Genomic DNA, 57,671 nt, shown 5'->3' with positions numbered 1-57,671 from the left:
TTCCTCGTTCTTTCGTTTTAAAGCCAACTACTATTTTCGTAAAACCCGTAAAACTAAATATTTAAGTGATTTCCACACGTGTTGCATTTATTCTTACTCAAACATTTTAAGTATAGCTGATTATTGATTCGAAAAACACAATTAGAAGTAGAATATGCTTTAACTCTTTGAGAACAAAATCAAATTATATTCATTTCAATCTTGTTTTAATCTAAGATGTGAATGCTTTAATTACTTTTAAAGTTTAAAAATATAAATTTTATTAACTTCACTTATGCAAATTTGCGCATGCACCAGAAATAATCTTAGATAAACCGTCCATAATTTGGTCTACAGGAGAAGCTGCTCTCCAGTTTAAATACAGTGAACGATATGGTTTTGGATCTTTAAACTCGCGAATTGTCAATCCTGACGGCTGAACAATTGGAGGAAGAATAGAAAGACGCGGAAGCAAAGTCACATCTTTACTTCCAACAACCATGTATCTTAATGTTTCCAAAGACGTAGCACAAAATTCAGACTGCTTTGCGCCAACTTTTTGACATACATCTATCATGCTTCTACGCATGCAATGACCATCTTCTAAAAGTAGCACTTTTTGGCTAGACAATTGCGAAACATCAATTGGAGTTTTTTCATGACCAAACTGCGAATTTGTAGAAGCAGCCAATAAAAAGTCCTCGTCAAAAATATGTTTTACTTTTAAAGAAGATTCATTTAATCGCTCGCTTAATATTGCGCCATCAATCTGACCGCTATGCAACATTTCTACAAGGCTAGCAGACTTTTCTTCTACAAACCGAATATTAAAATTCGGCTTAACTTTACGCAAAACTGGCATTATTCTTGGCAAAAGATAAGGGCATAATGTTGGAAAAACGCCTAAAACTATAGTAGACGACCATGGGTCTTCTAATCGCCTTGCTGCTTGATAAATACTTGAAACGTCGGCATGAATACGCTTTGCATAATACACAACCTCTCTGCCTGCTGGAGTTAGAATTTGCTTTCCAGGAGTTCTTTCAATAAGACAAACTCCAAGCAAATCTTCTAATTTTTTAATTTGCGTAGACAACGTTGGTTGAGAAACGTGCACACGTTCAGCTGCTTTTGTAAAACTTTCCTCTTTTGCAAAAGCAATTAAGTATTCAAGCGATTTAATGTTCACGTAATCATCTTTCTTATTAAAGGTAGTAAAAAATATAATATATGTAAATTTTAAGCATTAAAAGCTTATGGGTTAAGAGTTAATCTAATTTTTGCACATTTCTAATTAAATAGTCGAATGCACTAAGAGCAGCATTTGCGCCAGATCCATATGCTGTAACAATTTGCTTATAAGGTTCATCTGTGCAATCGCCAGCAGCAAAAATGCCACGAACACTCGTGCATCCTTTTCTATCTGTTACTATTTCCGAACGATTATTCAAGCTTAGTTTGTCTGAAATCCACTTAGTATTTGGCATTAAACCAATTTGAACAAACACGCCGTCTGTGTGCAAAATTTTCTCACTGTTTTCACCATTAGCATTGCGATCCGTATAATGCACTGCAATAACCTTTGTACCATCTCCTTCTATAGCACTAAGAGCAGCACTTGTTATTACAGTCGTATTAGAAAGATTATTTAAAGAATCAACTAATATTTGATCTGCTTTAAGTGTGTTCATATACTCGATTAGAGTAACGTGATTTGCAACACCTGCTAAGTCTATTGCAGCTTCGACTCCAGAATTTCCTCCGCCAACAACTACAACATTCTTATTTTTAAACAATGGACCATCGCAATGCGGGCAGAACGACACTCCCTTGTTTCTATATTCATCTTCCCCAGGAACACCAAGAGTTCTCCACGTAGCTCCAGTTGCAATAATCACTGCTTTAGCTTTTAAACTTCCGCCAGATTTGGTGTTAATCGTGTGCAATCCGTAAGGTTCTTCTGCAATATCTAAAGATGTAGCCCAATCGGGAGTAAATACGTCAATGTCGTATTGAGCAATGTGGTTTGTTAAATCGTTAGCAAGCTTTGCACCTGTTGTGTGCGTTTGTGAAATATGATTTTCTATGCTTTCAGTTTCAACAACTTGACCACCTCTGTGATCCATAATCATTGCTGTTTTAAGACCTTTGCGAGCTGTGTAAATCGCTGCAGCACTCGCAGCAGGACCTCCGCCTACGAGAATAACGTCGTACGGATTTTTGGCGTTCATTTTTTGCGCTAATGAAGAATCGCCAGAAACCGTAGAATCACTTGAATTTCTTGAATCGCTATTTTTCTCTTGGCTTAAAAGAATCGCAACTAATTCGTCTATAGAAGACCTTCCAGAAGAAATCATCTTTCCGTTTTCAAAAACAGCAGGAACGCTCATAACTCCAAGAGCATCCACCTCGTCTTTAAAAGCGCTTCCTTCTACAGCAATATGTTTTACTTTAGGATTAATAATCGAAATTGTATTAAGTGATTGAACAACCTCTGGGCAATTAATGCAAGAAACAGACATGTATGTAGTAACTTCATGACTTCCAATGCTCAAAATTGCTTTGCGCTGATCATCGCTTATTTTGGGAGCATAACCGCTTACTTGCAAAATAGCCAAAACTAAAGAGCTAAACTCGTGTCCAAGAGGTAAACCAGCAAAACTTACAGACACATTAGTTTGTGGATTAAGTACTGCAAAACTTGGTTTGCGATTTGCGCTATTTTTATCACCTTTTATAACAGTGATTTTGCTGCTTTGATCTGCTACTTCATTTAAAAGCTCAATAACTTTTTGAGAATTTTCGTCATTTTCAACATACGCAACAAGATTAATAGGATTAACCATTTTTGTTAGTAATCCAGCAAGTTGAGTAGTTAAGTTTGAATCCAATAAAGACATTATTTTCACTTTCTATTCTTAAGTAGCAGATCTTTAGCAGTAAATTAATTATTAGAGAAACAGACTTTTAAAAAATCAGATCTTCCCAACTAAGTCAATAGATGGAGCAAGTGTTTCTTCTCCCTGCTCCCACTTTGCTGGGCATACTTCTCCTGGATGTGCTGCAATGAATTGAGCAGCTTTAACTTTGCGAAGCATCTCATCTGCATTTCTGCCGATTCCATCTGCTGTCATCTCGTAGAATTGAATATTTCCTTGAGGATCAACCAAGAATGTTGCACGGTGAGCTAAGCCAGATTCCTCATTCAAAGCATTAAAGTTTCTAGAGAGCGCACCGTTTGGATCACCAAGCATTGTGTATTTTACTTTTGAAATAGCTTTAGAATCATCGTGCCAAGCTTTGTGAACAAAATGAGTGTCTGTTGAAACAGAATAAACTTCTACGCCTAATTTCTGAAGATCTTCATAGTGATTTGCAAGATCTTCAAGCTCTGTTGGGCATACAAACGAAAAGTCTGCTGGATAGAAGAAGAATATAGCCCACTTTCCAAGAATGTCATTATCGCTTACTTCTACAAATTCGCCATTCTTATATCCATTTACTTTAAACGGAAGAATATGCGTACCAATAAGACTCATAACAACTCCAATCTTTAATTGTTTATTTAAAAAATTTTCATTTCTTGCAATTAGCAATATTTTGACCTATTTGCTAAATCCAATTATTCCAATTATTTAGAATCTGAATTCAGCATTAAAATCATAATAGATTATTTATATCAAAAAGACTATATGTATAGGCAACATCTATAACACTAGATGGCATACATCAATAACTATTTAATAAATTTATATTTTCACAAAACAAAGATGATTAAAAGCAAACTAAAAAAAAAATTATTACAAAAGCAGAAAAAAATGGAGCGGACAACGGGACTCGAACCCGCGGTCTCAACCTTGGCAAGGTTGCGCTTTACCAACTAAGCTATGTCCGCAAACAAAATGCCATAATAGCCTGATTTCTCTTTAAATGCAAGTTATGAGTAAAAATAAAAATATATAGTGATTTTTCTGCAATATACATGCAATTTCACGGAGTGTTGAATAACATAAAACGATAAGAAAACGATAAGAAAAATATTGAATACGATAATTATTATCATTAAGCCATAAATTTTTATAAAATTTTTCTTAAAATGTGATTTTTATCATGAAAAATCGTAAAAATAATGTAGAATGAAAATTAGCTTTTACCAAACAGGTAAAAGAAAACTGAAAAGGTAATGTTTTTCTAAAACGAAGCATAGAACAAGGAGGTTTCTATGAAGGCTATTGTTGCAACCAAAGATAAGAAGGCTCAGGTTGTAGAGAAGGAACTCCGCCCATTGGAATTTGGTGAAGCCTTACTCGATATGGAATGCTGCGGCGTATGCCATACTGATCTTCACGTTAAGAACCAAGATTTTGGCGATAAAACAGGCGTCGTTCTTGGACACGAAGGTATTGGCATTGTTAAGGAAGTTGGTCCTGGCGTTACAACGTTGAAGCCAGGCGATCGCGCATCCGTAGCATGGTTCTTCAAGGGTTGCGGACATTGCGAATATTGCACCACCGGCCGAGAAACACTTTGCCGTAGCGTTTTGAACGCAGGATACACTGCCGATGGTGGCATGTCTCAAGAGTGCATCGTCGCAGCAGACTACGCAGTAAAGGTCCCAGAAGGATTGGATCCAGCTCCTGCAAGCTCCATCACTTGCGCCGGCGTTACAACCTACAAGGCTATTAAGGAATCTGGCGTACATCCAGGCGAATGGCTTATTCTATTCGGTCTTGGCGGTCTTGGCAATCTTGCGTTGCAATATGCAAAGAACGTATTTGGCGTACATGTAATCGCGGTAGATGTTAACGATGCTCAGCTTGAATTTGCTAAGGAATATGGCGCAGATTTGTGCGTGAACCCACTTAAGGAAAATGTTCCTGAATTTGCTATGAAGAAGGTAGGCGGCGCTCATGGCGCTGTTGTAACCGCTGTAAGCAAGGCTGCTTTTAACTCTGCAGTTGACTCTGTACGAGCAGGCGGCACCGTTGCAGCTGTTGGTCTTCCACCAGAAGACATGGAACTTAGCATTCCTCGCCTTGTTCTTGACGGAATCCGTTTGGTTGGTTCCCTGGTTGGAACTCGCAAGGATCTGGAAGAAGCATTCCAGTTCGGAGCTGAAGGAAAGGTTGTTCCACAGTGCCATATGCGCAAGATGGAAGACATTAACGACATCTTCGACGAGATGCTCAGCGGTAAGATTCGTGGTCGAATGGTAATCGACCTCTCCCACTGAAAAAGAGATAAGTTATAAAAACTAGAAGCCACTTGGCAAATGCTAGGTGGCTTTTAGTTTATAATTTCATAACTATTAAAATTTTATAAAATATTTAATATTAAATATCATTTCAATGGTGGCATTGGCTTCCAGTTAGAATCATGCAAAATTCTTCTGCTTGCAATCCAACCAGTAAAAAGTTTTTTAACTCCACTTAAAATATGCTCACGATCTACTGCAACAAGTCTAATAATCTCTTTTGCTGCAGTCAAAGCAGTTCCAAGAGCAAACATAAATGGTCGATAATCGCCATGAGTCATAAAGTATCGCGCCATAAAACCACGATTTCGCATAATATGGTAACGATTCATGTCGGAAGTGGAATTTAACTGTCGAACGCCAGCAATATCCCAATTAGGAATATTACGAGTTCTACGAAGAATAACATCCTTTACAACAATCGGATTTGTTACTTTACTGGCAAGATATCCATAAGTTGTGTCATCCCAATAAATAAAATAGTTCGGATCTGGCAAACCGATTTTTTCTACAATATTGCGCTTAAATAATCCACCTTCAAAGCACATAGTGTTCATAACACGATATCCAGATGGTCCAAATGCTGCTGGAGCAATTGGGTTAGGAATTCCAAGAGAAACAATAAAGTTATATTGCCAATAAAAATCGCCACCGTCGTAGTCTAATCGGCTGCCTTGGATCACATCATGGCTTTTAGTCCATTTTGAAAGACGTTCAATAGATTCTGGCACTGTTTCAACGTCATCGTCCATAACCCAAAACCACTCAGCACCAAGCTCGTACGCTTTTTTAACACCAGCACTGAAACCGCCAGCTCCACCAAGATTGCTGCTTTGAGGCGCGTAAACAACGCGGCTTGAATCGCCAGAATCGTTCTTGCTAGCAGAACCCCAGCGACGTGTAAGAGCATCATCTAAATCATGCACCATATCACGAGTTTTTTCACTCTTCTCATTGTCTACAACAACAATCCTCCATGGGCATTGGTTTAATCGCTCAAAAGATTTAAACAGATTTTCAAGCAACTCCTGACGCTTATAGGTAACTACAACAACAGCAAGCTTATCAATAGTATTATCATTTATAACTTCGCTCATATTTTTAATATTACACTTAGCATTGCCATCAATATTATTAACAAAATTCAAATTTTTTAGTACAAACTTTCATTTTCAGATAAATGTTCTTAGCATAAGATAAAAATAAAGAGTAGTTTCAGGGAAGGTGAAAATCCTTACTGGCGGTAACGAGGTAATTCTTGGATTACTGAATTTTCTCGAAGCCCGCGAGCGGCACTACTGCTGCTGATTCGGTTAAAATCCGAAGCCAACGGTTAAAGTCCGGATGAAAGAAACGGAGGCTCTAATGAGCATTTCACGCGAAAATAATCATAAAACAAGCAATCACGCAGCAAATAATCAAATAGCAAATAATCACGCAACTTACTCTGGCACAAGCTATTGGTCAAGTGAAAAGATTGCTAAATACGCACTATTCGTGGCGCTTTCTATGGCTGTAAGCTTTATAGAATTCCCACTTATTCCAGACTTAAGCTACCTTAAATACGATCCTTCGGGAATTGTGTGCTTAATTGCAGGATTTGCCTACGGACCATTCGCCGCTGCAATCGTAAGTGTTCTCGGATTTGCTCCGCACTTCTTCACTAACCCGTTTGGCGCAATAATGGCAATATTGGTTTCACTGGGCGCTTCTGTTAGCTCTGCAATCGTCTACAAAAAAATTAGAACCAAAGAAGGCGCTATTATTTCGCTTGTAATTGGCTCTATAGTTGCGATTGTTCTTGCAATAGTCGGAAACCTTATTATTACGCCATTTTATGCTCATATTAGCGTTGAACAAGTTGCCGCTCTTATAGTTCCAGCTCTGCTACCATTTAATGTGATTAAGCTTGCGATTCATTGCGCAATAACTATGCTTGTTTATAAGCCTGTTTCAAAACTTCTTAAATACAACAAATAGCATTAGCCAAAAATAGCATTAGTTAAATTAAGCAAAAAGCAAGCTGATTATGCAAAGCAATAAATTTATTCAAGATAAAACAAGTTGCAAAGATGAAAAAACTAATATGGATTATTGCACTAAAAAAGATAATGCTGTTTCTTTGCAAAATATTCGCTTTAGCTATGATGGCGGAAAAACTTGGATTTTAGACGGAATAGATCTTGAAATTGCATATGGTCAAAGAATTGCAATAATCGGCAAAAATGGTAGCGGAAAATCTACGCTAGCTAAAATTATTGCAGGACTTTCTTCCCCAGATTCTGGAATTGTTACGCTATGTGGAATAAAAGTTTTTGAAACCAACAACGTTGATCCAAAAGCGTACCAAAAAGCACGAGAATCTATTGGAGCATTGTTTCAAAGCCCAGAAGACCAAATCGTTACAACAGTTGTAGAAGACGATGTTGCTTTTGGGCTTGAAAACTTACGCGCTTCTAAAGAATTCATGAAACACAATATAAACAATGCTTTACACGCTGTAAACATGGAAAATCAGCGTTTTAGCAACCCAAGCAATATGAGTGGAGGTCAGCAGCAGCGCGTTGCTATTGCGTCGTCGATTGCTATGCAATCAAAACTTCTTGTATTAGACGAGCCTACAAGCATGCTTGATTCTTGTGCAAAAGCAGATGTCGACAAGCTTTTTGAAACATTACAAACGCGCGGCACAACAATCGTACAAGTTACACATAAGATTAGCGAATGCAAAAATGCGGATCAAATATTGATGCTAGAAAACGGTAGGTTGCGTGATGTATGCATATCTAAGTTAGAGGGATTTTGTAAGGAAAAATCGCCAGCTGTTATTGAATCAAAAAGCATGACGGAAAATGCAAAAAAATCAAATACAGCAATTGAAATATCTAATTTAAATGTGAGCTATGCGAATAGTCAAAGTCCAATAATAAAAGACTATTCTCTAAGCGTAAAAACAGGCGAAATCGTTGCAATAATGGGAAAAAACGGATGCGGAAAATCAACGCTAGCAAAAGCAATATGCGGACTTATTAAATATGATTCTGGCTCTGTTTATATAAACGGAATAAAAATTAGCGAAAAAACAAGCAAATCTCAAATGCGTGAAATTCGCAAAAACATTGGTTACGTTATGCAATTGCCAGAACAGCAACTTTTTGCGCAAACTGTTTTTGAAGACGTAGCATACGGTCCAAAAAACTTTGGATTAGAAGGATGCGAATTAGATTCCCGCGTATTAAACACGCTAAAATCATTGCATATTGAGCATTTAGCACAAAAATCCCCATTCGAACTTTCTGGAGGACAGCAACGATTAGCAGCAATTGCAGGTGTTTTAGCTTGCAATCCAAAAATTTTGGTTTTAGATGAGCCTACTGCAGGGTTAGATTTTGAGTATGCAAAAATCGTGTTAAGAATTTTAAGCGATTTGCACAATAAAGGCATAACAATTATTGTTATTACACACGATTTTAGTGAAGCAAAAGCACTTGGAGCGCGCATAGTTACGCTTGATTCGCGCGAAAAGAAGGAACAAGCACAGGACGAAAAGCTTGAAAACGCTAGCGAAAATGTTAGCGAAAACAAAAACAAAAATAAAAACAAAAACAAGTCATTGCTAAGCTTATTCGATACGCGAATCATTCTAATATCATGCTTAATTCTTATGTTTAGCGCGTTTAGCATTACGAACTTCTATCAACTTGGAATCCTTGCGTTATCAACACTTGCTCTAATATTTCTCGCTAGAATATCGCCTATAAAATTATTGTTGTCATTGCACATGTTTATTGCAATATTCGTATTTTCTGGATTGTTTAATCTTCTAGTTGTGCATTCTGGAAAAGGACTTTTTAGAATCGGGCCACTATTAATAACAGACGATGGAATAAAGTTTGCAATACTTTTCGCTTCAAGATTTTCGCTTGTTATACTAATCGGGTCAATAATTGTACTGACAATAAGCCAAACGCGATTGACTGAAGCATGCGCGTCTATTATTTCGCCTCTTAAAATCGTAGGATTGCCAAGTCAAGAAATTGCTCTTATTATGAGCCTTGCTTTGCGATTTTTGCCAACTCTTGCAAAAGAAGCAGAATCTGTAGCTTTAGCTCAAATTGCAAGAGGCGGAAACATAAAAGACGGGTCTATAAAAAAGCGATTGCAAGCAATAACATCTCTTATAGTTCCAGGATTTGCAAGCGTGATTCGGCACGCAAACACACTGGGACTTGCGCTAGATTCTAGATGCTACGTTCCTGGAGCAAAACGCACACACTTACATACGGAGAAAATGCGCTTAAAAGACTTTGCGCTTTTAATAATTACATTGGCCATTGTGTGCGGAATAATTTTTGCTGGAATATTTGTATATTGAACTCATTGAACGTGTTGAACGCGGATTCTTACGGTTAATGTATAATCCGATAAGCATTGAAAATTTAAGCGTTACAAGTAGATAATCAATAGTCGAAGTAGATAATCAATAGTCGATAGTTGGTTGTCTATAATTGCGTTTAACAATATAGCGTTTTAGCGTTTTACTCATATTGAACGCGATTTGGAAGGAAAATAATGGCATTAACTAAAAAGCAGATTAAGCAATTGCGCGCGCTCGCTAACACTTTAAGCCCATTGCTTTATGTTGGAAAAAACGATATTAGCGATGCTGCTGTTAAGCAAGCAGACGAAACAATGCAATCTCACGAGCTTATGAAGTGCGCTGTACAAGATGGCTCTGGATTAAGCGCTAAAGAAGCTGCGGAGGAGCTAGCAGAACATCTTGGTGCAGAAGTCGTTCAAGTAATTGGCAACCGTTTTGTGTTATTCCGCGTTTCAAATCGCGAAGATATTGAACACATTATGCTTGTTCGTGAATAAATAAAACTAATAAAACATTTACGAATTAGTTTTATCATTTTTATTTTCAGGATTGTGGAGAATATTGCGGATTTGAGATAAACGTTGTGAAATCTCGTGCTCGTAGCCGCGATTATTTGGGTGATAATATTCGCGGCCAACAAGCTCATCTGGCATATATTGTTGAGAAGCCACAGCTCCTGGGTAGTCGTGAGCGTACTTGTATCCGTCATGATTGCCCCAACTTTTCATCAAAGCAGTCGGAGCGTTTCGCAAATGAAGAGGCACCTGACCGATATTTCCAGCATCAACGTCTTTGAGTGCTTGATTAATCGCATTGTAGCTTGCGTTTGATTTTGGAGCAGTTGCTACAGCAATCACAGCTTCCGAAAGAATAATGCGCGCTTCTGGCATGCCAATTAAAGCAACCGCTTGAGCTGCAGCAACAGTTACTTGTAAAATTTGTGGAGCCGCCATACCAACTTCTTCGGCAGCAGCAATCATAATTCGCCTTGCAATAAAACGCGGGTCTTCCCCAGCTCTAAGCATTCGCGCTAAATAATGCAAAGAAGCGTCAACATCACTTCCACGCATTGACTTAATAAAAGCAGAAATCACATCGTAGTGGTCATCGCCATCTTTGTCGTAACGAACTGTAGTAGTATCCATTACGTTAGAAACAATATCAGCAGTAATAACAGGCTTCTTTTTGCCATGCTGCAACGCAACATCTCCTGTTACTGCACCTGCTGCAGCCTCTAAAATAGTGAGAGTTTTGCGAGCATCTCCCCCGCTTAAACGAATAATTGAATCTATTGCGTCATAGTCGATTTTAAGCTGATTATTAAGACCGTTTTCGCTAGTTAGCGCGCGTTCTATAAGAGTATGTAAATCTTCTACGCTAAGCGACTCAAGTTTAACAACTACTGATCTGCTAAGTAGCGGCTTAATGATTGAAAAGCTTGGGTTTTCGGTAGTAGCACCAATAAAAGTTACGTCGCGATTTTCTACGCTTGGGAGCAAAGCATCCTGCTGAGATTTAGAAAAACGGTGCACTTCATCGATAAACAGAACTGTTTCTTGACCTTTACTAACTAAACGCTCATGCGCTCGGTCTAGCACAGCTCGAACATCTTTAACTCCAGAAGTTACAGCAGAAAGCTCTTCAAACACGCGACCAGACTGTCTAGCCACAATATAAGCAAGCGTAGTTTTACCAACTCCTGGAGGACCAAACAACACAACAGAACTTGGAGCAGTAAGAGAACCTTTAGATTGCGGATTCGCAAGCCTGCGTAAAGGCGAACCATCTTTTAACGCATGCGACTGCCCCAACACATCTTCAATACTGCTTGGGCGCATACGCACTGCCAACGGACGCGTCACATCGCTAGGCGCACTACTTGCGGAAAATAAATCTTGCTCCATAAATACCAGCTTACACTACATATAGAACAAACGTTCGATTGCATTTTGCGTTCTGCATTCTGTTAGCACATTTTTAAAAAATCACACATGCGAAACTTGGTAATCGAAGAACACAACTTCGCCTTCGTCTTGCGTTGTATCCAAATCAACAACGCCAGTAATAGCCCAATTATGATCTCCGTCTGAATCGTCAATAATCTGCCGAACTTTCCACGAATGTTCACTCTTCTCAAGAGAATCATCCAAAATAAACAAGTCTCCACTTCGAGCCTTGGCATCTATTCCAACATACTCGTGCTCATCATAATAGTCATCAAGCACATCATTCCACTCGTGAACGCCATAGCCCCAAGCCTTGTCAAGCTCTCCTAAAGTATCCGCATCTTCCAAATCCATAAGCTGCACACGGCGGAACATTGCGTTTCGAATCAACACAATAAGACCGCGACGATCCTCAACTACAGACTCAGAAGTTGAAGGCGCAGCCGTAGTTACAGCACTAGCTTCAGCGTCCGATCCTCCAGCACTTTCCCACTCGTCTACAAGACTTGAATCAATAGAGCGCACAACAAGACGAAGCCACGAAATAATATCGCGCAATTCTTCGTTAAGCATGTCTTCTGGCACAGTGCGAGCAAGCGAACGGTAAGCGTCAGAAAGGTAGCGAAGAAGCGTTCCCTCACTTCTAGCAACGCCGTAACGCGAAATGTAGCCAGTAAAATCGGAAGCAGTTTCAACCATGTCTCGAAGCACAGATTTAGGCTTTAGCCAGTAGTCGTTTGCCCAAGGCACATCCTTGCGATATTGCGCAAAAGCAGGAGCTAGCAAATCTTCAAGAGGCTTAGGATAGCTAACTTCAGCTAAGCGTTCCATGCGCTCCTCGTAATCAATGCCATCATCCTTCATACCAGCCATCGCAGCATCGCGAGCTTTACGCTCTTGGGCGCGAAGCACAGGCTTAGGGTCATCTAAAGTTGCTTCAACCATAGAAATTACATCAAGTGCATAGCTTGGAGATTCTGGGTCAAGAAGTTCCAAAGCAGCAAGCAAGAATGGAGAAAGCGGCTGATCTAGAGCAAAACCCTCTGGCATTGCAACATCAAGATCATAATCACAAGAACCATCCGAAAGCTCTCTGCATTCAATAACTTGAGTATCGAGCAAAGTTTGGAAAATATCGTCACAACGCTCAAGTAATTTTTCTTTATCTTGCGGCTTTTGTGCGCTATCTTCAATAAGTTTTTCAACGCGCGCTCTAGCATCCCCACCTTGCGTAACTTCGTTCAAAATCATTGAGTGCGTTACAACCATGTGAGGATTCAAAGTTTCTGGAGCGCTTTCAATAAGCTTAGTAAACGTTGGTTCGCCCCAAACTACAAAGCCTTCTGGAGCCTTCTTACGCTTAACTTTTTTAAGCTTCTTAGGATCATTTCCAGCTTTTGCAACAGCGCGCGCGTTTTCAATCTCGAACTCTGGAGCCTCTGCAACTACTAAGCCCTCAGTATCGAAACCCATTCTGCCCGCACGTCCTGCAATTTGATGAAACTCGCGAGCGCGAAGCTTTCTACTACGATTCCCATCAAACTTTGTAAGAGCTGTAAGCACAACCGAATGAATTGGCACGTTAATGCCAACTCCTAAAGTGTCCGTTCCACAAATAACTGGTAGAAGCCCAAGCTGTGCGAGCTGTTCGACAAGCCTACGATATCGTGGAAGCATACCAGCATGATGTATGCCGACACCAGTGCGCAGTAGCCTTTGCAAAATTTTGCCGAATCCTGTAGTAAATTTAGTGCCTTTAATTGCTTGAGCTATTTTGTCTCGCTGCTCTTTGCTTGAAACTCCCGTGCTTGCGAGCGCTTGAGCTGTTTCGAGAGCTGCGTCTTGCGAAAAATGAACTACGTAGATTGGTGTTAAACCCTTGTTAAATAAGAGTTCTACAGTTGTGGCAAGCGGCTTATCTGTGTACTCGTATTCGAGTGGGATTGGTCTTGGAGCGTCCGCAATAATATCAACACTACGATTTGTTGATTTTTCTAAGCGTTCCGCAATATCCGTTACGTCTCCAAGAGTTGCGCTCATAAGCAAGAATTGCGTATTTGGAAGTGTAAGTAACGGCACTTGCCAAGCCCATCCGCGCTCTGGATCACCATAGTAGTGGAATTCGTCCATTGCAACGCAATCAACTTCAGCGTTTGCGCCTTCACGTAAGGCTTGATTTGCTAAGATTTCCGCCGTACAGCAGATTATTGGAGCATCCGCATTAATATGCGAGTCGCCAGTAATCATGCCTACGTTGTCTCGCCCAAAAATCGCAACTAAATCGAAGAATTTTTCGGATACAAGAGCTTTGATTGGCGCAGTATAGTAGGAGCGTCTGCCGGTTGCGAGCGCTGCAAAATGCATGCCTAGAGCTACTAGAGATTTTCCAGAACCTGTTGGAGTGTTTAAGATTACGTGGTCTCCTGCAAGCAAATCCATAACGGATTCTTCTTGATGCGGCCACAAATCTACATGTTTGTTATCTTTAACCCAATCAACAAATGCTTGAAAAATCTCATCTTCGCTAGCATGATGCAAATCGAAAGCTAACTCGCCCAAACCAGCCATATTACGCTCCTACTTTACTTAAGCTTTACTCGTGATTTTAATCGCAGATTTATTTACTTGCGATTTTACTTGCGCTTCTTCTTATCTCGTACTTTTACGGAGATTTGAATAGGAGTTCCCTCGAATCCAAACTCTTCTCGAAGCGATCGCTCAATAAAGCGACGGTAGCCGTGCTCTAAGAAGCCGGTTGTGAATATCACGAAACGCGGTGGGCGCGTAGAAGCCTGAGTGGCAAACAAGATTCTCGCTTGCTTTCCACCTCGCAAAGGATGTGGATGAGCAGACTGAATACGGCCTAAGAAAGCGTTGAGCTTGCCTGTAGGAATTCGCTTATCCCAGCTGTCTAAAGCCGTTCTCATGGCACGAGCAAGACGATTCGTATGCCATCCTGTTTTTGCGGAAAGATTAACGCGCTCAGCCCAAGTAACTCGCTCAAACTCAGTTTTCCACAAGCGTTCCATGCGCTGTCTGGAAAACTCGTCCATCAAATCCCACTTGTTAAACACAAGTACAATTGCGCGGCCTGCGTCTACAGCCTGACTCATAACCTTCAAATCCTGCTCTGCAATCGGCTGAGAGGAATCGAAAAGAATCAAAGCAAGTTCAGAACGCTCAATCGCAGCTTGCGTACGAAGTGAAGAATAGTATTCAGCACCCGTAAGCTTGTGCTGCCTGCGCTTAATACCAGCAGTGTCAATAAACAGCCAGTCTTCTCCATCAACTCGCACAACCTCATCAACAGGGTCGCGAGTAGTTCCAGCCAAATCGTTCACAACAGAACGTTCTTCGTGAGCTAAATAGTTCAAAAGCGAAGACTTGCCAACGTTTGGACGGCCTACTAAAGCAACTCTGCGAAGTCCTTCTGGAGTTAAGAATCCTGAAGTTTTATTCGCTTTCTTTAAAGAGTTAAGAGCCGCGTCAAGCAAATCTCCAACGCCTCTTCCGTGCATTGCAGAAATTCCGTAAGGCTCACCCATTCCAAGCTTCCAAAACTCTGCAGTCAAATACTCGCTTCTAGCGTCGTCAACCTTGTTAACTGCCAAAGTAATAGGCTTACCGGCAGCGCGAAGCATTGAAACAATACGCTCATCTGTAGCAGTTAAACCAACTTGACCATCTACTAAGAAAATCACAGCATCGCTTAAACGCACTGCTACTTGCGCCTGCTGAGCAATAGAAGAATCAATTCCTTCAACATCTGCTTCCCAGCCGCCAGTATCAACCAGCTTAAAGTTGGTTCCAGCCCACTCAGCGTCGTAACTTACACGATCTCTAGTAACGCCTGGAGTATCTTCTACAACAGCAACTCTGTGACCCAGAATACGGTTTACAAGCGTTGATTTTCCAACGTTTGGTCGGCCAATAACGGCAATTACTCCAACAGCTTTAGTGTCTTTCGATTCATCTTCGCTTGCTAAATCTCCACTAAGAAGCGCACGATCTTCATCGTCAAGATCGTAGCCTTCAAGATTAGCAGCATAACGATCATACTCATCCTGCTCAATCGCAGCATCAACCATTTCAACAAGAGTGTCAAGAGTCTGCTCAAAAGTTAAATCAGAATTATCGAGAGTTGTAACGCCTTCTGCTGCTTGAAGAAAATGCGTAACTTTAGAATCTTTAGCGTCACGAGCGCGAATATCGTCTTCTTCAGATTCAATATTTTCAGATTCATTATTATGCAAATTTTCTTGCGCAATATCCTGCTTGTTTCTGCGAGCTTGACGCACATCCTCACGAGCAGTAAGAAGCACTCGAACTTGCGCATTAGGAGCAACAACAGTAGTAATATCGCGACCCTCTGCAACTATTCCTTCTCCGCCTGAGAAAGAATCTTCACTAGACTCTGAAGCAATATACGCACGCTGAGCAGCAATAAGCATACGGCGAACTGCAGGAATTGAAGATACAGTAGACACATGCGAAGAAACTTCGCTGGAACGCAATTCTTCGCTAATATCCTCGCCTTCGACAGTCACTACAGGATTCTTAGGATCAACACTAAAGTCAGCGTCACTTTCAGTAAATAATGCTCCAACAGCTTCAACAATCTGATTAAAACGTTCAGTATCCGCCAGATTTACAGGATTTCCTTCTTCATCCAATTCAAGCTGCGTGCTTAAATCAATACCTTGTTTCAAGCACCACCATGCTGCAGCCCTATACATTGCACCCGTATCTAAATACGCAAAACCATAGTATTGCGCTAAAGCACGAGAAGTAGAAGATTTACCTACTCCTGCTGGTCCATCAATTGCTACGCAAATCACAGGCCAACCTCCTTAGAAAGCGAGCGCACTTCCGTTTGAGAAAGCACTCGATACGATCCAGCTTTTAAATCACCTAATTTAATAGGACCGATTTGAGTACGCACAAGACGCTTTACAGGGAAGCCAACGGCTCCAAAAATTCTGCGCACAATACGATTCTTGCCAGAGTGCAACACAACTTTCACGATAGTTGCATCGTGATTCTGGTCGATTATTGCGCAGCGATCGAGCTTAATCCAACCGTCTTCAAGATTTACGCCTTGCGAAACCAAGCGGCGGCAAACCATTCCGTTGATCTTTCCTTCAACAGTTGCAATATAAGTTTTCTCAACTTCGTACTTTGGGTGCATAACATGCTGGCTTAGCTCACCATCGTTAGTCATTAAAATAAGACCTTCAGAATCGTAATCCAAGCGTCCCATGTGGAAAATTCGCTCGTACTTGTCTCCAACAATATCTCTTAAAGTGAAGCGACCTTTTGGATCATCCATTGCACTCAAAACTCTTTTTGGCTTATTAAGCGCGAGCGTTACAAGCTTGTGATTAAATTTCACTCTCGATCCGTCTACGCGTATTTTTTGTTTACTTGGATCTACTCGAGTTCCGAGTGTTGTTACAAGCTCATCATCTACTTCAACACGCCCATCTAAGATTATTTCTTCACACTTTCGGCGTGAACCAAATCCCGCTTCAGCAAGTAGCTTTTGCAGTCGAACAGCGTTTTTGGATTCTTGTTGCGCCTGATTGGCGCGGGAATATGCGTTTGGCATCGTTCTCCCAACGTGACCTTATTCGTATTCTTCTAATAAAATAGTAGTAAATTTTCATATTCTGCAATAAATACAGGAAATTACCACGTTTTTCTATGTTAGCGTATGGCATAGCCGTGATACTATAGCAAACGTTTGGTTGTGCTGTAAATAATAAAAACCAGCATAGCGGTGTACACAATTAACGTAAGGAATTGTTATGAACTACACTTCAAATGCAGAATGCTCTGTTTCTAAACAATCTTCTGCACCTAGAACTCCGCTCATTTTTAGAATAGGAGCAGAATTCATTGCAAGCGCTTTTGCAATGTTCACTATCTACATGTTCTCATCTATTGTTACTGCAATGTATGGCGTAAACGTTCTTATGATTGCAGTAGGAACTGGTATCGCTTATGCTGCTGCTATTGGTATTGCATCTAAGTTTTCTGGCGGACATGTAAACCCTGCTATAACTATCGCATCTATGCTTACTGGCAGAACTCCTTATATTTCTGGAATTTTATACATTATTGCTCAAGTTCTTGGCGCGATCGCTGCCGCTGGAGTAACCGTTTTTGTTCTGCCACAAACAAAGATGGTTCCAGCTCACACTTGGTTTGCTCCTGTTGTTAATGGTTTTGAAAACGCTTCCATTTCAGCAAACCAGCTTAAGAGTGTTAATGCATCTTTTGGCGTTATTACTGCTCTTGTTGTTGAAATTATTGCAGTTCTTGTTATTGTTGCAACAGCAATGACGTACATGAATGACAATGGCAGCACTAAATGCGGATACTCTACTCACATGGGCATTGCTTATGCCGCCGGAGCTTTCATCACGTATCAAATTACTGGAGCTGGTTTAAACCCTGCCCGTTCTACTGGCATTGCCATTCTTGCTCAATCGCAAAAGTTATCCGTCTCCCCATTAAGTCAACTTTGGGTATTTTGGATTGCACCTGTTTTTGCCGCTGCTCTCGTAGGATTTGTTATGCTTATTTGCAAGCTTGCAGCACCTTCTTCAAGTAATCAAAATCCTGTTGCTGCTGATTACTCAAATCAGACTTCTCCTGTTCTACAGAATACTGTTCCTGTAGTTCCAGAACCTCCTGTTAACACAGAGTCTTCAGTAGCCCCTTCTACGACTTTGGATTCTACTGGAAACGATAATGTTCCATTTAATCCTTTTAACAGAGATGATAAATAGAATTTCGTGAATTAAATCTATCGGATTCTACATTAAGAAAAAAATTGAAAAATACGTTATCAATAGTCCAATTCCTAGCGAAATACTTATGAAAGAATCGAAGGCTACAGATCTAACCTTCCATGGACTTTTTTGAGTAAATATTAGGCGTATGATTCCAAGAACGATGGCTGTTACGGCAATTATTACCGTGGCAGCCATTGTTTTACCCATAAACGCAAATGCTGCACTTACGCATACTATTACTGCGACAATCCATTGCGCATACGGTTTTCCTTCCTTTGATTCTGAAACGTATATATGGTTTGATTTTTTTGCTAATTCAGATTCATTAGCATTTAAAATGTTCTTTTGAATTTTTGATACATCGTCTTGTTTTTCATACCGATCATTAATTGTCATACTTGTATAATACATAAAAGACCTTGGAAAGTATACGAAAATACAATCCAAGGTCCTCTTTATAAAATACTATTTAGTGGAAGAAGTGCCTTGTACCAGTAGTGTACATTGTTACTCCAGCCGCACGCGCAGCTTCAAACACTTCCTCATCTCTAATTGACCCTCCTGGCTGTACAATTGCTCGCACACCTGCGTCAATAAGAATTTGTGGACCATCAGCAAACGGGAAGAACGCATCCGAAGCCGCAACAGCTCCACGAGCACGCTCAACACCATCAGCAAGAGTATTAGCACGCTCAACAGCCAAGTGGCAAGAATCCACGCGATTAACCTGCCCCATGCCAATGCCAACAGTAGCATTATCGTGTGCAAGTAGAATTGCGTTAGACTTTACGCAACGAAGCGAGCGCCATGCAAACTCTAAGTCTCTCAAAGTATCAGAATCTGCAGCTTCTCCAGATACAAGAGTCCAATTTTGAGGATTATCGCCAAAATCATCAATCTTATCTGCGGTTTGTACCAATGCACCACCATCAATAGGATGCACCTGCAAGCCCAAAACTGGAGGATTTGCAACTTTTAAGATTCGCAAATTCTTCTTCTTAGTGCGCAATAACTCCAAAGCCTCAGGCTCATAATCTGGAGCAACAATTACCTCTGTAAAAATTGGTCGAACACTTTCAGCCATTTCTAGTGTAACAGTTGAATTGCAAGCAATCACACCGCCGTAAGCACTTACAGGATCGCAAGCGTGAGCTTTCTTATGAGCAATAGCTGCAGTTGCACCTATTGCTAAGCCGCAAGGATTATTATGCTTGCATACTGCAACGGCGATTTGTGGGGCAAAATCCCATACTGCACGCCAAGCCGCATCCGCATCAACATAATTGTTGTAGCTCATCGGCTTTCCACCAAGAAGTTCAGCTTGAGCTAAACCTCCCTTATGCAATAGGTCAAGATAAAGCCCCGCCTGCTGATGTGGATTTTCACCATATCTAAGCTTATGCTCTAAACTCCAAGTACGCGTGTAGTTTGCAGGAAGCTCCACATCTCCAGTATTTTGACTATCTTCTTCAGCATTTGTATTCAAGCTTTCAGGCTTCTTCCATGCTTTACTTGTCCACTCAGATATAGAAGCATCGTAAGCTGCGGTATGAGCAAATGCTTTACCAGCCAAATATTCGCGCTCTTGCAAATTAAAGCCTTCACCTGAAACGATTCTATTAGCTAAAAGCTGATAATCTGCAGGGTCTGTAATAACAGCCACAGATTTATGATTTTTCGCGGCAGCGCGAACCATAGACGGTCCACCAATATCGATTTTTTCAATAATCTGAGCTTCGCTTCCACCGCTCATAACAGTGTTTACAAACGGATACAAATTCACTACAACAGCATCAAATGGCTCAATATTTAACTCTTTAAGCTGCTTTACATGATCAGGATTGCTCATATCTGCTAAAATTCCAGCGTGAATATGTGGATCGAGTGTCTTAACCCTACCATCTAAGCTTTCTGGGAACCCTGTTATATCAGATACTTCCGTAACCTTTACACCTAATTCTTGGAGTTTTGCAGCTGTTGAACCTGTTGAAACAACCTGAGTTCCGCACTTTTTAAAAGCGTCTGCCAGAGTTTCTAGTCCTTCTTTGCAAAATACTGATACAAGTATTCGCTTGATTGACCTTTTACCTGTGGTTGTCAGCACATCTGCACTTGATTCTTGCGCGTGTATCTGTTGCACGGTGGTCTTCCTCCTTGATGTTGGACGAGGATTATTTTTTATTGACTTTCGAACTAACTGTTCTAGGTTTTCTAGTATCAGTTTTGTTCTCAAGCAAAGGTTGTTTTTTAGTGGATTTAACGCTTCGCGGCTGACTTATATTATCTGTTTCATTTTGACTAATTGAACAAGATGAACGCGTTTTTTCTTTTTTTGAAGACATAACATCAGCAGACTTTTCAGACATATTGTTTTCTTTAGGAGTTATTACAGACGTTTCACATGACTGTTCAACTTGTTTTGATTGTGAGTTTATGTTCTGATCTTCCTTTGACTTTTCACTAATATTTTCAGATAACTTTTTAGAAAATAGATTAAAATTCGACGGCTTAATGGAATCATATTTCTCAAAAATTTTAAAACTTAATGCACGAATAGAAATTATTATTGCGCACACAAATATAACAAGAATCCAAGCCACCCCAAAGCCAAATACTGTTAAATGACCTAAAGCACGAACACTTCTACTGACATTTGTACCAACATTGGATAAACGATATTTACCTAAATCACCGTTCGCGAACAAGAATAGTATACTCATAACGAGTATTACTAATATGCAAGTTGATACCAAAACTACAGCTGATTCCACAAAAGCTATAACGGTAGACTTCCAATCAAGTTTATCTTTATCGAAATGCAAACGAAGATTACAAGACTTAGAATATAAGATCACAAATAATGCAAATACGCCACATAAAGCGAAAACGATACCATTAACCAGAATCCTATAAAGTGAATCACCTATAGAGTCTGGGAATATAGCAAAAAATGGCACAGGAGGCAAAGACTTACGATTAACTGCATAAATTGTAAAATTAGCAACTGATCCTATCGCAAATCCTGAACCCGAAATCCATGATAATGCCCATAATGCAACGTTTGGGAGCCATACCAGACATGCAATTGTGGTTAAAATTCTTGAGCCTAATTGCATTCCTAACTTTGAAAAAACTATCTCAACATTACTTGCTCCAACAATGGACCAAAAGATAATCGTTGATAATGCAATAATTGCATAAATTGACAACACGATTACGGTTGAATAAAGGCAAATTTTTATGCGTTTTAATATATGTTCAGGAACATTTTTTGTTATATTATTTTTAATTAATACAAACAATGAGCTGTATGGGAAAACGGCTATCAACTGTGCAAAAGCATATACACAAAAGCTTTTTAACAATATGACTGGTAATGAATCCAATAACTCAATATTAGTATTTTGAGATATAACTCCATTGATGAAAACCCAAGCAAACAAACCAATACAATTTACTAGCGATCCACCTTTTAGTTTTCTCATCAGAATCGCAAGCATTGTAATTATGAGCAGAGTCAAACCAAGTGGAATAACTGTAAGAATAAAATCATCAAAGCCTAGACCAACTCCTTGTGCAAAAAGAAGAGCAGCCCACGTCATCGACATTGATGAATCAGAAAGATTACCAGTTCCTTCTTCTATAGAAATAACAAGAAGGGTTAGTGACATGAATAATCCAACAACTATTGCAAAAATTAAAATTGCAATAGCGGGTATAGATATTCCCTTCAAAATGCTAATAAGAGAAGACTTCAGCTTTTTCATAACATCCTCCTCCCTTATTAGCTTCTTGAAGTTAGATCTAGGTTGTTCGATTTCTTATGATTACGCCTAAAAACGATATATGGATAAATGTAGCTACCTAATTACAACACAAGCTACTACTTATACACACTTTTAAGCAGGCATCGTCATTAAACTAGAGCATTTATAAGATTGCAACTCATTCATTCCGCTAATTCCTGTTAACTCCATTACAAAGCAGAACCCAGCAACAGTTCCCTGCGACCTTTCAACAAGTCGTGCAGCAGCTTTTGCAGTTCCTCCTGTAGCAATTAAATCGTCAACAATAAGAACACGCTGACCAGGCTTTATAAGATCTTTCTCAATCTCTATCTTAGCTTCCCCATATTCGAGAGAATATGATTCGCTTATGACTTCGGGAGGTAATTTACCTGCTTTTCTTACGGCAACAAAACCTTTATTGAGTCGAGCAGCCAAAGCTGGACCAAACAAAAATCCACGAGCCTCAAGTCCAGCAACTAAATCAAATGAGTCTTTAGAAACTGGCAACGAATCTACTAATGAATCAATAAGAATTCGCATACCACGATTATCAGCAAAAACAGGAAGAAAATCGCGGAAAACAATCTTTGGATTTGGAAATCCTGGAATTGTCCTAATAAGAGATGCTAAATATTTAACATCCTCATCACTAACATTCTTCAAAGATTTTACTGCAATATCAGTTGTTGTCATAATCTTATTGTTCTTATCTCAGTTTTCTTTGACTTCACCAGTTCCACTGGATTCTTGAATCTGCACAGTTTCGCTAGATTCTTGAGATTCATCTTTATCAGATGCATCAGCATCTTCCGAGTTATCAGTTTCATCGTCTTTGTCATAGCTGTTGAAATCTACACGAACATAAACTCTATTCACAGCTCTGAAAGACACTCGAAGTAGACTACCTTCTGAATCTAGAACAATCTCTTCGTGATCAGAATCAACTACGACAACCTTACCGATAATTCCACCAATTGTTATAACTTCAACTCCTGGTTTCAAAGAATCATGGAAGGACTTCAACTCATTTTGACGCTTCTTCATATTACGAGATTGGAACCACATGATACCAACCATGGCAATTACGAGTACAATAAGCATGCCATACTGGCTAACAAATTGGGGCACAATAAACTCCTTATGTATCCAACCCTAAGACGGACAAAACACCGTCCAAAGCATTTATTTTATGTTATCTATCTGACATTATCAGGCGCTTTAAGACCTAAGTGTTGCCAGGCTTTTTCAGTGGCAACACGACCTTTAGGAGTCCTAATAAGGAACCCTTCACGCACTAAATATGGCTCACAAACGGTTTCTACAGTTTCTGCCTCTTCTCCAACCATTGCAGCCAAATTATTAAGCCCAACTGGACCACCATTAAATTGATTTACAATAGCTTTCAAAACCGCAATATCTAGACGGTCAAGACCTTGAGTATCGATCTGATACAACGATAAGGCTTCTATTACAGACTTGCGATTTACATCTTTAAGATTATGCACAACTGCCCAATCGCGTACGCGTCTTAACAGTCGATTTGCGATTCTAGGCGTTCCTCTGGAACGAATAGCAAGTTCTTTAGCTGCTTGATCAACAAGATGAACACCAAGAAGAACAGATGAACGTTCAATCAGTTTTTCCAATTCATCGTGAGGATAAAAATCCAAGTGAGCTGTAAAACCAAAACGTGCTCTAAGCGGAGAAGGAAGCATACCTTCGCGCGTAGTAGCACCAACCACAGTAAAATGCGGCAATGTAAGAGGTATAGAAGACGCACCTGGTCCTTTGCCAACCATAACATCAACTCGGAAATCTTCCATAGCGATATAAAGCAATTCTTCTGCAGCTCGAGGCAAACGATGAATCTCATCAATAAACAGTACTTCACCAGTATCAAGAGAACTCAAAATTGATGCTAAATCACCAGCATGCTGAATAGCAGGACCAGATGTAACTCTAATAGATACGCCTAACTCATTAGCAACAATCATCGCTAATGTTGTTTTTCCAAGTCCAGGAGGACCTGCAAGCAACATGTGATCTGGAGGAACATCACGCAATCTTGCAGCATCCAAAAAAAGTTGTAACTGTGCCTTTAAAAGAGGCTGTCCGATAAATCCATCTAGAGCATGAGGTCTTAATTCTTCATCGCTAATCTGTTCATTTCCTATAGGAGATGATGAAACAATTCTTAATGAATCTTCGGATACGCCAGTATTTAAAGCTTGTACGTCGATTCCTTCATCCAAACTCATGAATCACCTGCCTCTATCTAACGCTGCCAATGCCATACGCAAAACATTAGACATATCTGAATCACTGATTGGTAGAGCAATTTTTTCACTATTACACACGTTTTCAACCGCTCTTTGAGCATCTGACTGCTTCCACCCTAAAGACATAAGTCCATCGACAACCTTGCTGATGCCAGATTCATCAAATTCCTTTTTATAAGATTTTGAATCTTTAGAAGTATCATCTTCATTTAATTGAGATACGTCAATAGAACCTTTAAGTTCAAGAACAATTTTTTGAGCACCCTTTTTACCTAATCCTGGAGCAGAAGACAATGCAGTGATATCACCATCTGCAATAGCCTGCAATAAACGATTCACATTTAAAGTGGAAAGTAAAGAAAGAGCAACTTTAGGACCAACGCCACTAACTTTCTGCTGAATTTGAAGAAAAATACGCTTTGCAGGCAAACTCGTAAAACCATAAAGAGTAATAGCATCTTGACTTACTTGTAAAGACGTATAAACCTTAACATCTTGACCTTCATGCAGCGCAGCTAAATCAGACGATGGCATATAAACTTCATAGCCAACACCACTAACACAGATAAGCGCACATCGAGAATCAACTGATTCAATAACGCCACTAAGCATACCAATCATCAGCGCTCACCTTTCCAGACAAATAGAACATCTGTTCTATAAAACATACTACATGTCACGTCCGACAGAAGAATGTCTGCTAGCAGAACGCAAAGAAGCAGCCCACTTTCGTTGAGCCTCAGTTAAATGTTGCTCTCGCTCTCCTCCTTGCAAAGCTCCTGCTGGGCGAAGCGCGTGACAAATCGCTTGAGCCAAGGCATCAGCTGCATCTGCAGGAGTCGGTAAAACATTAAGATTTAAAAGACGAGCAACCATGCGCTCTACCTGAGTTTTATCCGCTTTTCCATTTCCAGCAACAGCGAGTTTAACCTCTGTAGGAGTATGCAAAGCTACAGGAATACCTCTCTGGGCAGCAGCCAACATTGCGACACCAGCAACTTGAGCAGTACCGAGAACAGTGTTTCGATTTTCTTGAGCAAAAACACGCTCAATCGAAATTGTATCTGGCGAAAACCTTTCGATTTTCTCCACCAGTCCATTGTAAATTTCGAGCAATCTTAAATCTTGAGAAGTCTTAGGATCACTTCTTAATACATCGACGTGAATAAAAGAAAGCCGACGAGAAACGCCGGCTTCAATCACGCCGACCCCGCAGCGAGTAAGCCCGGGGTCAACGCCCAAAATCATCATAGGAAACTATTCTGCTTCCTCAAGCTGAGCCATAACCTCATCCGAAGCAGTCCAGTTGCTGTAAATATTCTGGACATCGTCCAAATCGTCGAGATTGTCAATCAAGCGAGACACCTTCTGAGCATCTTCAAAGCTCAATTCAACCTCATTGTTTGGATGCATAACGATTTCTGCGGAATCATAGTCAAAACCAGCATCTTGCAAAGCCTTACGAACAGTTACCAAATCGCTAGAATCAGTGTATACGGAATACACATCTCCATCGTCAGCAACATCTTCAGCACCAGCTTCTGCAGCAATATCAAAAAGCTTGCTATAGTCAACGCCTTCGCTAGGAACTTCAATCAAGCCCTTACGCTCAAAATTGAAGCTAACAGAACCGCTTGTAGCCAAAGAACCATTGCCCTTTGTAAGAGTGGAGCGAACGTCTGCTGCAGCGCGGTTACGATTATCAGTAAGGCACTCAATAATCAATCCAACACCTGCTGGAGCATAGCCTTCGTAAACAATCTCTTCGTAGTTTGCGCCGCCTGCTTCTTCACCAGAACCACGCTTAACAGCGCGCTTAATATTATCTGCTGGCATAGAAGCTTTTTTAGCCTTAACGATTGCATCGTACAAAGTTGGGTTACCATCAGGGTCTCCACCACCAAGACGAGCAGCGATTTCAATATTCTTAATAAGCTTGGCGAAAAGCTTGCCGCGCTTAGCGTCAATAGCGGCTTTCTTATGCTTTGTGGTCGCCCACTTGGAATGACCTGACATGATACTCCTAAAAAGTGTACGGTTACGTAAACGTGATGATTTTAATGCTCTTTAGCGACAAATCGTCATACGCTAGTATTTTTAAGCAAATTTTTAACTTCAAAAATCCTCTGTATAACGGTTATAACACCACCGATACAAAGGATAAGCATGGCTAAACTAAGCCATAAAAGCCAGCCAGTTAATCCACTTAATCCCATTGAAATCAATATAATAGCCACTCTGTCTGCTCTAGTGATCAAACCTTTTTTAGCTTCCACTCCAACAGACTCACCTCTTGCTCTAGCATATGAGGTTACAAAAGCAGCCATAATTGCTATTAGTGAACAAACTAATCCGCAATATTTTATAAAACCATTAACATATTCTGGCAAATATAAACATATGTTGATATTTTTAGCACGATATAAACAAATACAAACACACCAAAATAGAGACCAATCAGCGATTCTATCTAAAGTAGAATCCAAAAACGCACCAAATTTCGTTCCACCATTTTGATTAGTTAAAGCAGCGACTGAACCATCCAAAGCATCTGCAAGAACAAAAATCGTAAGCAAAATTGTACCAAATAAAAGCCAGCCAGTTATAGAAACAAAAATTGAGGTTACTACAACAGCCAAAGCACCGAAAACAGTAACGCCATTTGCTGTACAGCCAAATTTTACAAGCAGCTTAGCAATAGGCGCAATAACACGCTTGAATCCGCCTCTTAAAGATTCCAACATATCTAATAAAACGCCTTCCTAGATTAAACAAGCTACTCATACACGCATTATCAACAAACTATGCTAATAAAAAACGCCGCTTAAAATTAAGCGGCGCAATTTCTAGCTCCCTCACCTGGATTCGAACCAAGACAAAGGGTTCCAAAGACCCGTGTGCTGCCATTACACCATGAGGGAACGGCGGAAAAAACCGCCAAGTCACTATTATGCCATAACAATTGACATCGTCAAGTTTGGCGTGGCGAAATAGGATTTACGCAAACAAGAATCCCTTACCATGATGCTCTGGATAAGTGTCAAACAGCTTTGCAACGGACCCATCTTCAAACACAGCTTTAATAGCACTTGCCAAAAGTGGGGCGATTGAAAGAACAGTTAACCCATCCCAACGCTTTTCTTCTGGAATTGGAACAGTATCCGTTAACACCACTTCCCTAGCTCCGCAATTCTTTAAACGTTCAACTGCAGGACCAGAAAGCACGCCGTGAGTTGCAACAACCGTAACAGACTTTGCACCAGCATCCTTAAGAACATTGCAAGCGCCTGCGATTGTTCCAGCAGTGTCAATTAAGTCATCAACCATGACGCAATCACGCCCAGCAACATCACCAACAACACGATTTGCTACAGCCTGATTTGGACGGGTAATATCTCTAGTCTTATGAACAAAAGCCAATGGACCTCCGCCTAAACGTTGCGCCCACTGTTCTGCAACGCGGATTCGACCTGCGTCTGGCGAAACAACTGTTACATTGTCTAAATCTTCGCTGAAACGATCTCGAACGTAATCAACCAGCACTGGCATAGCAATCAAATGATCTACAGGACCATCAAAGAATCCCTGAGATTGTGCCGCATGCAAGTCAACGCTCATGATTCGATCTGCGCCTGCTGTTTTAAGCAAATCAAACATCAAACGGCAAGAAATAGGCTCACGACCGCGATGCTTTTTATCCTGTCTTGAATATCCAAGCAACGGGCACACAGCGGTAATAGAACGAGCAGATGCGCGTTTCAAAGCGTCAATCATAATCAATTGTTCCATAATGGATTTATTGACTGGATTGCTATGACTTTGCAGCACGAACACGTCTGTTCCTCGCACAGACTGAGTGTAACGAACATACATCTCGCCATTGGCAAAATCATATGCCGTTGTTTCCAATACTTCTATACCAAGCTGATTTGCAACATCTCGAGCAAGCTTCGGATGCGCGCGACCAGTTACGAGAACAAGGTTTTTATCTGGCTTTCCTTCAAGGACGATGCTCACCATATCTCCAAACGCTAGTCCACTAACAGCCCACAAAAACGGACTGTGATTAATACTATCTATTTGCGCAGACTATAATCATTAAGCCGTTTCATACACAACAAATCATTGCAAAAGATTTCAAATAATCACAAATCGCGTCTGTATAAACCATGCTTAACAATGTATTGAACAACTCCATCTGGAACCAAATACCATACAGGCTCCCCGTGCTCAGCGCGCTTACGAACATCAGTAGAAGAAATTGCTAGTGCTGGGATTTCTAAAATGTCAACCGGGAAACGATGACTGTGACAATTAATCATATCGTCGCAAGAATCCGCTGAATACACATGAGCCTCAATTTGAGTAAACTTTTCTGGACTAGAATACCCAGGACGAGTTACTGCAACAAATCTAGCCAAATTCCACAGTTCTCTAGCATCTTTCCATTGCATAATCTCCGCAATAGCATCTGCGCCTGTAATAAAGAAAAGTTCAGCATCTGGATGCTGAGATCGAATATCGCGAAGCGTATCAATTGTATAAGTAACACCTGGTCTATCAATATCCACTCTGGAAACTGTGAACTTAGGATTAGAAGCAGTTGCAATCACAGTCATCAAATATCGATCTTCTGCGTTAGTAACCTTCTTATCAAGTTTAAAAACAGGCTTTCCTGTAGGAACAAATATGACTTCGTCTAAATCATAAACCCATGCAACTTCAGAAGCTGCTACCAAGTGGCCGTTGTGAATAGGGTCAAAAGTGCCACCCATGATCCCTATTCGTGGGCGCTGATGAACATTACCTCTAGCAGATTGACGGTGTTTGGCAACGCCTGCCACAACAGGCGGCGCAGCCTCAGTGCCATTAAAAGACACTTGGAATAAGTCAGACATTCTACGCTCTTCAGAAAAATCTTTTACTTCTGACTTAAGACTATTTTGTGAATCAACTTTAGAGTTGTTTAGATTATTTTGCATTAATTCATTTCCACATTTTGTTAAAAATACACAAAATTAAGCATCATGATTATTTTGCGCCATCAAGCAAATCAGCAGCATCATCTGCCTTAGCCTCATCGATAACACTAGAGGCAACATTCGCCTTATCGGGATTAATATTGCCCATTTCCTCATTCCACTCATCTTGAACAACCCGTTTAATCTCTTCAAATGTTGGAAGAGGAAAATCGGGCTGGAAAATACTTCTAATCTTTGCAACAGATTCTGTAATCTTAATAAGAACATCTGCCATATTATCTACTTCACCGCAACGTTCAAGATTACTGAATTGAGATATATTATCTTCCATTTTTCTCAAATTCTGATTAATCTCATCTAAAGCAGCATTATCCTGAGGCTTGTAAACAGTACGATTATCCCTATCTGGCCAACCCATTAATATTGCATCAGCATATTCAAGAGAAGATCTTTGAGATGCAGACGCAATACCATCTTCAATTTGCACTAAAAACACATAGCGGACTATGGATAAACGCTCAGCGGAAATATCTAAAGCATCTAAAACATTAAAATCAGACACGCCATATGATTCGCTTTTCGCGTATACATTATCTGATTTAGTTGATTCCTGTGTATTTGGCATACTCATAACCTTACTCTTAATACCTTATTATCTGTCACGATTTAGAGCATCAGGCTCTTATTTGACCATCTCCATAACCAATCCACTTTGTGGTTGTCATTTCTCTCAAGCCCATCGGACCTCTGGCATGTAATTTTTGAGTGGAAATTCCAAGCTCTGCTCCAAAACCAAATTCGCCGCCGTCCGTAAATCTTGTTGAAGCATTTACCATAACAACAGCTGAATCTACAGATGACACAAAATCATTGATTGTTAAATAATCTTCAGCAATAATCGTCTCAGTGTGTCCCGTTGAATACTTTGTAATATGATCCGCAGCATCCTCAACATCTTTTACAATCTTTACTCCCATTTGCAAAGATAGATATTCACGACTCCAATCATCCTCATTTGCACGTTCCAACTGCAAACCATTTATATTTGAATCAAACAGAATATTGTAGGATTCTTCATCAGCATGAATCAAAACATTATGTTTAGCTAATTCGCTTGCAATTCTTGGCAGAAAATCTTTGGCAATATCTTGATTTACAAGCAATTTTTCTGCAGCATTACAAACTCCAACTCTTTGAGTTTTTGCATTTACAATAATTGGTATCGCTTTTTCAAAATCTGCTGTTTTATCCACGTAAATATGAACGTTTCCAGCGCCAGTTTCTATAACTGGAACTGTTGATTCTTTAACAACTGCAGCGATTAGATTTGCACTTCCCCTAGGAACAAGAACATCAATATGACCATGAGCATGCATCATTGACGTTGCGCCACTTCTTCCAAGATCGTCAACAGATTCTATAAGATTTTCACTTACACCAAAATCTTTTAAGACTTGCTTGATTATAGAAATTGTTGCATGGTTCGTGCGCTCAGCTGCACTACCGCCTCTTAAAATTACAGCGTTTGAAGATTTTATGCACAGAGATGCAACGTCAACAGTCACATTTGGTCTGGCTTCATAAATAATTCCCATTACACCGATTGGAACTCTTACTTGAGAAAGTCTAAGACCATTTTCTAGCGTGTATCCACGAACAACTTCTCCAACAGGATCTTGCAATTGCGCTATTTTTCTAATACTTTTTGCAGACTGAACTATTCTTTCTTCATCAAATTTAAGTCTGTCTAGTTTTCCAGCATCCATACCATTTTTTTTGGCTTTTTCTAAGTCTTGCTTATTTGCTTTTTCAATAAATTCTGCATTATTTTCAATAGAATCAGCAATAGCATTTAGAAGATTATTTTTAAAATTGGTATTAGCTTTAGCAAATTCACGCTGTGCTATTCGCGAAGCATCCGCTCTAGAAAAAACAATAGAATCTATAGAGTCCCCATAATCTTTAGACATATTGCTTTGTGCATTACTATGCGTTTCATCTAACTTTGTATCAAGATTAATCATATTGAACATATTAGCAATAGCAGTGCTTAGGCTCCACCTCTTCAGGTAACATGTATACCAATTAGCACAAATGGAGGAATCATGGCAGAAAACACTACGAATACAGTTATGTTTCACAGCACTAGGTCAAGCTCTAAAACCTATACCTCGAAGCAAGCTATTCGTAGAGGAATAGCAGATGATGGTGGATTATTTGTTACAGATTGCCTTGGTGAAACTCGTTACGATATTTCTAATCTTTCTGGAAAAACTTATAAACAGATTGCTAAAGATGTTCTTCAAATTCTCCTTCCAGATTTTACATCTAGCGAGCTTGATGATTGTGTAGAGAAGGCTTATGGAAGTCAGTGGGAAGATACTGAAATTACTCCTTTAAAGGCTCTTGGCAATAATAATGATTTTGTTCTAGAGCTTTTCCACGGTCCTACCTGTGCTTTTAAAGATGTTGCTTTGCAAATTTTGCCGCAATTCATTAGTCACACAAAAGATGTATCTGATTCTAATCAAAATGTTATGATTCTTACAGCCACTTCGGGAGATACAGGAAAAGCTGCGTTAGCTGGGTTTGCGGATGTTGAAGGCACTTCTATGGTCACTTTTTACCCAGAAGGTAAAGTAAGTAAAATTCAAGAATTGCAAATGACCACTCAAAGTGGAGATAACGTAAAAGTATGTGCTGTTAGAGGAAATTTTGACGATGCGCAAAGCGGCGTTAAACAAATATTTACTAACAATTCAATTAATGAAACAGTTGAAAACAATAATCACGCACTGCTTTCTTCTGCTAATTCGATTAATATTGGCAGACTTATTCCTCAAGTTGTTTACTACTTCTACGCTTATTCTAAACTTGTTGAGCAAGGCGTTATTGAACTTGGTGATGAAGTGGAATTTTGTGTCCCTACTGGCAATTTTGGAAATATTCTTGCTGGATATTATGCGAAAATGCTTGGTCTTCCTGTAAAACACTTGATTGTAGCAAGCAACAGCAACAATGTTTTGTTTGACTTTTTGGTCAGTGGAACATATAACAAGATTCGACCATTTAACCAAACAATTGCACCGTCTATGGATATTCTTGTTTCTTCTAATTTAGAACGCATGCTTTACTACATGTGCGATAAAGATACACGACTGTTGCAAATGCTTATGAATGATTTACAACAATGGGGCGCTTTTGAAATACCAGATAATGTTCTTTATAAAATTAGGAAACTTTTTGGTTGCGGATGGGCAAACGAGAAGCAGATTCGCGACTCGATAAAAGAATGTTGGGATAATCATAATTATGTTATAGACCCGCATACTGCTTGCGGATACTTTGTTATGAATCATATTCCTCATGATTCTAATGTCCCGCGTGTTCTTTTGAGCACCGCAAGCCCTTACAAATTCCCGAGGGTTGTTTGCCAGTCTCTGGGATTAAACGTTCAAGACTTAGATGACTTTGGATGCATGGAGCTTCTTGAAAAGAAAACCTCCACTAAGTCACCTAGTATGTTGAGTGAACTTAAAAATAAGACTGCTCGTTTTAATGATGTTATTAACGTCGAAGATATGTCAGATTATGTTCTTAAGTGCGCTAACGAAATTTGCTGAAGATTTTGGTTTAAGACTTAAACAAAGCATAATATACTTCGTTTAGCGTGCTTAAATCATGACCTTTTCTAGCTCCTGCAGAAAAGAACCTACGTCTTTTTACATTATCTTCTAGGCTTTTAAGTTTTAACGATAACTTTCTGCCTAATTCCCATGCAGCTTCTTCAAAAACACCGGCTTCTCTAGCTTCTTGCAATGTTGAATAGACCACAGCGGAAGAAACACCCTTTTTTTGTAGCTCAACGCGAGTCGCACGTTCTCCCAACAATCTAGATACACATGAGCGTATAACGGATCTAGCATATTGTTCATCGTCAACCAAATGTAATTCTTCCAAACGAATTATTACGGATTCAACAATATTCTCTTTATAACCCTTATTTATAAGTCTATTCTTTAAATCATCGGAAGATCTAGCTGAATAATCTAGCAATCGTAAAGCAGATTCTCTACAATCGTCAAAATCAGAGGCTTTTTTAGCATCTACTTTTTTAGTAGGCTTTCTGCCATTAAATAAATTATACTTTCGCAAGGAGTAAGAAGAGTTTTCTTCACAATAATCTTCATGATTATTATTCGAGCTGTCGAATGACTTATCATAAGAATCACTAGCGCCAACTGTTGTTAAATCACAACCATTAGCTTCGGATTCTTCTACTTTTTCACACTCATTTTCTGCAGAATAATAAGAATCAACAGGTTTATGATTGCGAAGAAAACTCTCTACACTAATCATCTTCTATTCTTTTCACTGAATCAGCCAATATGATATGAATAAGCTAAATTCAACTTTGTTTTAATAATTTTATTTAATATCGTTTTATTTGACATCACTGCCTTTTGAAGTGTTTGTTTTATTATCAGCACTTGAAGATGATACTGACTGAGAATTGTCATCTTCATCTTCTACCTCAACGAATTGATCTTCTGGCTTCATTAGACCAAACGCTACTTTTACTTTATCGCTAATCTCTTCTGTAATAGCAGGATTATCTTTGAGGAATTGGCGAACGTTCTCTCTACCTTGCCCAAGTTGTTCACCTTCGTAAGTGAACCAGGAACCAGATTTTTTGATAACATCGCACTGTACAGCCATATCGATTACAGAACCTTCAGTTGATATTCCTTCTCCGTAAAGAACATCAAATTCTGCTGTTTTAAAAGGCGGAGCCATTTTATTCTTTACAATCTTTACCTTAGTACGATTTCCAACGGCCTCTTCACCATTTTTGATAGTAGAAACTCGTCTAATATCCATTCGAACAGATGAATAGAATTTAAGGGCTTTACCACCAGTAGTTGTTTCTGGGTTACCGAAGAATACACCAATTTTTTCACGAAGCTGATTAATAAATATTGCTGTTGTTCCAGCTTGAGACAATGCACCAGTCATTTTTCTTAAAGCTTGGCTCATTAAGCGCGCTTGTAAACCAACATGGCTATCTCCCATGTCTCCATCAATTTCCGCTTTTGGAACAAGAGCTGCTACAGAATCAACTACTATAACGTCTAAAGCACCAGAACGAATTAGCATGTCAGCAATCTCTAATGCTTGTTCACCATTATCTGGCTGAGAAACAATAAGAGAATCTGTGTCAACACCCAATTTACGCGCATAAACTGGATCTAAAGCATGCTCAGCATCAATAAACGCGGCAATACCGCCATTCTTTTGCGCATTAGCAACAATATGCAAAGCTAATGTTGTTTTACCAGAAGATTCAGGACCATAAACTTCCACAATACGCCCACGAGGAACGCCACCAATTCCTAGAGCCATATCTAGAGCTATTGAGCCAGTAGGAATGACCTCCACGTCTTGTAATGGTTTATCACCCAATCGCATTGCGGAACCTTTACCATATTGTTTTTCAACATTGGCAAGAGCTGTTTCCAACGCTGCTTTTCTACGAGGATCCGCCTTGTCTGCATCAATAAGACGATTCACTGTAACCTTTTTTGCTTGTTGTGCCATATCTGCTACTCCTTTCGCATGCCGATGTATTGACGACGTTAATGCAATACATAATGACTATGCAAGCGTTTTAGAGCAATGTGGTTAAAGGTTTTACCCAATAACACAATAGGCACTTATCACGCTGCAAGAAGCCCAACAATTGACATTATACACCATAAACGAACATTTGTTCGACAAGTGTGTTGACTTGAAATTCCAACGAAAATATCTATTTTGCTGGCATTGGTGGAGCATTATGATCTTTACCCCACCTCTTACTATCAGGAATATTCATATGATCACATAAAATATTCCAGACAATTCTTGGCTCTATTCCAGCATCAATCGCTTCACGCGCGCTCATGCCATTAAGCTTTTGCAGCTCCTGATCTTTTGCGATACTCCTGCCAAACTCCCTACCAAATACCTCTTCAAGAAGTTCCCAAAATTCACGCTCGCGCATCAAAAATCCAATCTTCAAAAATTATGGAATGCAAAATTTTGATTAACGCATAAACGACACCGTTTCGAACATCTTCACGATTACCAGAAATATTTAATTGAGCAGAAATCAACAATCCTAAATCACAAGAATAAAAATCACATTTCTCCAAAGAGAAATTACTAATTTTTCCACACTTACAATCAAAAACGCAATTTTTTATTCTATTAAACTTGCAAGAAATCGCCTCAGAGTCAAGAGAAGAGTAAGATTTATCGGTAATATTTGGAACAAAAACACCAGTATACGCCAATCCAGCTGGTTTACCTGCATCAGAACCAGGTCCAGCAACACCTGTAGTTGACAATCCAATAATAGGAAAATCAGGATTGTCAACATCTTTTTGTTGCTCAAAACGCTTATAACACCAGCCAGATCCACTGTATAATCTTGCTGCGCCAAACGCCATTTGCTTTGCTACTCGCTCATCTACAGCACCACACGATTTTAGTAAATCGCAATCCACACCAAGTATCTTAGATTTTTCACGAATATCGTAAGTAACAGCAGACCCAAGAAAAACTCTAGAAGCGCCAGGAATCTTTACAAACGAATCTGAAAGAAGACCCCCAGTCAAAGACTCAGCACATGCGATATGCAAAGAATGTTTATCGCAAAAATCAAGAATCTCACTAGCTAAAACACTTACGGAGTCACTACACATATCTATCAGTGCTTCAAAGCGTCGTTCACATAAAGAATACCAGAGTAAGTAGCAAAACCTATTGCAATTCCAATCAAACCGTAAGAAATGGAGTAATAGCAAATCACCCAAAGTGGAATATTATTTACGCAGAAAATAGGAACAATAGGAGCGAGAAGCATTGCAATACCAATTGACTGAGAAAGTGTCTTAAACTTTCCAGCAGAAGATGCTGCAATTACTTTACCGCCCTTATTTATAACATAGAATCGTAAAATAGTTATGCCAATTTCACGAATAACAAACAAAGCAGTAATCCACCAATACAGTTCTCCAAAAGCTGACGCAATAATAAGCGCGGAAAGCATAAGAAGCTTATCTGCTATAGGATCTAGTAATTTACCAAGCTCAGTTACCTGATTGTATTTTCTAGCCATCCAACCATCTAATTTATCTGTAGAAGCTGCAATTACAAACAAAACAAACACTGACCAACGTATTGCAGTAGAAGCATATCCCCAAGGACCTGCAACCAAATATAAAATTATAAATAGAATAGAAAGAATAATCCTTATGTATGTCATTACATTAGGAGCATAATCCCAACCTTCAAGTAATTTAGACTTACTGTTTTTCAACATTTATAAATACCTCCATAAAGCTACACAAATATGGTATAGCAAACGCAAAACTTAATTCAACTTTTACAAAGAATCACTTTCACCGCGAATAAATGCTAAAACTTTAGGCAAATCTTGAGGTTGCACAAGAACCTCACGTGCCTTAGATCCTTCGGATGGACCAACAACGCCACGCGACTCAAGCAAATCCATTAACCTACCAGCTTTAGAAAAGCCAACACGCAATTTTCTTTGAAGCATCGAAGTGGATCCAAACTGAGCGCCTACTACAAGCTCTGCAGCCTGAAGCAACTCATCCATATCATCGCCAATATCTGTCGTCTTAGCCTGAATCTGCGCCTTCTCGTCTGCTTTTTGAGCCATTTGTTCAATATCTTCACGATACTTTGGCTTGCGCTGAGTGCGAACATACTCCACAGCCTTACGAATTTCAGATTCACTCACCCACGAGCCCTGCACACGCTGAGGCTTAGCAGCACCCATTGGAAGGAACAAAGCGTCACCTTGACCAATCAAAGTTTCTGCACCAACAGTATCGAGAATAACTCTTGAATCAGTTGCAGATGAAGTAGCAAAAGCCAATCGAGAAGGAATATTTGCTTTAATCAAGCCTGTTACAACGTCAACAGACGGACGCTGAGTAGCCAAAACCAAATGCACGCCTGCAGCTCGAGCAAGCTGAGTAATGCGCTGAATAGAACTTTCAACATCGTTCTTAGCAACCATCATCAAATCAGCCATCTCGTCTACAACCACAAGCAAATACGGATATGGAGCAACTTTTCGATTAGATCCTGCTGGCGCATGAACTTTTCCTTCACGCACAGCCTTATTGAAATCTTTAACATGGCGGAAACCGAAGAATTGCAAGTCGTCGTAGCGAGCATCCATCTCTTTAACAACCCACTCGAGAGCCTGCGCAGCCTTCTTAGGATCAGTAATAATCGGCGTGAGCAAATGCGGAATGCCAGCGTATGCAGAAAGCTCTACTCTCTTAGGATCTACCAAAATCATACGAACCTGTTCAGGTGTTGCTCGCATGATAATAGAAGTGAGCATTGAGTTAATAAAACTAGATTTACCAGATCCTGTAGCACCTGCAACAAGCAAATGCGGCATTTTATCGAGAGCTGCCGTTACGAAATGACCTTCAACATCCTTACCAACACCTGTAAGCATAGGGTTTGGATCTTGGCGCGCTTTATCAGACCTAAGAACATCTCCCAGATTTACAATCTCTCTATCTACATTCGGAATCTCAATACCAATTGCAGACTTGCCTGGAATTGGAGAGAGAATACGCACATCAGTACTTGCTACAGCATACGCAATATTCTTTTGAAGATTCGTTACCTTCTCTACTTTTACTCCTGATCCTAACTCAACTTCATATTGAGTTACAGAAGGACCTCTTAAGAAGCCAATAACCTTAGCATCTACCTCAAATTGTTCAAAGGTAGAAGTTAAAGCTCGAATCACACGATCATTCGCTGGTGTTCTTGTTGCATGAGGCTTTCCGTGAACAAGTATGTTCAAATCTGGTAGCATATAAGGCTCATCTTCAAGAACATTAGAATCACTATGATTTGAATTGTATGTATCTTTGCCAGCACCGCTATCACTATTATTTTCTTGCGATGACCTATATTTATCTAATTGCTGAGCAGGCATCTTCCCCCAAGGATCAGAAGAATATTGCTCACTGGAACTTATAGGGGCCTTAGGGAATTCATCAATATATAATTCTGGAGACGTTTTCCAAGCATTAGAATTCGCAGAAGAGCCACTTGAAGATACAAACCTAGGAGACTCACGATTCTGTGATTTATCAATCGTATTTTCATAATCTTGCGATTGATTACTAAAGTCACCATCATGACTATTCGTGCGATCAGCATTATTTGATTCGTAATTGCTACCGCCATCTTTTGAAGATGCACAGAGAAAAGCGTCATCTCCAGCATACTCATCTAAAAGCTCATTATCACTATCTTTTTTCTTAGTTCCAAATAGTGAATTCCATAATTTAGAAATTAACGAATTATGCAAAGACCTGCGAGACTTTTCAGATTTGTTAGAATCATCATGAGTTGGCACTCCATCAGCAAATTCAAGTGTTTTATCATCATCCTTAGAATCATTATCGTATGAATCTTCCTCAGAATTATCGTCTTTACTATCTCTACTGTCTTTAGAAAAAGCAGAAAATATAAACTGCGTTATATCTGTAACATGCAATTTTAGAATCATCAAAAGCGAAAAAATTGCGATAATAACATAAATCACTAGAGCAAAAGTCCTAGATAATCCCCAAGCTAAAGGAGAGCCAAGAGAAAAACCTAATAACCCACCAGATTTTTGCAAATCTTCTATGTGAAAATGTTGATTTTTACTAGCAAATAAAATATCTAAAATAGAACATATAGACCACAAAATAAGAACAAAACCACCTATAACACGTGGGTTACCTGATTTTGATCCACTATTTCTCATTAGCCTAATTGCTACAGCAAATAACCAAACTGGTAAAACAACGCTCATAACTCCAAAAACTGCAGATGCTGCGAAGTGAAAAGCAACGCCTATAAAACCACTAACTCTAAACCATTCCGATGCACAGAAAAGAATAGCAAGAATAATCATTACAAAGCACAATCCATCTCTGCGGTATGCTTCGTCGTATTCTCCCACACCAAAAAGCGAACGTACAACTTTACCAACAAGTCGCGGAACAAAAAGCAGCGCGGATTCCCAAAAAGGTTCATCATAAGATACTTTTGATGACGACTTTGATGACTTACCGCCCCTGCCTGCCATATATAAGCTCCTTAAACATAAATTTATGAAACATAACAAATTATGCAACCCACATTATTCTACCCCAACGTGTACTAATATACGGGCATAAACGTGTACTGATAAATTAAAAAAATCTAATTGCAAAAAGAATGATATTCAAAGTAAAAAAAAATTAATCTAGCATAAAAAAAAAATCGGCTGAAAACCAGCCGAAAAAGTGGGGTGGCTAACGCGGCTTGAACGCGCGACCTTCTGAACCACAATCAGATGCTCTACCAACTGAGCTATAGCCACCATTACGGCGCGAAACCCTTCGGGAATCGCACAACAGAGGAATACTATACACGATTTTTTAAATTTATGCTAGTCCATCTTCATTCGGCGCGTCGCACGACAATTCGACATTGCGTAATGTAAGAATATAGCTATGAGTTTTTCGCAAAAATCAGATTCAAATAATGAATTAAATGAAAGCGTTACGAACGAGCGAATTTTTGGTATTTTTGATTCAAAATTACATACAACAAAAGTTCTTCTTCTTGGCTCTGGAGAACTTGGTAAAGAGATTGCTATAGAGCTTATAAGGCTTGGCATAAGAGTATGCGCAGCAGATAGCTATGCGAACGCTCCTGCAATGCAAGTAGCTCAAGAAAATCGCGTTTTAGATATGAGCGACTCTCAAGAGTTACAAGACTTAATAAACGATATAAACCCAGACATAATAATTCCTGAAATTGAAGCAATATCAACTCAAATACTAAAAAACGTTGTAAAGAGTAAGAAAATTCAGGTTGTTCCAAGCTCTGATATTACTGCGATTGCTATGGACCGTGAAGCTTTGCGAAAAATTTCACACGAAAAACTAGGATTGCCAACAACACCATATCGATTTGCTTCTAACTATGAAGAATTAGAAAAAGGAGCAAAAATCGTAGGATATCCATGCGTCGTGAAACCAATTATGAGCTCATCTGGTCATGGTCAATCAATAGTAAAAAATCCTGAAAACCTACAAAATGCTTGGATAGAAGCACAAAATGGAAGAAGATCTAAGCATAAGAATCAGAACACGCAAAACGCTGATATATCTCGCGTAATTGTTGAAGCTTTAGCACCATTAGACTACGAACTAACAGTACTGACTGTAAGCTCCAGCGCTGGAATAACAACATGCGAACCCATTGCACAATTCCAAAAAAATGGCGATTACAGACAATCATGGCAACCAGCAAATATACCAGAAAACGTTCGAATCAACGCTCAAAATATTGCTAAACGAGCCGTTGAAGGTCTATCTCAAATAGCAAGAGAAAACGGAGAAACTGGGTGGGGCGTTTATGGAGTTGAACTCTTTGTTCTTAAAAACGGTGATTTACTTTTCAACGAACTATCCCCTCGTCCGCACGATACTGGCATGGTTACAATGATTTCACAGTATTACAGCGAGTTTGCTCTGCATGTTTTAGCGATTTTGGGTGTTCCTATTACTCAAAAGCACACTGCTCTTTGCTTAAAGAATAATGAAGTCGCTTTAAGCCATGCTCTTGTTGTAGAAGGTAACGGAAAAATTGGATTTACGAATATAGCAAAAGCGTTAAACACTGAAGACTGTGCAAGATGTGATATACGCATCTTTGGAAAGCCAGAAGTTCATGACTCAAGACGCATGGGTGTTATTTTGACAGTAGCAGACAACGTAAGTGATGCAAAATCTTGTGCGACACGCATTGTTAGCGACTTACGCACTGTAGAACTACCGTCTTAAAGCATTGGAAAATCAAGGTTTTTACTGGTTTAAAACATTAAAAAATTAAAAAATAATACAAAAAAATTGTAGGTAACAATTGTTAGTCTGAACGTGCTGACAAGGTTGGATAAACCTTCAAATAATGTTGGTTTTCGCCTACAGCCATAGATGCAACAAGAGAGGCACGTCAATGGAAAAACTTGACAAGTTGTATGAAGGCAAAGCAAAGAAATTGTATGCCACTGATAACAATAATGTGTTGTGGGTGGAGTACATGAATCAGGCAACAGCTGGCAACGGTCTTAAAAAAGCTCAAATTGCTGACAAAGGCAGCTTAAACAATCAAATAACTTCTTTACTATTCCATCTCCTTGAAGCGCGTGGCGTAAAAAGCCACTTCCTAGGGCGCGTTTCTAGCACTGAGCAGCTTGTAAAACGCATGAAAATGTTCCCATTAGAAATAATAATGCGAAACACTGCTGCTGGATCTTTTGCAAAACGTTATGCAGTAAAAGAAGGCACTCCTTTAAAGAAACCATTATTGGAATTCTGCGTGAAATCCGACGAACTTGGCGATCCATTTATTAATCCTGAAGGCGTTGTAGCTCTTGGCTTAGCAACAGATGAAGAGCTGGCAGAAATTACGCGCCAGGCTCATGCTGTTAATAATGCATTGCTTGATGTTTTCTCTAAGATTGACGTACAACTTGTTGACTTCAAGATTGAAGAAGGCGTTGACTCTAAGGGAAACATTCTGCTCGCTGACGAAATAACGCCAGATACTTGCAGACTTTGGGATAAGCGCAATACAAATAATTCTGAAGTAAGTCACTTAGATAAAGATTTATTCAGACGAGATTTAGGAGATATAATCCCAGCCTATGAGGAGATATTCTCAAGGCTTAAATCTCTTGCTCAAAGCGAAGGCGTAAACTTCGACGAAATAAATCCAAATAATTATGTTGAAGAATGATTTTTAATGTGGCTCGCATCTTTCGAGGTGCGAGCCACGCGCGTTCTTAAAGCAAAACTAAACAAAACTTAAAACAAAACTTAAAACAAAACTTAAAACAAAACTTAAAACAAAACTTAAAACAAAACTTAAAACAAAACTTAAAACAAAACTTAAAACAAAACTTAAAACAAAACTGAAAACAAAACTGAAAAACAAAACAACCAAAATAGCCAAAACGTACAATTACAAGGCAGGTTTACCGTGGTATTTCGCGTTTATGTTGAAAAGCAATCTGGTTTTGATGTTAAAGCACAGCATCTTAATCACGAGCTTAAAGAAATTCTAGGAATAGATTCTTTAAAATCAACGCGCATAATAAACAGGTATGATGTTGAAGGAATATCGGAAGATCTATTCAACACTGCTATCAAAACAGTTTTTAGCGAACCACCAGTCGATAACACCTATGATTACCTGCCCATAAGCACAAGCGAACATGTTTTTGCTATGGAATTTCTTCCAGGACAATTCGATCAGCGAGCAGAATCTGCAAGTGAATGCATACAGCTTATAAGCCAAGGAGAGCGACCAAGAGTAAGAACCGCACAAATCTTGGCTTTTAAAGGTGATTTGTCTAAAAAAGATTTAGACGCAATTAAACACTACGTAATTAATCCAGTTGAAGCGCGCGAAGCATCTTTAGATAAAGTCGATACTTTGCAAACAGAAACAGTTATTCCAGCGAATGTAGAAGTTATCAACGGATTCACCGATTTAGACGAACAAGGTTTAAAAAAGTTCATAGAAGATCGCGCGCTCGCAATGGACTTGGAAGACGCAAAATTCTGCCAGAACTATTTTAAAAACGAAAATCGCAATCCAACTATTACAGAAATCAAAGTAATAGACACATATTGGTCTGATCATTGCCGCCATACAACTTTTGGTACGCATCTTACAAACATAAAAATAGACGATGAGCAAGTACAAACCGCATTCAATCGTTATCTTGAAATGCGAGAAGAGCTTAAGCGTACAAATAAGCCGATTTGCCTTATGGATATGGCAACTATTGGTGCAAAGTATTTGAAGCATAATGGAATTCTTAAAAATCTAGACGAATCCGAAGAAATCAACGCTTGCACAGTAAAAATCAAAGTTGACGTAAACGGACACGATGAAGATTGGCTGTTTTTGTTTAAAAACGAAACGCATAATCATCCTACAGAAATCGAGCCTTTTGGTGGCGCTGCAACATGCATTGGCGGATGCATTCGCGACCCTCTTTCGGGAAGATCTTACGTATATCAGGCAATGCGAGTAACTGGCGCTGCAGATCCTAGAACGCCAATAGACCAAACTCTTGAAGGAAAATTGCCTCAAAGAAAAATCGTAACGTCGGCAGCTGCGGGCTACTCTTCTTACGGAAATCAAATTGGACTTGCAACAGGCGAAGTACACGAGATTTACCACCCAGGATATGTTGCAAAACGAATGGAAGTGGGTGCTGTTGTAGCCGCTACCCCAGCAGACCATGTTCGAAGAGAAACACCTGAGCCAGGAGACGTGATTATTCTTCTAGGTGGACGAACTGGAAGAGACGGAATAGGCGGAGCAACTGGCGCTTCTAAAGCTCAAGACACTGATAGCATCGAGGAATGCGGAGCAGAAGTTCAAAAAGGAAACGCTCCTATTGAACGCAAACTGCAACGACTTTTCCGCCGCAAAGATGCATGCAGACTTATTAAGCGTTGCAACGATTTTGGTGCTGGGGGCGTAAGCGTTGCAACGGGTGAAATTGCAGATGGCTTGATTATTGATTTAGATAAAGTGTCTAAAAAGTATGAGGGTCTTGATGGCACGGAGCTCGCGATTTCTGAATCTCAAGAGCGAATGGCAGTCGATGTTGCTGCAAGCGATGCCGACGAATTTTTGTCCTACGCGCGTCAGGAAAATTTGGAAGCACAAATTGTAGCTATAGTCACAGAAGAAGCCCGAATGAAAATGACTTGGCGAGGAAAAACAATTGTGGATCTAAGCCGTGAATTCCTAGCTTCTAATGGAGCTCCAAAAGAACAGAATATTCACGTTGAAAGTGGCGAAAACTATACTTCAAAGTGGCAAGATATAAGTGGCGAATACGCTAATAAATCTTTTGGCGAGCGCATGAAAAATCTTGTTTCCAACATAAACATTTGCTCAAATAAAGGTCTTAGTGAAATGTTCGACTCCACTATTGGAGCTGCAACAGTTCTTATGCCTTTTGGAGGCAGACGTCAGCTTACTCCTGCACAAGCAATGGTTGCAAAATTGCCAGTTTTTGGAGAAACGAACACCGCTTCTGCAATGTCATGGGGCTTCAACCCATATATTATGGAAAAGAATCAATTTACTGGAGCTTACTTAGCTGTTGTTGAATCTTTGGCAAAGCTCACAGCCAGCGGTTTTACTATCGAAAATGCTTATTTAAGTTTGCAAGAATATTTTGGAAAGCCTCATAATGTTCCAGAACGTTGGGGAAACCCAATGGCAGCTATTCTTGGAGCTTTAAGCGCACAAATTGACTTTGGTGTAGGAGCTATCGGCGGCAAGGATTCTATGAGCGGAAGCTTTGAGAATCTTGATGTTCCACCAACACTTATTTCTTTTGCTGTTTCTACAGGAGACGCGAGAAATGTTGTTTCGCCAGAATTCAAAAAAGCCAATAGTAGAATTTTAAGAATATTGCCTAAATATAAGGAAGATGGAATCACGCCTAAATCTCAAAGCTTCTTAGAGGCGATTAGGATTGTGGAAAATCTTACCTCAAATAAGCATGCTCTTTCAGTTAGCACTCCTGGATTTGGTGCTAGTGCGGAAATCTTATTTAAGATGACTTTAGGAAATCATATTGGATTAAAGCTTAATAATACGATTAGCAAGAATGATTTGTTTAAGCCAGCATATGGGTCGTTCTATGTGGAACTTAAAGATGATTCTGAAATTACGTATGCAAATTCAGATCTTGTAAGCGTAGATGTAGTAGGCGAAACTTGTAATGAGTTCGAGTTTTGCGTAGAAAATGAGAAACTTAATTTAGCTAGTTTGCAAGAAGATTGGGAAAATACTTTAGAAGATATATTCCCGTATCGAGCTAAGGGAGACTCAGTTCCTGCTATAAACTCTAGTGAACTGAAGTCTTCTCATAACCACATGCGTTCTCATAGAAAAACTCCACTTAGCCATCCTCGCGTAATCATTCCAGTTTTCCCTGGTAACAATTGCGAATACGACACTCAAGCTGCTTTTGAAAAAGCTGGAGCGAAATGCAAAACGCTTATAATCAACAACTTAAGCGCTGATAATATTGCGCAATCTGCAAAAGATCTTGTTGATGAGATTAATAAAAGCCAAATTGTTATGATTCCAGGCGGATTCTCTGGAGGCGATGAACCAGACGGTTCAGCCAAGTTTATAGCAGCTTTCTTTAGAAATCCTGCTGTTAGTGACGCTGTTCGCGATTTGCTCAATAATCGCGATGGATTAATGCTCGGTATTTGCAATGGTTTCCAAGCTCTTATTAAACTAGGGCTTGTTCCATTTGGAGATATTGTTCCAATTGATTCAGAATGCCCAACTTTAACTTTTAACACTATTGGAAGGCATCAAAGCAAGATTGTTAGAACTCGTGTTTCTTCTAATCTTTCTCCATGGCTTTCAAACTGCAAAATTGGCGATGTTCATAGCGTAGCAATATCGCATGGCGAGGGTCGATTCGTAGCCCAGCCAGAAGTTATGGATGCGCTTATACAAAACGGTCAAATCGCAACACAATATGTTGATAGCAATGGAGTTCCAAGCATGAATCTTAAAGTGAATCCGAACGGTTCACTTATGGCCGTAGAAGGAATCACTAGCCCAGATGGCAGAGTGTTTGGAAAAATGGGACATTGCGAACGCAGCGGTAGCGGTTTGTACGTGAATATTCCAGATTTTAGAACACAAAACATTTTTAGCGCTGGAGTCGAATACTTCACTGCATAATGTGATTTTTGTAGCAAGTTTATAGGAAAATCTTGATTAAGAATCTAAAATAACAGGGGGTGTTTGATGTCTGCAGAGCTTGAAGGCATTCATGAAGAGTGTGGCGTTTTTGGCGTTTGGGGTCATTCAGATGCTGCTAGATTAACATATTTCGGATTGCATGCACTGCAACACCGAGGTCAAGAAGGCGCTGGAATCGTATCAAACGATAATGGTCATCTTAAAGGTTACAGAAACTTAGGTCTTTTAACTCAAGTTTTTGCAAACGAAGACATTATGAAGAAACTTACTGGAAACAGCGCAATTGGGCATGTTCGCTATGCTACTGCTGGTTCGGGAAGTGTTGAAAACATTCAGCCTTTTCTTTTTTGCTTCCATGATGGAGATGTTGCTTTAGGGCATAATGGCAATCTTACTAATTGCACAACTCTTAGAAATAAGCTTGAAGATGAGGGAGCAATCTTCCACTCAAATTCGGATACTGAAGTGTTAATGCATCTTATTAGAAGATCAAATAAAACTTCTTTTATGGATAAGCTTAAAGATGCTTTGCAAATCGTTCATGGTGGTTTTGCCTATTTGCTTCTAACTGAAAAGGAGCTTATTGGCGTAACAGACCCGAATGGTTTTAGACCTCTTTCTTTAGGAAGAATGAGTAATGGAGCTTATGTACTCGCATCAGAAACTTGCGCATTAGATATTGTTAGAGCAGAGTTTATTAGAGATATTGAGCCTGGCGAAATAATTGTTATTAATGATAATGGTTACACGATTGACCGTTATGCTGAGAACGTTCAGCATGCTGTGTGTTCCATGGAGTTTATTTATTTTGCACGCCCTGATTCCGATATTTATGGAATTAATGTTCATTCTGCGCGCAAACGCATGGGAGCGCGATTAGCTAAGGAATCTCCTGTAGATGCAGATATGGTGATTGGCGTGCCTAATTCTTCTCTTTCTGCAGCAGCAGGTTATGCAGAGGCTAGTGGTATTCCTAATGAAATGGGATTGATTAAAAACCAGTATGTTGCTAGAACTTTTATTCAACCAACTCAGGAGCTTCGTGAGCAGGGAGTTCGCATGAAGCTCTCCGCTGTTAGAGGCGTTGTTAAGAATAAGCGTGTAATTGTTATTGACGATTCTATAGTGCGCGGAACAACATCTAAAAGAATTGTTCGTCTTCTTAGAGAAGCTGGTGCTAAAGAAGTTCATATGAGAATTTCTTCACCTCCACTTAAATACCCTTGCTTCTATGGTATTGATATTCAAACCACTAAAGAGCTTATTGCTGCAAAGCATTCTGTTGAGCAGATTCGACAATATATTGAAGCAGATTCTTTAGCCTTCTTATCTTTAGATGGATTAGTTGAATCAATCGGTTTAAATAAGCCAGCGCCTTATGGCGGGTTATGCGTAGCGTATTTTAACGGCGACTACCCTACTGCTTTAGACGATTATAGGGATGAGTTCCTCGCATCTCTTTCTAAAGAAGATAAAGAAGTTTTAGAAAATATTAAAAAGAATAGTAAATACAATTTTTAAGTAAAACTTAACTGATATTAAACAAGCAGAAAGGATTTTCCAATGCCACACGCATATGAAGAAGCTGGCGTTAGCGTAGAAGCAGGCTACGAAGTAGTGCGTCGTATTAAATCGCATGTGAATCGCACGAAGCGCCCAGGCGTTGTAGGTGGCATCGGCGGATTCGGCGGCTTATTCGATTTGGCATCTCTTGGTTACAAGGAGCCAGTGCTAATTTCTGGCACAGATGGTGTAGGAACCAAGCTTGTGATTGCAAAAATGATGAATAAGCATAACACTATTGGCATTGATTGCGTTGCAATGTGCGTAAACGACATTGCAGCTCAAGGTGCGGAGCCGCTTTTCTTCCTCGATTACATTGCGTGTGGAAAAAACAATCCTGAAATACTGGAGCAAGTAGTTTCAGGCGTTGCAGACGGTTGCGTGCAATCAGAAGCAGGTTTAATTGGCGGCGAAACTGCTGAAATGCCTGGAATGTACGACGAAGACGAGTACGATCTTGCAGGTTTTGCAGTAGGCGTTGCAGAACGTTCGAATATTGTTGACGGCTCCACTATTACTGCCGGTGATGTGCTTATAGGATTGCCTTCTTCGGGAGTTCATTCAAACGGATTCTCTCTTGTTCGTAAAGCCCTGTTTGAAGAAGCAGGTTTTAGCGTCGATACGAAGTTGGATGAGCTTAATGGCAAAACGCTTGGCGAAGTTCTTCTTGAACCTACTCGAATCTACGTAAAAGCTTTGAAGCCACTTTTTGCTGAGCATCTTATTAAGGGAGTTGCTCATATTACAGGCGGCGGATTTATTGAAAATGTTCCACGCATGTACGCAGATGATTTGGCTGCAAAAATTGACACTACTAGCTGGAGCGTTCCACCTATTTTTGGCGTTATTGAAAAAGCTGGAAAAGTTGCTCACTCTGAAATGTTCAACGTTTTTAATATGGGCATTGGCATGGTTTTGGCAGTTGATGAAAGCCAAGCAAACGAGGCAATGCGTATACTAAACGAGCATAACGAAGCCGCTTACATTATTGGCAAAATAGCTAAGCGCGAAAACGCTGCAGTTGAGTTGTTGTGAACCGCAAAAACGCAAAAACGCAAAACAGTAGACAGCAAAATCTTAAAGCAATAAAGGATTAAAAATGAAAGTTTTAGTAGTTGGTTCTGGCGCTCGCGAACACGCTATTGCACACGCGCTACTTAAAGGAGAAAGCGTTGAAGAAGTAACTGTTGCTCCTGGAAATCCTGGTATTGCAGCAGATGGCATTCAAACTGTAAACATAAGTCAATCAGATCATGACGCTCTTATTAAGTTCGTTAAAGACAACAACTACGATTTTGCGTTTATTGGCCCTGAAGTTCCGCTTATGAATGGCATAGTGGATGATTTTGAATCTCAAGGAATCCCAGCATTCGGACCAAACAAGGCAGCAGCTCAGATTGAAGGCTCTAAAGATTTCGCAAAAAAGCTTATGGCTCGTCATAGCGTTCCAACTGCATCCTACAAAACATTTGATGCTTTGGAACCAGCACGCGCATACGTTCTTGAGCATGGTGCTCCAATTGTTATTAAAGCGGATGGTTTAGCTGCAGGAAAAGGCGTTACTGTTGCTATGGATGAGCAAACAGCAGTTGAGGCTTTGGAGGATATTTTCGTCGATCATCGTTTTGGTCAAGCTGGAGCAAAAGTTGTTATTGAAGAATTTTTGCAAGGTCAAGAGTTTTCACTTATGAGTTTTGTAAGCGGAACTGATTTTTGGGTTATGCCTATTTCTCAAGACCACAAGCGTGCTTATGACGACGACAAAGGACCAAATACTGGAGGCATGGGAGCTTATAGCCCTGTTCCACAAATTAGCGACGAAACAGTTCAGCGTGCTATCGACGAAATTGTGCGCCCAACCGTTGAAGGACTAGCTAAAGAGGGTACGCCTTTTACCGGTGTGCTTTATGCTGGCTTAATTGATACAGCAACAGGTCCTAAAGTTATTGAGTTTAATGCTCGTTTTGGAGACCCAGAAACAGAAGTTGTACTTCCTCGTCTTACTTCAGATTTTGGTGCAGCTATATGGAATATTTTGCAGCATAAAAATCCGACTTTTACTTGGAAAGATAGCGGTGTTACGCTCGGCGTAATCATTGCTAGCGAAGGCTACCCTGGCACTTTAGTTACTGGAACTCCTCTTCCTCAAATTCCTGTTGACGAAAATCAAGGTCAGCACGTGTATTATGCAGGAGTAAAAAGCGATGAAGAAAGCGGCAAACTTCTTACTTCTTCAGGTAGAGTAGCTCTTGTGCAAGTGCATGGAGACGACGTAAAAGACGCTCAAAACAACGTCTACAGCATATTAGATAAGCTTAATCTTCCTCACATGTTCTTTAGGCATGACATTGCGTCAAAAGCACTAGACTTGTAGAGGATTAGCCGACTATCTGATTATCTTAAAAACCAAGAAAGTTTGTATTTTTAAGATAATGTTTCCCAGCTGTAATGTCGTACTGAATCAAGCGGTAATCATGCAATAATTGCTTAGTTTCTTTATTCATATTATTAGCAATCATTGGCTTACCATGATTATCCAGATAGATGGATTGTCCTTCTGGAATCCTATCCCAACCTTGAATCTTATTGACTACAGGAGGCTCCATAGCACTAACCTTATCGTGTAATTTAGTAAGGAAAGCTATATAAGGCGAAACCTTGGAATTAGTATGAGATGCTACTTGAGATATGAAGAAGTTTGGAGACGAATAAGTATTTTTATGAATATTTTTAATCTTATTTGTCTCAATAGCTTTTCTGTTTGACCAAATAAAGTAGTCAGTTAAATGCAAATCGAGAGAATTATTTTGATCCGCACTAGCCGTACTATATACGCCAGGAAGATGATCGCCGTAAAACACAACGGTAACAGGCTTGTCAATAGAATCAAGATTCTCTAAGAACTTTTGCGTAGCATGATCCGTGTAATTAACACCCTTAGCATATGTTTCAATTGAGGATGTTTCCGATTGTCCTAAATTAGGTGAACCATCTTTTGCTTTTGCAACAAAATCATTATTCTTATACCAATTTCTATAAGGCATATGATTTTGCATTGTGACTACTTGCACAAACTGCGGTTTTTTACTAGCAGAAATTGACTCAACTGCGCTATCGTAAGCTGAAGAATCTGAAACATAAGGAGATTTGTCCAACATTTTTCTATGAGAAATAATATTAGGACCTTCAAGAGCATAAAACTTACTAAAACCGAACTTCTTGTAGTTTATTGATCTAGAATACATGCTCGGCTCATATGGATGAAAAGCTACAGAATTTTCTTCACTACCCCAATATCTGTTTATTGTAGGAGTCCAAGAAGAATTTGGAACAAGCTGCTGATACGGGCTTGTAAGAGATGAGTTGAAGTTCACCATGCTCAATCCCGTAAGAGACATGTATTCGAGATTCGCTGTTCCCCCACCATAACCAGAAGAAAGCATTAAACCACTATCTGTTTTCTCTTTCAAAGAGCTTATAAATGGCATTGGATTCTTATTCAGTTGCAATCCTGGAACCCTCATTGGGTTTGAGAAAGATTCCGAAAGTACATAAACCACAGTATTGTCTGAAATTTTGCTTTTGCGAGAAACATTGATTTTCTTAGCTTCAGTATCATATTTTTTTAGAAGAGCTTTCATAGTGGATTCATTGTAATCCGCTGGTTTATCCATAACTTTTGGATTCACTTGTCTTAAGAAAGCAACTAAAGCACCGTTTCTTTGCGAATCATAAACAGAATCCCACATCGCAGGAGCATCGCCCATAAACTTAGCAAAACCGTTAGCACTAGAACCAACCGTTCCAACCCCAGAAACATACCATCCAAGACCCAAAAAACACACTAAGCATGTAACAACTCTAATTACAATAGAAAGGCGAAAATCCTTAGTAAACACGATTTTTCCGCGATTTACATCTACAAAATGCATAAAAATAGCAGCAATAACAGCTACAAGTACAGCAATTATGGAGCAGACAATCACGGCTATAGCATTATCTGGCAGAAAAGATGCGATATTCCCCGTATTACTCTTTAAAAAGTTCAAGTCCGCTGGAAGAATTGTCTCGTATCTAACATTAACCTTCATATACTCGATTACAGAAATTATTACAGATAATGTAATCAGAATAAGTGTAGTAATCCAAAAACGATTTATTACCATCAACAGAATTCCGTAAATTAGAGCAACTATAAGCAGATTCAAAACAAATACAAAATTTAAGCTAATCCACATTTTTGAAATTATGTTCCATGCGCTTGCCGAAAGCGAAGAAGTCATTTCCACTCGTCCAGACCTTTGAACAGAAAGCTGCACAATCATAACCATTATTGCATCAAATACAACGAACAGAACCGCATACAACCATCGCGGAATTGCAAGCTTAAAACGTTTAAAAATAGTAAGAAAATTGCTTAATGGCAATTTCACACCCTTCTAATTACATGACTAATACATAACTCATTTACGCATCTATGTTACAAGTACATCTTAATTATCGCTATCGTCATAAATAAACATAACTTGTAGTAAACAATTGTGTATATTCATACTTTTGACGTATTGTAATAAACCCTGTATCTTTTATCATTATAATTGATGACATAATATAGAAAATTTTAAGGATTACGAATTATATTATCAACGGCTGTATTTTTGATAGCTCTAATCTAGTGAGGTTTTAAGGAACAGTAAGAATGAAGTTTATTGCCACAATTAATCTAATGCACGGCATACTACCTGTAAGTATATTCACAATATCTGGATTATGCTTAGCTGTCCTTTTAATAACAAAATCTAAAAAAATAAAGTATTTTCCATCTCTTTTAACACAATTAGGTTCTGCGTCATTATTCGCACTTATATTTGGATTTATAACTTGGCTTATTTCAGACGTTTTTCTTGTATTCGGAGTAAGCCTAGGATGGCTTGTGATTTTTTCTATTGCAGGAGGATTTGCAGCCGTAGGCTTTGCTTTAAGCGCTGCGATAATATCTAAAGGATATAGAAGAGCTTTCGCAATATTTTCAATTATTTTGTTTATTTTAGCCACAATGATTCGCGTAAATATGATTTATGGCGAATACACAACTATTGGATCAGTATTCGGATTAGGTAATTATCCGAAGCTTGAAGAGCATAATAAACATAATGGGGTTATGGAAATCGCTGATTGGAATTCACTTGCAGCACAAAACAAGCTCCCAAAAATACCATCCAAAGGAATAAGTAGATCCGTTAAAATTCCCGCAACAACATCTAACTTCCGTGCCCGCACCGCAAACGTCTACTTACCACCAGCAGCTTTAACAAAATACGCTCCAAAACTGCCTGTAATGGTTCTTCTTTCTGGTCAACCAGGAAGCCCTAATAGGCTATTTGCTGCGAGCGAAATCGTAAACACCTTAGACGCTTATGCTAAGGATCATAATGGTTTAGCTCCGATTGTTGTGTCACCAGATCAAAACGGTACTGCAACACACAATTCTCTTTGCGCGGATACAAAGGTTTATGGAAAAGCGCAAACTTATTTGACAAAAGATGTTGTTAATTGGATTCATAAAAATCTACCAGCCAGCAACAATCCAGCACTTTGGCTAATGGGAGGATTTTCTCAAGGAGGAACTTGCGCAACTCAGATTGTGCCAGCTTATCCTAAACTATTTGGAAACATGTATTCTGCAGGCGGAGAACTAGAGCCAACATACAAGAATCGCAATGAAACAATAAAACGTTATTTTGATGGAGATCGCAAAAAATACGAAAAGCATATTCCAGCAAACATAATGAGAAAAAATGCTCCTTTAAAACAAAATTATTACTCTATAGCTGGAGCTTGGGATCCTAAATCGCAAGTAAATCAGTCTAATATTGCTATAGCGGCTCATAAGTCTGGAATAAGCGTTATAACCATGATTTCTAAAGGATCTGGACACGATTGGCATACCGTTCAAAATGGGTTAAAAGTTGTAATCGACCATCTTTGTAAAGATTCTGGAATAACAAGCAATTATCCAGATTTAAACTCTTATAATAATATTCAAGTGGTTATCAATCAGAAGGTGAGGCGATAAATCATGCCAAACTTTTTATCAAAAAATCACGAGTCTACAGCAAAACATCATTTAAGCGTTCTTACCAACGATGTGCGCATGTGGCTATCTCAGCGCGTGCTAGCAGCGAAAATAACTCTAGTTTTCTTGGTTATTAACCTTATTCACTGGGTTTTCCGTACCGTAATGCACATCTATACTTATGGTACCAATGCAACTCTTGCACAATTCTTCTCGTATCATAAACCGAAAATAAGCTCTACTTTTTTGTTTGGGCATAGAAATATTACACAGCTTCTGATTAAACTATTCCACTCGCTATTTTTTGTAAATAGTTTCCCATCTCTAATAGTAAATGCAATACTTTCACTTGTTTTAATAGGGTTAGCCGAAACACGTATCGGTAAAATGCGTTTGCTTTTTGTTTCCGTAACAAGCACTCTTATTGGAACAATACTCGGTCTTACTTTAATCGGTAATCTTTCAATGATTATTAGAAACATGCGTTGGATTACTAGAATACCAATTAGACTTTCTCCTTTTACACTTTTTGTTGGAGCTTTTATGGCTGCAGCAACATGCGAATCGATATTGTGGCGTAGACGAATGTTTGTTTTAGGATACGCAATCACGTCTGCGATGCTTCTTTATAGTGGAAATCCTGGGGATTATTGCACAATTTTTGCAGCAATTTGTGGCCACATTATTGGCAATCTGATGAACAAAAATAGCAATGCTAATACAAATACTGTGAAAAGCGCGAACTGGTGGGAAGGAACAGACTACGAGATTAGACGTCTATTTGCCATAACTCAACTTGTTATGGCTTTAGGACCAGTTCTTGCACTATCTTCTAGATCTCATGCTGGAATACTAACTACATTAGGTTTATTCATGTCTCCGCAAATGGGCACGAAACCGTGGCTAGCAAGATGTATATCAAACTATAGTTCAAGCAGTTGCCTGCTTCATTCAGGATTACAGCACGCAACAATAGGAGGTCTTTGGATTCGTATTCTTTTGCCTATTGTCACTTTAATGATTATATCTTGGGGACTTTTACGCGGAAGAAGACTTGCAGCTTATGCTGCTATAACAATCAACGCAATTACAGCCGTATATGCAACCATGTATTTTGCTATTTTGCCTTTGATTGCAACTAAGCAAACTGTAATTTTCCACAAGAATAATGCTACTTCTATAGCATTTATGCTTACGGCTTTGCCTCCTTTATTAATCGCAATCCTACTGTTTATAAGCATAAAGCATTTTCCAAATCATAGTGATAAGCTTGAGCGCAGAGTTGGATTAGCCGCAATTGTTTTTGCACTATTTTCTACTGGAATAGGATATGTTTGCTTCGGGTTGATTGCACCAAATGAATTTAAGCCTGTAGCAGACTTGCATCATTTACTACGTGACCTTCCAGGACGTTGGATGCCTATGGGCTTTGGATTAAGATCCAATGCCATGCTTACACCTATAACACCTTTGTCTTTAGCAATAACTCAAGGTGTTGGAGTTATATTCTGGCTTGTTCTTTTTGCTGTTTGCATGGTGTGGTTTAGAAACAAAATAACAATTAATGAAGAAGACCGCGAAAAAGCGAGCAAGTTAGTTCAACTTGGTGGAGACACCATGAGTTTTATGACAACATGGCATGATAACCACTATTGGTTCTCTAACACTGCACGTTCAGCAATAGCATATAGACTTAAGTATGGGGTTGCTTTAACACTAACTGGTCCTTTCGGAGATAAAACAGAATATAAACAAGATTTGAAAGCGTTCATTCAGATTTGCGAGCAAAATTCTTGGTCGCCAGCATTCTACGCTGTTCATGATGAAGAACGAAAATCCTTGGAATCTCTTGGTTTTTCTTCTATAAAAGTTGGAAGCGATATGCTGGTCTACCCTAAAGAGTGGCAAACTAGGGGTAAAAAGTGGCAGGATATTCGCACTGCCATAAACAAGGCAAAACGTGATGGAATAACGGATGTTCTTAGCACATACAACGATGCTCCTTGGGAAGTTCAGCAACAAATTATTGAGATTTCGGAAGAATGGGCAGAACTTAAAGCCCTTCCAGAAATGAAGTTTACTCTTGGCGGTTTGGAAGAATTGCATGATCCTAGAGTAAAGATTTTGTATGCGATTGACGAGAACAATCGCGTTCTTGGAGTTACAAGCTGGATGCCGACTTATGACAATAATCGCGTAATCGGGTGGACTCTTGATTTTATGAGGCATCGCACAGATAGCCCTAATGGAATTATGGAACTGCTTATTGCGAGAATGGCAGAACGGTTAAGAGACGAAGGTCTTGAAAATCCAGAATCTGCTGTGGAGTTTATGAGCCTTTCTGCAGCTCCTCTTGCTGGAATAACAGATATTTGTGAGAATCCTACATTAAGCAATGAGGATTCTGGCAAAGATACTCAGGCAAGCCAAAAGCCTACGATTCATGGGGATTCTCAATCTTCGAATCATCATGAATCAAATGATATTATTGTTCATACGCTTGAAATGATGTCAGATATTTTGGAACCAGCCTACGGATTTAAATCGCTATACTTCTTTAAAAAGAAGTTCCAGCCGACTAATAGGCCTGTATACATATGCTATTTGGATTCTGCAAAACTAGCACAAATATCTTTGGCTGTAACAAGTTCTTATTTGCCAGAGACTAATCCTAAGCAGATTTTAGAAATGATAAAAACGCTTAAAAAATAGTTCATAGTAATATATAGAAAAATCAGCCTAAATTCTAAATCTAGGCTGATTTTCAACTGTAAACAATTAGAGTGATTAATGAGTTTGCAATCAATCTACACTCTGATTACAGTCTGGGCATAATCCAAACACTTCCAAAGTGTGATCTATAACCGTATACCCATGAGATTCGGCGATCTTGTGAATCCAACCCTCATCATCAGGAGGCTCTATATCAACGGTTTTACCACACTTTTCACACACAAGATGGTGGTGATGAGTATTCTCATCGCAAATGCGAAACAGTTGCTGTCCATTAAAACGAACAGTATCAACATCGCCACTTTGTGCAAGCATATTAAGCTGACGATACACTGTGGCTAAACCAATGATCTCGCCATCTTCCACAAGCGCGCGATGCAGATTCTGTGCAGAAACAAAATTACGTGAAGCTCTTAAATGTTCAAGAACAGTTTCTTTTTGCTTAGTGTTTCTGCGTACTGGCTCACCAACCATTATTTAACCTTTTACCTTTCAAACTATTAAAAAATCTAATACTAGTCCAACAAACTATAACTATTTAAATTTTAAGACTAATACTAAATCTTTTAATCAAGCTCGTCATCCCAACACCCAGTAGCATCTAATTCTGCAGCTTCTTTAACTGGGTCATCACACAAAACAGTAATATGACCCATTTTGCGATTCTTACGAACCTCAGCTTTGCCGTAATCGTGCACATGCCATTCTGGATGCTCTAATATAAGCGAACGAGTAGGAGCAACATGTTGACCAAGAACATTAACCATAACTGCAGGAGAAAGCAGCTTAGGCTTTTTTAAAGGCCATCCAACAATACCGCGAATATGTGCTTCAAACTGATCCATATCGCAAGCTTCAATCGTGTAATGACCAGAATTATGAGGGCGAGGAGCAAGCTCGTTTACTACTACACGATTATCTTTAGTAATAAATAACTCAATACCAAGCGTGCCAGCAAGCTCAAAACCTTTAGCAAGTC

Annotated in this window: 45 protein-coding genes, 3 tRNA genes and 1 riboswitch (1 of these 49 cut by a window edge); of the genes, 14 read left to right on the top strand and 34 right to left on the bottom strand. The window is 39.4% G+C overall.

Going from position 1 to position 57,671, the window contains the following annotated elements; all coding sequences use genetic code 11:
• Positions 1–268 precede the first annotated feature (268 nt).
• The 4 genes from ACJV45_RS02970 to ACJV45_RS02955 all read right to left on the bottom strand — a co-directional run bounded on the left by ACJV45_RS02970 (position 269) and on the right by ACJV45_RS02955 (position 3,874).
• Positions 269–1,168 (bottom strand): LysR substrate-binding domain-containing protein, encoded by a 900-nt coding sequence (locus ACJV45_RS02970; RefSeq protein ID WP_004125920.1) that lies wholly within the window; start codon positions 1,166–1,168, stop codon positions 269–271.
• Between the two features lie 79 nt (positions 1,169–1,247).
• The gene (gene ahpF / locus ACJV45_RS02965; protein WP_419397621.1) at positions 1,248–2,879 is read right to left on the bottom strand and encodes an alkyl hydroperoxide reductase subunit F; all 1,632 of its coding nucleotides are present in this window, start codon (positions 2,877–2,879) and stop codon (positions 1,248–1,250) included.
• Positions 2,880–2,954: 75 nt separating this feature from the next.
• Entirely contained in the window at positions 2,955–3,518 is a 564-nt protein-coding gene (ahpC, locus tag ACJV45_RS02960) for an alkyl hydroperoxide reductase subunit C (RefSeq protein ID WP_032812201.1), read from the bottom strand.
• 280 nt (positions 3,519–3,798) lie between these two features.
• A tRNA-Gly gene (locus ACJV45_RS02955) sits at positions 3,799–3,874 on the bottom strand.
• A gap of 327 nt (positions 3,875–4,201) precedes the next feature.
• On the opposite strand from ACJV45_RS02955, the gene adhP reads away from it, so the two are divergent.
• Positions 4,202–5,212 (top strand): alcohol dehydrogenase AdhP, encoded by a 1,011-nt coding sequence (adhP, locus tag ACJV45_RS02950; RefSeq protein ID WP_004120661.1) that lies wholly within the window; start codon positions 4,202–4,204, stop codon positions 5,210–5,212.
• A 107-nt stretch (positions 5,213–5,319) separates the two neighbouring features.
• Here adhP and ACJV45_RS02945 read toward each other — a convergent pair whose 3' ends face one another.
• The gene (locus tag ACJV45_RS02945; protein ID WP_419397620.1) at positions 5,320–6,330 is read right to left on the bottom strand and encodes a glycosyltransferase; all 1,011 of its coding nucleotides are present in this window, start codon (positions 6,328–6,330) and stop codon (positions 5,320–5,322) included.
• A gap of 110 nt (positions 6,331–6,440) precedes the next feature.
• A riboswitch (FMN riboswitch) is annotated at positions 6,441–6,593 on the top strand.
• Positions 6,594–6,598: 5 nt separating this feature from the next.
• On the opposite strand from ACJV45_RS02945, the gene ACJV45_RS02940 reads away from it, so the two are divergent.
• From ACJV45_RS02940 to ACJV45_RS02930, 3 genes are all read left to right on the top strand, one after another.
• Positions 6,599–7,213 (top strand): ECF transporter S component, encoded by a 615-nt coding sequence (locus tag ACJV45_RS02940; protein WP_419397619.1) that lies wholly within the window; start codon positions 6,599–6,601, stop codon positions 7,211–7,213.
• A 49-nt stretch (positions 7,214–7,262) separates the two neighbouring features.
• Positions 7,263–9,608 (top strand): energy-coupling factor transporter ATPase, encoded by a 2,346-nt coding sequence (locus tag ACJV45_RS02935; RefSeq protein WP_419397618.1) that lies wholly within the window; start codon positions 7,263–7,265, stop codon positions 9,606–9,608.
• A gap of 197 nt (positions 9,609–9,805) precedes the next feature.
• Positions 9,806–10,111, top strand: a complete 306-nt coding sequence (locus tag ACJV45_RS02930; RefSeq protein ID WP_016810543.1) for a YhbY family RNA-binding protein — start codon at positions 9,806–9,808, stop codon at positions 10,109–10,111.
• An 18-nt stretch (positions 10,112–10,129) separates the two neighbouring features.
• Here ACJV45_RS02930 and ACJV45_RS02925 read toward each other — a convergent pair whose 3' ends face one another.
• From ACJV45_RS02925 to ACJV45_RS02910, 4 genes are all read right to left on the bottom strand, one after another.
• On the bottom strand, positions 10,130–11,518 hold the full coding sequence (locus ACJV45_RS02925; RefSeq protein WP_419397617.1) for a replication-associated recombination protein A: 1,389 nt from the start codon (positions 11,516–11,518) through the stop codon (positions 10,130–10,132).
• Positions 11,519–11,599: 81 nt separating this feature from the next.
• Entirely contained in the window at positions 11,600–14,128 is a 2,529-nt protein-coding gene (locus ACJV45_RS02920; protein WP_419397616.1) for a DEAD/DEAH box helicase, read from the bottom strand.
• A 65-nt stretch (positions 14,129–14,193) separates the two neighbouring features.
• Positions 14,194–16,398 carry a bifunctional cytidylate kinase/GTPase Der gene (gene der, locus ACJV45_RS02915; RefSeq protein WP_419397615.1) on the bottom strand — a complete coding sequence of 735 codons (2,205 nt, stop codon included), beginning with the start codon at positions 16,396–16,398 and terminating at the stop codon, positions 14,194–14,196.
• Positions 16,395–17,168 carry a pseudouridine synthase gene (locus ACJV45_RS02910; RefSeq protein WP_004120677.1) on the bottom strand — a complete coding sequence of 258 codons (774 nt, stop codon included), beginning with the start codon at positions 17,166–17,168 and terminating at the stop codon, positions 16,395–16,397. Before ACJV45_RS02910 ends, der begins: the two co-directional genes overlap by 4 nt.
• A gap of 199 nt (positions 17,169–17,367) precedes the next feature.
• Here ACJV45_RS02910 and ACJV45_RS02905 point away from each other — a divergent pair, with 199 nt between their 5' ends.
• The gene (locus ACJV45_RS02905; RefSeq protein ID WP_004125946.1) at positions 17,368–18,354 is read left to right on the top strand and encodes an MIP/aquaporin family protein; all 987 of its coding nucleotides are present in this window, start codon (positions 17,368–17,370) and stop codon (positions 18,352–18,354) included.
• 27 nt (positions 18,355–18,381) lie between these two features.
• Here the strand turns inward: ACJV45_RS02905 and ACJV45_RS02900 are convergent, their stop codons facing one another.
• The 15 genes from ACJV45_RS02900 to ACJV45_RS02830 form a co-directional block, all read right to left on the bottom strand.
• A complete protein-coding gene (locus tag ACJV45_RS02900) occupies positions 18,382–18,771 on the bottom strand; it encodes a DUF3017 domain-containing protein (RefSeq protein WP_415684136.1) in 390 nt (129 codons plus the stop codon).
• Positions 18,772–18,829: 58 nt separating this feature from the next.
• Positions 18,830–20,500, bottom strand: a complete 1,671-nt coding sequence (gene purH, locus ACJV45_RS02895) for a bifunctional phosphoribosylaminoimidazolecarboxamide formyltransferase/IMP cyclohydrolase (protein WP_419397614.1) — start codon at positions 20,498–20,500, stop codon at positions 18,830–18,832.
• 31 nt (positions 20,501–20,531) lie between these two features.
• Entirely contained in the window at positions 20,532–22,127 is a 1,596-nt protein-coding gene (locus ACJV45_RS02890) for a cell division protein PerM (protein WP_419397613.1), read from the bottom strand.
• 132 nt (positions 22,128–22,259) lie between these two features.
• Entirely contained in the window at positions 22,260–22,841 is a 582-nt protein-coding gene (locus ACJV45_RS02885) for an adenine phosphoribosyltransferase (protein ID WP_419397612.1), read from the bottom strand.
• Positions 22,842–22,859: 18 nt separating this feature from the next.
• Positions 22,860–23,276 (bottom strand): preprotein translocase subunit YajC, encoded by a 417-nt coding sequence (yajC, locus tag ACJV45_RS02880; RefSeq protein ID WP_419397611.1) that lies wholly within the window; start codon positions 23,274–23,276, stop codon positions 22,860–22,862.
• 68 nt (positions 23,277–23,344) lie between these two features.
• Positions 23,345–24,406 carry a Holliday junction branch migration DNA helicase RuvB gene (gene ruvB, locus ACJV45_RS02875; protein WP_419397610.1) on the bottom strand — a complete coding sequence of 354 codons (1,062 nt, stop codon included), beginning with the start codon at positions 24,404–24,406 and terminating at the stop codon, positions 23,345–23,347.
• Positions 24,407–24,409: 3 nt separating this feature from the next.
• A complete protein-coding gene (gene ruvA / locus ACJV45_RS02870; protein ID WP_415684140.1) occupies positions 24,410–25,048 on the bottom strand; it encodes a Holliday junction branch migration protein RuvA in 639 nt (212 codons plus the stop codon).
• A 48-nt stretch (positions 25,049–25,096) separates the two neighbouring features.
• Positions 25,097–25,678 carry a crossover junction endodeoxyribonuclease RuvC gene (gene ruvC, locus ACJV45_RS02865; protein ID WP_004113652.1) on the bottom strand — a complete coding sequence of 194 codons (582 nt, stop codon included), beginning with the start codon at positions 25,676–25,678 and terminating at the stop codon, positions 25,097–25,099.
• 6 nt (positions 25,679–25,684) lie between these two features.
• Entirely contained in the window at positions 25,685–26,443 is a 759-nt protein-coding gene (locus ACJV45_RS02860; protein ID WP_004113651.1) for a YebC/PmpR family DNA-binding transcriptional regulator, read from the bottom strand.
• 65 nt (positions 26,444–26,508) lie between these two features.
• Positions 26,509–27,171: a CDP-alcohol phosphatidyltransferase family protein gene (locus ACJV45_RS02855; RefSeq protein WP_419397609.1), complete on the bottom strand. Its 663-nt coding sequence runs from the start codon at positions 27,169–27,171 to the stop codon at positions 26,509–26,511.
• A gap of 106 nt (positions 27,172–27,277) precedes the next feature.
• Positions 27,278–27,348: transfer RNA gene (locus ACJV45_RS02850), tRNA-Gln, on the bottom strand.
• A 76-nt stretch (positions 27,349–27,424) separates the two neighbouring features.
• Positions 27,425–28,447, bottom strand: a complete 1,023-nt coding sequence (locus tag ACJV45_RS02845; protein WP_032812207.1) for a ribose-phosphate diphosphokinase — start codon at positions 28,445–28,447, stop codon at positions 27,425–27,427.
• Between the two features lie 125 nt (positions 28,448–28,572).
• Positions 28,573–29,409, bottom strand: coding sequence for a nicotinate-nucleotide adenylyltransferase (gene nadD / locus ACJV45_RS02840; RefSeq protein ID WP_419397608.1), 837 nt, complete (start codon positions 29,407–29,409; stop codon positions 28,573–28,575).
• A gap of 49 nt (positions 29,410–29,458) precedes the next feature.
• On the bottom strand, positions 29,459–30,034 hold the full coding sequence (locus ACJV45_RS02835) for a phosphoribosylglycinamide synthetase (protein WP_419397689.1): 576 nt from the start codon (positions 30,032–30,034) through the stop codon (positions 29,459–29,461).
• 49 nt (positions 30,035–30,083) lie between these two features.
• Positions 30,084–31,442: a glutamate-5-semialdehyde dehydrogenase gene (locus ACJV45_RS02830; RefSeq protein ID WP_419397607.1), complete on the bottom strand. Its 1,359-nt coding sequence runs from the start codon at positions 31,440–31,442 to the stop codon at positions 30,084–30,086.
• 72 nt (positions 31,443–31,514) lie between these two features.
• Here ACJV45_RS02830 and thrC point away from each other — a divergent pair, with 72 nt between their 5' ends.
• Complete coding sequence (thrC, locus tag ACJV45_RS02825; protein ID WP_419397606.1) at positions 31,515–33,032, top strand: threonine synthase; 1,518 nt, start codon at positions 31,515–31,517, stop codon at positions 33,030–33,032.
• A gap of 10 nt (positions 33,033–33,042) precedes the next feature.
• On the opposite strand, the gene ACJV45_RS02820 is transcribed toward thrC, so the two are convergent.
• The 7 genes from ACJV45_RS02820 to ACJV45_RS02790 form a co-directional block, all read right to left on the bottom strand.
• A complete protein-coding gene (locus ACJV45_RS02820; RefSeq protein ID WP_419397605.1) occupies positions 33,043–33,768 on the bottom strand; it encodes a regulatory protein RecX in 726 nt (241 codons plus the stop codon).
• A gap of 84 nt (positions 33,769–33,852) precedes the next feature.
• Positions 33,853–35,007: a recombinase RecA gene (gene recA, locus ACJV45_RS02815; RefSeq protein WP_415686304.1), complete on the bottom strand. Its 1,155-nt coding sequence runs from the start codon at positions 35,005–35,007 to the stop codon at positions 33,853–33,855.
• A 211-nt stretch (positions 35,008–35,218) separates the two neighbouring features.
• Entirely contained in the window at positions 35,219–35,452 is a 234-nt protein-coding gene (locus ACJV45_RS02810; RefSeq protein WP_016810559.1) for a DUF3046 domain-containing protein, read from the bottom strand.
• Positions 35,439–36,155 carry a CinA family protein gene (locus ACJV45_RS02805; RefSeq protein ID WP_004120703.1) on the bottom strand — a complete coding sequence of 239 codons (717 nt, stop codon included), beginning with the start codon at positions 36,153–36,155 and terminating at the stop codon, positions 35,439–35,441. Before ACJV45_RS02805 ends, ACJV45_RS02810 begins: the two co-directional genes overlap by 14 nt.
• 5 nt (positions 36,156–36,160) lie before the next feature.
• Complete coding sequence (pgsA, locus tag ACJV45_RS02800; protein WP_419397604.1) at positions 36,161–36,775, bottom strand: CDP-diacylglycerol--glycerol-3-phosphate 3-phosphatidyltransferase; 615 nt, start codon at positions 36,773–36,775, stop codon at positions 36,161–36,163.
• Between the two features lie 63 nt (positions 36,776–36,838).
• On the bottom strand, positions 36,839–39,592 hold the full coding sequence (locus ACJV45_RS02795) for a DNA translocase FtsK (RefSeq protein WP_419397603.1): 2,754 nt from the start codon (positions 39,590–39,592) through the stop codon (positions 36,839–36,841).
• A gap of 200 nt (positions 39,593–39,792) precedes the next feature.
• A tRNA-His gene (locus tag ACJV45_RS02790) sits at positions 39,793–39,868 on the bottom strand.
• A 133-nt stretch (positions 39,869–40,001) separates the two neighbouring features.
• On the opposite strand from ACJV45_RS02790, the gene purT reads away from it, so the two are divergent.
• The 6 genes from purT (at position 40,002) to purD (ending at position 50,257) form a co-directional block, all read left to right on the top strand.
• On the top strand, positions 40,002–41,339 hold the full coding sequence (purT, locus tag ACJV45_RS02785) for a formate-dependent phosphoribosylglycinamide formyltransferase (protein WP_419397602.1): 1,338 nt from the start codon (positions 40,002–40,004) through the stop codon (positions 41,337–41,339).
• Between the two features lie 172 nt (positions 41,340–41,511).
• Entirely contained in the window at positions 41,512–42,294 is a 783-nt protein-coding gene (gene purC, locus ACJV45_RS02780; RefSeq protein WP_419397601.1) for a phosphoribosylaminoimidazolesuccinocarboxamide synthase, read from the top strand.
• A gap of 243 nt (positions 42,295–42,537) precedes the next feature.
• The gene (locus ACJV45_RS02775) at positions 42,538–46,299 is read left to right on the top strand and encodes a phosphoribosylformylglycinamidine synthase (RefSeq protein ID WP_419397600.1); all 3,762 of its coding nucleotides are present in this window, start codon (positions 42,538–42,540) and stop codon (positions 46,297–46,299) included.
• A gap of 66 nt (positions 46,300–46,365) precedes the next feature.
• The gene (gene purF / locus ACJV45_RS02770) at positions 46,366–47,841 is read left to right on the top strand and encodes an amidophosphoribosyltransferase (RefSeq protein WP_004126002.1); all 1,476 of its coding nucleotides are present in this window, start codon (positions 46,366–46,368) and stop codon (positions 47,839–47,841) included.
• Positions 47,842–47,883: 42 nt separating this feature from the next.
• Entirely contained in the window at positions 47,884–48,918 is a 1,035-nt protein-coding gene (gene purM, locus ACJV45_RS02765; RefSeq protein ID WP_419397599.1) for a phosphoribosylformylglycinamidine cyclo-ligase, read from the top strand.
• Between the two features lie 64 nt (positions 48,919–48,982).
• On the top strand, positions 48,983–50,257 hold the full coding sequence (gene purD / locus ACJV45_RS02760; RefSeq protein ID WP_419397598.1) for a phosphoribosylamine--glycine ligase: 1,275 nt from the start codon (positions 48,983–48,985) through the stop codon (positions 50,255–50,257).
• 25 nt (positions 50,258–50,282) lie between these two features.
• Here the strand turns inward: purD and ACJV45_RS02755 are convergent, their stop codons facing one another.
• Positions 50,283–52,316: an LTA synthase family protein gene (locus tag ACJV45_RS02755; RefSeq protein WP_116692048.1), complete on the bottom strand. Its 2,034-nt coding sequence runs from the start codon at positions 52,314–52,316 to the stop codon at positions 50,283–50,285.
• Between the two features lie 266 nt (positions 52,317–52,582).
• Between ACJV45_RS02755 and ACJV45_RS02750 the strand changes: the two genes are divergently transcribed.
• Together ACJV45_RS02750 and ACJV45_RS02745 are read left to right on the top strand one after the other, a co-directional pair.
• On the top strand, positions 52,583–53,959 hold the full coding sequence (locus ACJV45_RS02750; RefSeq protein ID WP_116692047.1) for an alpha/beta hydrolase-fold protein: 1,377 nt from the start codon (positions 52,583–52,585) through the stop codon (positions 53,957–53,959).
• A 3-nt stretch (positions 53,960–53,962) separates the two neighbouring features.
• Positions 53,963–56,671, top strand: coding sequence for a bifunctional lysylphosphatidylglycerol flippase/synthetase MprF (locus ACJV45_RS02745; protein WP_419397597.1), 2,709 nt, complete (start codon positions 53,963–53,965; stop codon positions 56,669–56,671).
• A gap of 90 nt (positions 56,672–56,761) precedes the next feature.
• Here ACJV45_RS02745 and ACJV45_RS02740 read toward each other — a convergent pair whose 3' ends face one another.
• Both ACJV45_RS02740 and purK read right to left on the bottom strand, forming a co-directional pair.
• The gene (locus ACJV45_RS02740; RefSeq protein WP_004120727.1) at positions 56,762–57,166 is read right to left on the bottom strand and encodes a Fur family transcriptional regulator; all 405 of its coding nucleotides are present in this window, start codon (positions 57,164–57,166) and stop codon (positions 56,762–56,764) included.
• A 92-nt stretch (positions 57,167–57,258) separates the two neighbouring features.
• Positions 57,259–57,671, bottom strand: the 3' portion of a protein-coding gene (purK, locus tag ACJV45_RS02735) for a 5-(carboxyamino)imidazole ribonucleotide synthase (RefSeq protein ID WP_004120730.1). Its footprint extends 760 nt past the window's final position; only the last 413 of its 1,173 coding nucleotides appear in the window; the start codon falls outside the window, past its right edge; it ends in the stop codon at positions 57,259–57,261.

Source organism: Gardnerella lacydonensis, from assembly GCF_048545055.1.
Taxonomy (GTDB): domain Bacteria; phylum Actinomycetota; class Actinomycetes; order Actinomycetales; family Bifidobacteriaceae; genus Bifidobacterium; species Bifidobacterium vaginale_C.
Note: the sequence above shows the minus strand (reverse complement) of the source record. Positions and strands in the feature narration are given on the sequence as shown.

Coding starts and splice junctions, on each gene's coding strand:
- ACJV45_RS02925 (WP_419397617.1), bottom strand. CDS start 11,518: ATGGAGCAAGATTTATTTTCCGCAAGTAGTGCGCCTAGCGATGTGACG.
- ACJV45_RS02830 (WP_419397607.1), bottom strand. CDS start 31,442: ATGTTCAATATGATTAATCTTGATACAAAGTTAGATGAAACGCATAGT.
- adhP (WP_004120661.1), top strand. CDS start 4,202: ATGAAGGCTATTGTTGCAACCAAAGATAAGAAGGCTCAGGTTGTAGAG.
- purD (WP_419397598.1), top strand. CDS start 48,983: ATGAAAGTTTTAGTAGTTGGTTCTGGCGCTCGCGAACACGCTATTGCA.
- ahpF (WP_419397621.1), bottom strand. CDS start 2,879: ATGTCTTTATTGGATTCAAACTTAACTACTCAACTTGCTGGATTACTA.
- ACJV45_RS02845 (WP_032812207.1), bottom strand. CDS start 28,447: ATGGTGAGCATCGTCCTTGAAGGAAAGCCAGATAAAAACCTTGTTCTC.
- ACJV45_RS02935 (WP_419397618.1), top strand. CDS start 7,263: ATGCAAAGCAATAAATTTATTCAAGATAAAACAAGTTGCAAAGATGAA.
- ACJV45_RS02905 (WP_004125946.1), top strand. CDS start 17,368: ATGAACTACACTTCAAATGCAGAATGCTCTGTTTCTAAACAATCTTCT.
- recA (WP_415686304.1), bottom strand. CDS start 35,007: ATGGCACAACAAGCAAAAAAGGTTACAGTGAATCGTCTTATTGATGCA.
- ahpC (WP_032812201.1), bottom strand. CDS start 3,518: ATGAGTCTTATTGGTACGCATATTCTTCCGTTTAAAGTAAATGGATAT.
- ACJV45_RS02940 (WP_419397619.1), top strand. CDS start 6,599: ATGAGCATTTCACGCGAAAATAATCATAAAACAAGCAATCACGCAGCA.
- ACJV45_RS02820 (WP_419397605.1), bottom strand. CDS start 33,768: ATGATTAGTGTAGAGAGTTTTCTTCGCAATCATAAACCTGTTGATTCT.
- purT (WP_419397602.1), top strand. CDS start 40,002: ATGAGTTTTTCGCAAAAATCAGATTCAAATAATGAATTAAATGAAAGC.
- ACJV45_RS02740 (WP_004120727.1), bottom strand. CDS start 57,166: ATGGTTGGTGAGCCAGTACGCAGAAACACTAAGCAAAAAGAAACTGTT.
- ACJV45_RS02750 (WP_116692047.1), top strand. CDS start 52,583: ATGAAGTTTATTGCCACAATTAATCTAATGCACGGCATACTACCTGTA.
- ACJV45_RS02860 (WP_004113651.1), bottom strand. CDS start 26,443: ATGTCAGGTCATTCCAAGTGGGCGACCACAAAGCATAAGAAAGCCGCT.
- ACJV45_RS02890 (WP_419397613.1), bottom strand. CDS start 22,127: ATGAAAAAGCTGAAGTCTTCTCTTATTAGCATTTTGAAGGGAATATCT.
- ACJV45_RS02885 (WP_419397612.1), bottom strand. CDS start 22,841: ATGACAACAACTGATATTGCAGTAAAATCTTTGAAGAATGTTAGTGAT.
- ACJV45_RS02745 (WP_419397597.1), top strand. CDS start 53,963: ATGCCAAACTTTTTATCAAAAAATCACGAGTCTACAGCAAAACATCAT.
- ACJV45_RS02835 (WP_419397689.1), bottom strand. CDS start 30,034: ATGCCAAATACACAGGAATCAACTAAATCAGATAATGTATACGCGAAA.
- ruvB (WP_419397610.1), bottom strand. CDS start 24,406: ATGAGTTTGGATGAAGGAATCGACGTACAAGCTTTAAATACTGGCGTA.
- ACJV45_RS02930 (WP_016810543.1), top strand. CDS start 9,806: ATGGCATTAACTAAAAAGCAGATTAAGCAATTGCGCGCGCTCGCTAAC.
- ACJV45_RS02900 (WP_415684136.1), bottom strand. CDS start 18,771: ATGTATTATACAAGTATGACAATTAATGATCGGTATGAAAAACAAGAC.
- ACJV45_RS02920 (WP_419397616.1), bottom strand. CDS start 14,128: ATGGCTGGTTTGGGCGAGTTAGCTTTCGATTTGCATCATGCTAGCGAA.
- ACJV45_RS02945 (WP_419397620.1), bottom strand. CDS start 6,330: ATGAGCGAAGTTATAAATGATAATACTATTGATAAGCTTGCTGTTGTT.
- ACJV45_RS02805 (WP_004120703.1), bottom strand. CDS start 36,155: ATGTGTAGTGACTCCGTAAGTGTTTTAGCTAGTGAGATTCTTGATTTT.
- ruvA (WP_415684140.1), bottom strand. CDS start 25,048: ATGATTGGTATGCTTAGTGGCGTTATTGAATCAGTTGATTCTCGATGT.
- purF (WP_004126002.1), top strand. CDS start 46,366: ATGTCTGCAGAGCTTGAAGGCATTCATGAAGAGTGTGGCGTTTTTGGC.
- ruvC (WP_004113652.1), bottom strand. CDS start 25,678: ATGATGATTTTGGGCGTTGACCCCGGGCTTACTCGCTGCGGGGTCGGC.
- pgsA (WP_419397604.1), bottom strand. CDS start 36,775: ATGTTGAAAAACAGTAAGTCTAAATTACTTGAAGGTTGGGATTATGCT.
- ACJV45_RS02855 (WP_419397609.1), bottom strand. CDS start 27,171: ATGTTGGAATCTTTAAGAGGCGGATTCAAGCGTGTTATTGCGCCTATT.
- purM (WP_419397599.1), top strand. CDS start 47,884: ATGCCACACGCATATGAAGAAGCTGGCGTTAGCGTAGAAGCAGGCTAC.
- ACJV45_RS02795 (WP_419397603.1), bottom strand. CDS start 39,592: ATGGCAGGCAGGGGCGGTAAGTCATCAAAGTCGTCATCAAAAGTATCT.
- ACJV45_RS02810 (WP_016810559.1), bottom strand. CDS start 35,452: ATGCGCGAGCGTGAATTTTGGGAACTTCTTGAAGAGGTATTTGGTAGG.
- nadD (WP_419397608.1), bottom strand. CDS start 29,409: ATGCAAAATAATCTAAACAACTCTAAAGTTGATTCACAAAATAGTCTT.
- ACJV45_RS02910 (WP_004120677.1), bottom strand. CDS start 17,168: ATGCCAAACGCATATTCCCGCGCCAATCAGGCGCAACAAGAATCCAAA.
- thrC (WP_419397606.1), top strand. CDS start 31,515: ATGGCAGAAAACACTACGAATACAGTTATGTTTCACAGCACTAGGTCA.
- purC (WP_419397601.1), top strand. CDS start 41,512: ATGGAAAAACTTGACAAGTTGTATGAAGGCAAAGCAAAGAAATTGTAT.